The following is a 57,671-nucleotide window of genomic DNA, read 5'->3' on the forward strand; positions in this document are numbered from 1 at the left end:
GGCGACATAGTGCTGTTCTACATAGCTAAAAATGGCATGTTGTACACCGTATTGAAAAAAGAAAGTTGGAGAAGGCTCTGCATGCTGTACCATCATCCCGCAAATATCTTCAATAAAATCCAAGACAATTTGATTTTGTAAGTGTTCCTTTGTGTGAAAGTGCATGTAAAAAGTAGAGCGATTAATATTACAACGAGCGACGATATCCGTAATCGAAACAACGGTAGAGCCTCTTTCTTGAACTAAAGAAATATACGTTTGCTTGATTAAGTTACGTGAATGCTGTGCACGACGGTCTTTTTTTACCTTCATAAAAACACCCCACAATTTTTAATTTTCCGTTCTAAATAAAAAATTTTGAAGAATTATTGCTATATTCGAAATTATATATTATCATAATCGAAATGACTATAATATTCTGAATATTCAATAAAGGAGGAGCGGTGAAATGAACGCATATTTGCTATTGTCAATTGCCTCAAGTATTGCACCAGAGCAAGAAATTTTAACTTTTTTTAATAGGCGATTAAGTTATGAGCAACTTGCCCATCGTGTAGGTGCATTGGCTAGTCGATTGGCAGCTGATGGTGTTAAACATGGGGATCGAGTGGGGGTTATTTCAACAAATAGCCCGGAAGTGGTAGAAAGTTTTTTTGCAGCATTTCAACTAGGTGCAACAATTGTTCCGATTAACTATCGTGCTAAGCCAGAAGAGTTGGAGTATATGCTACGAGATAGCGAGATTAAAGTTTTACTAATTGAAGGTCGCTATGTACAATCCATAGAACAATTTTTAAATAATCCGATGTGCAAAATTGAAAAGACGATTGTGATAGGCGATGACGCATATGGTTACGATTTATATGAAACATACATTGCGAATACTGAGCCGATGATTGACTTTGCCGACATAGATGAAGACGATATTGCGATTTTGCTCTATACGAGTGGGACAACGAGTTTGCCAAAAGGGGTCATGCTTACTTATACACAGCTAACGAATTATGTGATGGGGCATACCGAAGCGGCAACGGGCTTGCCAAATGGTGCATCGTTAACATGTGTTCCAAATTACCATGTAGCTGGGGCAACCAGTATTTGTAACTGTATTTATGGTGGTCGCCGTATTGTATTGATTCGCCAGTTTGAAGCAGATACGTGGCTAGATACGTTAGAGCAAGAGCAAGTGACACACGCATTTTTAGTGCCGACGATGCTAAAGCGTATTATTGATCATCCACGCTTCGAAAAAACCGATTTTTCAAGTTTACAAAGCTTATCCTACGGGGCGGCACCAATGCCATTCCCAATTATTCGTCAGGCAATTGAGATGTTCCCTTTATCAGTTGATTTTGCCAATGCTTTTGGGATGACAGAAACGACATCAACGGTCGCTGTATTAGGACCTGATGACCATAAGCTTGTGGGTACAGCGGAAGAAATTGAACGCAAGATTCAACGCTTACATTCGGTAGGAAAGCCATTGCCAAATGTAGACATTAAAATACTTGATGACAGTCATAATGAATTATCTCCTAATGAAATTGGTAACGTTTACATTAAAACCGCAAAGGCGATGAAAGGTTACTGGAATCGTCCAGAAGAATCAAAAGAAACGATGATTAAAGGCTGGATCAACACAAAAGATATGGGTTACTTAGATGAGGATGGCTATTTATTTTTAAAAGGGCGCAACTCAGACATGATTATTCGTGGTGGTGAAAATATTGCACCGCAGGAAATTGAAAATGTGCTTATGGCTCATCCGGAAATTTCTGATGCAGCAGTGATTGGTATACCTAGTGTGGAATGGGGCGAAGAGATTTTAGCGGTCGTTATTCCAAATAATGAACTTGCACCACCTGCTATTGCGGATATTACGGCATATTGTCGAGAGCGACTCGCTAGTTTTAAATGTCCTAGAATAATAGAATTTGCAACGGAATTACCACGTACATCATCAGGAAAGATATTAAAGCGTGATTTACGTGATCAATATACTACTAACTTAGTGGAATAAAAATAGAAAGGTGATGGAGTAGATGAAATTTGAATTAACAGCAAAACAAGAGTTGTTACGTAAGACCATTCGAGAGTACTTAGCGGAGCAAATAACAGAGGAGTTAATCGAGGAGTTGAAAGTAACACCAGAAGGGGGGCCTATCTGGAAGGCGTACATTAAAAAGCTTGGTGATGATGGTTGGCTCGGTGTTGGGTGGCCAAAGGAGTATGGTGGGCAAGGTCTTACACCGCTTGAGCAATATATTTTCATCGAGGAAATAGATCGCACAGGTGTCAATATTCCGTTCATTACGCTAGAAACAGTCGGTCCAACATTAATGAAATTAGGAACTGAGGAACAAAAAAATTATTTTCTACCAAAAATATTAAAAGGTGAAGTGGAGATAGCGATTGGCTATTCAGAACCACAAGCAGGTACTGACCTAGCTGCATTAGAAACAACAGCAGTTCGTGATGGTGATGAGTATGTCATCAACGGTCAAAAGATTTTCACGACAAACGCACATATTGCTGATTATATTTGGCTTGCAGCGCGAACAGATACAACAGTGTCAAAGCATAAGGGCATTTCGATTTTTTTAGTGCCAACGACAGATCCAGGATTTTCTGTAACCCCAATGGCTCTAATGGGAGAAGAAACGAATGTTACCTACTATGAGAATGTGCGGGTACCTGCTTCGGCGCTTGTTGGTGAAGAAAATAAAGGCTGGCAATACATTACTTCACAACTTTCCCTTGAACGTTTAATGCTTTCTACATATGCGCGTATGGAGCGTATGGTGGAAGAAACATTAGCATTTGCTCAAGAAGCAGTGATTGATGGTGAACGTGTCATTGATCGTCCATGGGTAAAAGAGCATTTTGCACAAATGAAGATGAATTTAGAAGTATTGCGTTTACTCAATTACCGTGCTGCGTGGGGACATGACAATGAACAAGCAGCGCCATTTAGACCTTCGATGAATAAAGTGTTTGCAGCTGAAATCAATCAGCGTGTCTTTGATTCTTGCATGCATATTATGGGGCTATTTGGGCAAGTGCGAGACGGCTCTGAATGGGCAATAGCGAACGGCGATGCAGAACATTATGCAAAGAAACGCCTCGTGTTCTTATTTGGTGGCGGTGCCAACGATGTACAACGTGATTTAGTGGCACGCTTTGGTTTAGGCTTACGCCGTGCTTAATACAAAGGAGGGAACGAAGACATGTCATTAACAACAGAAATGCTACAATCGCTAGTCGGCATTGAATCAGAGGTGACAAAAGGCACTGATGAAGTATGCCGTCCGATGATTCGCCATTATTGCGAAGTGATGGAAGATGCCAATCCATTGTATCGTGATGACGCTTATGCAAAGGCATCACGTTACGGAGAAATTATCGCACCACCAACACAGGTGCAAGTTTTTACGATGAATCCACTTTGGCCAAAAGTAGAGCGCGAAAAAAATTCGATGGAACATTTAGTAGATTTGCTAAAGGAGCATGGCTATTCTTCGATTGTTGCTACCGCACAAGTACAAGAATATTTTGTGCCAATGAAAATAGGGGATGACATTAGTTACACGCTGTCCGTGAAAGAAATTTCACCTTTGAAGCAAACGGCACGTGGTCCAGGTTACTTCTCGACATTTTTATATACATTTTTAAACCAGCACAATGAGGTTGTTTGTAAGCAGTCATTTACAATCTTATCGTATCAAGCGCAAGTGCAAGAATAGGAGGAATGGGAATGGAAGCGACGACATATGCAAGCATAACTTGGAATTCTATTGAAGTCGGAACGGAACTGCCTACTACTTCTAGGGAGGTAACAGCAGCACTCGTTGTGGGCGGTGCGATTGCAGCAACGCATGATTATGAAAACGTCCATCACGATCATTTGGCAGCAAAGGCAGCTGGCGCAGATGATGTGTTTATGAATATTTTAACGACGAACGGACTTGTCGGTAAATACTTAACTGATTGGGCAGGACCAGAAAGTACCTTGAAAAAAATTGCGTTGAAATTAGCAGTACCCAACTATCCAAATGACACGCTCGTCTTTAGTGGGCATGTGAAAAAGAAATATAAGGATAACGATGAATGTCTAGTAGAGATTGAGTTTGTCGGTAAAAACAATCTAGGCTATCACGCATTAGGAGAAGGCGTCTTAGCATTACCAAGGGGGTAAAGGTGTGGAAACGATTCAAGGGAAAGCAGCAATTGTAGGAATTGGACAAACGGAATTTAGTCAAAATTGCGGAAGAACGGAATTACGAATGGCACTTGAAGCGATTCTAGCTGCTGCAGAAGATGCAGGTTTAGCTATTAACGAAATCGATGGCATGGTCAATTATACGATGGATAGTGCTACGCAAATTGATATTGTACGGGCACTTGGGATTCCAAACTTAAGTTACTTCAACCAAATTCCGTATGGTGGTGGTGCGAGTTGTGGAACGGTGGCAAGTGCAGCAGCTGCTGTCGCATCTGGTATGGCGAACTACGTAGTTTGTGTGCGTTCCATTCGTGATGCATCTGGTCCGATGCGTTATGGCGATTTTGAGCCAACACGTGTAAGTGGAGATTTGCACATGGGCATGTATCATCCGTATGGCTTATTAACACCTGTGTCATGGGTAGCGATGTTTGCCAACCGTTATATTTATGAATATGGCATAAAGGATGGACAGCTAGCGTGGGCACCTTTAGTAAATCGCGAAAATGCAAATCGCAATCCGAATGCAATCTTTTATAATCGCAAAATGACGATGGAGGAATACTTGGCATCACCTATCAATGTCGAGCCATTGCGTCGACATGATTGTTGTCTAAGTACTGACGGTGCAATAGCAGTCATTGTAACAACCCGAGAGCGTGCTAAAGCATTAAAACAAAAGCCAGCAATTATAGCTGGAGCTAGCCAAGGGATGTCTACAAATGGAGAAGTAATGACGAGTTATTACCGCGATGAAATTACGTTTTTACATGAAGTAGAAGCGTACGGTAAAAAATTATTCCAACAAGCTGGCATTACACCGCAGGACATTGATGTGGCTCAGTTTTACGATGCATTTAGTCCATTAATTCCGATGCAACTAGAAGCACTTGGCTTTGTAAGTCGAGGTGAGGGGGTTGCGTATTGTGAAGGTGGCACGAGAATTAATCGTCATGGTGAGTTACCGATTAACACAGCGGGTGGCTTAATGTCGGAAGGTTATTTACATGGAATGAATTTAATTACAGAAGGTGTGCGGCAAATTCGTGGAACATCCACAACACAAATTGATAACGTGGAAAATGTGCTTGTTACAGGTGGTTTAGGTGTACCAACAAGTGGGCTCATTTTAAGGAAGGGGTAAAACAATATGGTGCAATATACGGGTATTGGCACACCAAAGCCAAATATGAATGAAGATACGGAAATGTTTTGGCACAAGCTTCAGGAAACAAAGAAATTGCATTTTCAACAATGTTGCAAGTGCGGTACGGTGTTACATCCCCCGCGTCCTGTTTGTTATAACTGTCACAGTTTCGAATTGGAATGGGTTGAGGCACCTACAAAAGGAAAAATCTATTCTTATGTTGTGTATCACCGTTCGGTACACCCTGGGTTTCAAACACCCTATGAAGTTGTGTTAGTCGAATTAGAAAATGGGGCAAGAATTGTCGGCAATATGCTGGATGCTGCTCCAGATGAAATGGCAATCGGTATGCCTGTAGAAGTAGTCGTGGACGATCAGGTATATGAAGACGTATCGCTTATTAAATTTAAAAAAATATGAGGAGGGTTCGTAATGGATTTTCATTTAAATGATATTCAAAAGGAGTTTAAGCAAACAGCTCGGAAGTTTTTTAAAGAGAAGTGTGGGCTAGAGGAATTACGCGCCTTTGAAAAAAATCCACATCATTATTCAGAAAAGCTTTATAACGAACTGATGGAGCTAGGCTTTGTCGGTCTTGTTGTGCCAGAGCAATATGGTGGTTTTGGTGGAGACTTTTTAGATTTAGCGATTGTCATGGAGGAAGCGGGTTGGGGCTTATTCCAAGGACCTTTCTTATCAACGATCGTGAGTGGTGTAATGCCAGTACTCACGCATGGTACAGAGATACAAAAAGAAAGTTGGCTACCAGCATTTACAAATGGAGAACAGAAAGTAAGCTATGCCATTGCTGAGTCACATGCGCATAACAAATTGGAGCATCTGTCGCTAGAAGCGGTTTTTGCTGGAGATAAATATGTGATAAATGGTACAAAGTTATTTGTTCCTTTTGCACAGTCAGTTGAAAAGTTATTTGTCGTAGCACGTACAGATCAGGGTGCTGTTGGTACAGAGGAAGGGTTGACAGTTTTCCTTATTGATACGGCTACAAAAGGAATTGAAGTAAAAGACATTCCAACGATTAGTGCAGACGGTTTATGTGAAGTGCAGTTCAATCATGTGGAAGTAAGTGCTGAGCAAATCTTAGGGAAAGTTGGAGAAGGGTTCCAAGTTGCTAGTGACATGCTAACGTTTGCAACAGCATTAAAATCTATTGAAATGACTGGCGTACTCAGTCGAGCAGTTGATATTACATCCGATTATGTCAAGGAGCGTCATCAATTTAATGTGCCAATTGGTTCGTTCCAAGCTGTTCAACATCGAATGTCGGATATGTTAACAATTGTTGAAGGCGGTCGTCTAGCAGCCTTTCATGCCTTTTCAAGATTAGTAGAAGGCAAAGATGCGACAACAGAAGCAGCCATTGCAAAAGCTTGGCTTAGTCAAGAAGGACAAAAAGTAGTGACAGGTGCACATCAACTACACGGTGGGATGGGAATTGATTATGACTATCCACTACAGTTTTGTTATCGTCGCTTTAAAGGGCAACAACTAGAATTTGGTACGTCAGAAGTGCATCTGCGTAATCTAGGTGAATGGTTGTCCATAAAGCCAGAAGAACCTTCAAAAGTATCTAGTATGTAAGGGGGGAGTAGATGACGAATTCAGCGTTAACTCATCTGAAGGTACTTGATTTGTCCTGGCATATTGCAGGACCCTATTGTACAAAAATATTGGCCGATTATGGAGCGGAAGTCATTAAAGTTGAACGTCCTGAAACGGGTGATCCATCAAGAGTGGCTGGTCCTTTTAAAAATAAAGAGGAAAATTTAAATGCGAGTGGTTTATTTGCTTATTTAAATAATAATAAACAAAGTATTACACTCGATTTAAAATCCAAACAAAGTATTCTTATTATCAAGCAGTTAGTGAAGGATATGGATTTACTTGTTGAAAACTTTGCACCAGGGGTGATGAAGCGGCTTGGCTTAGATTATGAAACGTTAAAGGCAATTAATCCTAAGCTTGTGATGGTATCGATTTCAAACTTTGGGCAACAGGGGGAGTTTGCACATTATAAGGCAACGGAGATTATTACGCAGGCAATGAGCGGTTTCTTATCCTCTGTTGGTGAGCCAGAGCGAGAGCCAGTACGTGCAGCAGGACAATTACGTATTTTAGAGTACATTACAGGTACGTTTGCAGCATCCTCGGCGCTAGCGGCATGTCGAGAGGCACGTGTATCGGGAATAGGTGCGCATTTAGATATATCCATTGCGGAAATGGGCTTATTACAGCGTTCCTATCCAACTGTTCAAAACTCTTATCCGACAAGTGTTTTTAAGTATGAGGGACGTTATGTCATGCTACCAGGTATTGAACAATGTAAGGATGGGCATGTCGGCATAAGTGTTCTAACAGGGCAACATTGGCAAGGATTCTGCTTTATGATTGAGGCGTATGATTGGGTAGAAGATGAGCGTTTTACAACGTTACCGCAACGCTTAATTCATAAGGACATTTTCCAAGAGCGCCTTGATGCGTTTTTAATGAAGCATACGACTGAAGAAGTGCTTGCTTTAGGCAATGAATGGCGTGTACCTGTAACGCTCGTTCCGACTTTTGAAGACTTACTTTCTTTAGAGCAGTATGTAGAACGTGAATTTTTCGTCGAGGTCAATCATCCAGAGCTTGGCATCATGAAGCAACCAGGCGCACCTTTCCGAATGTCGAAAACACCTTGGTCGATTCGTACAAGCGCACCTTTGCTAGGTGAGCATAACGAAAAAACATTAAAAGCATTCTATGATAAAAGTACACAAATCTAGAAAGGGTGAATCATATGCATCAACCATTAAAGGGAGTACGAATTTTAGATTTGTCGATGTGGTGGTCAGGCCCAATGTGTACGTCTTATCTCGGTGCACTTGGTGCGGAAATTATTAAGTTGGAATCCATTCAATCACCGGATGGCTTCCGCTTTATGTTAACATCCCCAAAGGAAGATTGGTGGGAGTTTGGACCACAATTTAACGCTGCAAATCATAATAAACGAGGTGCGACGCTTAATTTAAATGATGAAGAGGGAAAAGCGTACTTTAAAAAAATTATGGAGAAATGCGATATTGTTATTGAAAACTTTACACCACGTGTGATGGAAAACTTTCAATTAACTTATGACGTGCTATCTCAGTATAAGAAAGATGTGATTATGCTATCGATGCCAGCCTACGGGAAAACAGGACCATATCGTGATCAACCTGGATTTGCCTATACATTTGAAATGCTGTCAGGTATTGCACAATTGAATGGCTATCAGGATGGTAAACCGATGACTGTACTTGGCGTTGCTGATGTATTAGCAGGTTTTCATGCGGCAGCAGCCTTACTAATTGCACTAGAGCATCGTGATTTTACTGGTGAAGGACAGGAAATTGAGCTTGCGCAAAACGAAGGTTGCGTGAATTATATGGGCGCACCTATTGCGGACTTTGTATTAAATGGTGAAAATTGGAGCCGTGTAGGTAATCGTCAGCCAGGGATTGCCCCTCAAGGTGTATACCGTACACAAGGTAAAGATAGTTGGGTTGCGATTTCCATCACTTCGGATGAAGAATGGCAAAGCTTATGCCTAGAAATGAATGCACAATCGCTCCTAAACGATGAGCGTTTGAAGACGGCGGCAGGGCGCTTTGCTGCCCATGATGAGTTAGATGCCATTATTTCGAAGTGGACACAGCAGGAGACACATCACGCAATTGCGTCACGGCTACAAAAAGTGGGTGTGCCAGCAGGTCCTGTGTTGGAAGTGCATGAAATGGAGCATGATCCATTTTTGAAAAATATGTATCAAGAGGTAACAAGGGAGTATGTAGGGACACATTTATATCCTTCATGGCCAATTAAATGGAACAATGAACGTGTTTTACATAAAGCACCCGCACCATTACTTGGTCAGGATAATGAATATGTGTTTAAGGAGTTATTACAACTTTCGGATGAGGAATATAATAGCTTGCTAGAAAAAAATATTATCGGCAATAAAATGCTTAGCTAAAGCGAGGGAGACTAAATGACCATTAAAATCGGTACGAAATTCACATGCCCAAAATGTCAAAGTGAATTCATTATTATGAAAATCGGCGAAGGACAGCTAACTTGCTGTGGGCAGAAGATTAGTGAGAAAAAGTAAGGAGTGATGTACGATGGCGAATCAATTAGGAAAACGATTTGAATGTTTGGAATGCGGAAGTGAAGTAATGTGCATTAAATCCGGTGAAGGTTCTGTACAGTGCTGTAATAAAAATATGCAGGTAAAAAAACCGGTCGCATTACCAACAGCGGACTAAGATAGGAGGTCGTTTTATGAAGCAGCAAACACTTAAGGGCTGTAGAATACTAGAACTTTCGACAACACTTGCTACGAGTTTTGCTGCTGAATTATTACGGCAGCAAGGAGCATACGTAGAAAAAGTAAGTTTGAAGCAACCCTTCTTTTGTGATTCACAGAAGGTGCTTACATCATCGGTACAAACAGCTAGTGAATGGGATATTGTACTAACGGACGACAGTATGTGGAGATCAGCGTGTTTTCCAAAAGCAGTCACAGTATTCATTAACTTTCATTCTTTTCAAACAGGTGATGAGCGTGAACTCCAAGTAAAAGCAGGCTGGCTTAAAGAAAATGAGCAAGAAACATCCCCTTCTATTGCCATTGGAGGTTTCCCCGCCTCATTATTAGTGGCAGCTCATATTGCTTTTCTTACAGTTTGTCAGTTACTTGAAGGGCGGCGCGAATCCACAGTAGTGGTGCATGTAGCCTCAATTTTAGCGAGTGCCCTACATGGTCGACTGTTTACAAAAGAAGAACAAGAGATTGTACCGATGATGCTAACCCCTGCTGTGGATGGTCATCTGTTCATTGGTGCTCCAAGTGATGAACAGTGGGCATTTTTAACACGTTGGGCACAATTAGATTTGCCAACTTGTACGACGCAATTTCAAAGAAGGTTGCAAAAACGTGATATCGAGGCATCACTAAGTAAGTGGAGTTCAAGTCAATTACGGCAAGAGCTAATGACACTTGGGCAAACGTTTAGATTGCCATTTGCTAGTGTCCAATCGCATCAGGAAGTAATACAATGTCCCCAACATAAAAGTCGAGGTTTTATTGAACAACAACGCATCATCCGTTCCCCATGGATCATGTCAAAAGGGCTGGCAGCAAACCAGCCCTTTTCTTTTACCAGTTTTAAGGAGTTGCAAATTGTTGATTTGACAGCGATGTGGGCTGGTCCGTATTGTACACGCTTATTCGCAGATTTAGGAGCTACAGTACTTAAAATAGAAGCGCCACATCGACCAGATGGCATTCGTGGAAAGTCGGGGTCAACGCCATTTTTTGAAGAGCTAAATCGCGATAAAAAATCAGTCGTTTTAGATTTGAATGTACAGGAAGATAAAGAGATTCTGTTAAGTCTCATTGAAGACAGCCACATTGTCGTTAATAATTTTAGCCCGCGCGTAATGGGGAATTTTGGTTTGACAGATGATGTACTACAGCTACACAATGCGTCAATTATTCATGCATCGTTATCCGCATTTGGTCAAACAGGACCTTATCGAGATTATGTAGGCTATGGGTCCACACTAGAGTCAATGAGTGGAATAGTAGCACAAACATTAGATCATACAGGAACTCCTACGCTACCTCCATTTTCTATAAGTGACATGCTAGCAGGTGTTATGGGCGCCTTTTCGATTGCTCTTGCCTTGTATGAACAAACAACAACGCATGCAGCCTATATGATTGACGTTTCGCAATATGAAGTAGCGACGATGGTAGCTTGGGTTTCTTATGAGCCAACATCTGATGCATTAAATGTCAAAACAATGCATAAATGTGATGACATTATAATAGAAGAAACACCAAATTCGTGGCAAGAAGAGAAAGGAAGAGCCCCTTATTTTGGTGAGCATACAGCTTATTACAAGACATATTATTCTAAAGAAAAGAGGGATTCACTATGACTTATCAATTTATCAATATAGCGCAACAGCAAGGCGTTGCCTACATACAGCTAGTAGATCGTGCAACACAAAATGAATGGCATGCACCCTTTATTCAAGAGTTACGAGATGTGGCTGTTTATTTGCGTGATGCAACGGATATTAAGGTAGTTGTTGTCGGTTCGAGTGCAAATGAGTTTTCAATTGGTAGTAGTTTCCCTGCGATTTTAGAAGAAGATGTTCCACAACAATATCAGACAGTTTACCTTGCAACAGAAGTACTTGAATTATGGGCAAAGCTACCATATCCGATTATTATGGCAATTCATGGGCAATGTACATCATTAGCATTTAGCTTTGCTTGTATTGCAGATATTCGAATAATTGCGGAGGATGTGCAATTTGCGGTACCTGAATTAGCTTACGGATTAGTGCCAGCGGGGGGCATTACACAGCGATTGCCAAGGTTAATAGGTAAAGGTGCTGCAATGAATGTCTTGCTTGGTCAGTCTACTGTAACTGCGGAGGAAGCGATGGCGCTAGGCTTAGCTACAATACAAGTAACACGGGATGAGTTATGGGAAACGGCTTGTACAGAAGGATTGCGACTAAGCGAGCTCTCTACTTTATCATTACAATATACGAAGGAATGCTTATATCGAGGAAGCGAGTTACCATTTGAGCAAGGCTTACGTTTAGAGTTAGATGTCTATTTATTATTACAAACTTCACGTGATCGTATGGAAGGTGTACAGGCATTTTTAGAGAAACGCAAGCCGCATTTTATTGGTGAGTAGGAGGAGATTACATGGAATCAATCGTTTTATTAGAGAGAGATGAAAATATAGCCATTATTACTTTGAATCACCCTGAAAAATTAAATGCTGTTAGTGTGGCGATGCGTGATGCACTGTATGAACATATTTTAGCTGTACAGGCTGACCCTACAATCGATGGCGTTATTTTACGAGGAAATGGCAAAGGATTTTGTGCTGGTGCAGATTTAAAAGAATTTGGTACAATACCTTCCGTCATTGAAAAACGAAAAATTCGGATTCAGCATGACATTTGGGATGAATTCCGTCGATGTTCGAAGCCGATTGCCGCTATTTTACATGGCTTTGCTGTTGGCTCTGGAATTGAGATGGCGATGATTTGCGACTTTCGTTTTGCAGCACCTAAAACAAAAATATCATTGCCTGAATGTGCACTAGGGATGCTACCGGCAGCTGGGGGAACACAAAGCCTGCCCCGATTAATGCGTCATGGTTGGGCGATAGATTTTGCGATGAAAGGTTATTATTTATCAGCTGAGGAAGCGAAGGCTCGTCAAATTGTCACAAACATTTTTGAAGAAGAGCACTTATTTGATGAAGTATTAAGTTTTATGAAGCGTATAACGACGTATCCTAAGACAGCGCAGCAAATTAAACGGTTAATTTCTAGTGGTATGGATCGATCGTTAGAGCAAGGGCTTGCATTTGAACAAACCCTTGTAAAGGAAAGTTATAAGCAACAAATCATGTCAAATGGCTAGTGTTGCTTTTCAAGAAAGTCTTGTGTAATTTTTGCTGTATATTCTTGCACGATTTTTTCCATTTGTTCTTTAATGTCCTCATGATATCGGGCAAGAGGGAGAAGGATGGTTAGAGCAGCTACAGGCTCTTCACTATTCCCCCAAATAGGTGCAGCGACACCAATCATACCATCTGCCCGTTCTCCAAGGCTCCAAGCATAGCCATCTTGCTTGATGGTGGAGAGCTGTTGCTTTAGAAGTTCAATATCTAGCATTGTTTCTGTATGTTGGATATAGGTTGTACGATTAAAATATGTTTGTAAATCTTTAGGCGACATGTAGGCCATATGTAATTTACCGATAGCGCCGTAATATAATTCATATTCTTCTCCTAGTGGAGCGGTTACTTTTAAGGCATGTTCACTTTCAACACCGGATAAAAAGAGGTGTTTATTACCTGATCGTATAGATAAGTAAACAGACTCCTTTGTTGTAGCTGCAAGTTCCACCATGTATGGCTGGGCAATAGAGACAATATCTGGCGAATGAAAGCGATTGACGATTTGGAAAATAATTGGCCCTGGCTGATACGTTTTATTTTCGGAATTTTTTAATAGCATACCACGGTCAGTTAAGGTAACTGCTAAACGAAAAGCCGCTGTTTTACTAATTTGTAGCTCGCGCTCAATGTCAACTAGCCCGATTGATTGGTATTTTAAAAATAATGTGAGTAATGAGATGGCATTATCCACAGTGCTTAATCGGTGGACGGTTTTAGTATTATCCATAGTTTTCACACCTTTCCGTTTTTAGAAAATTGCGATTATAGCAATTAAGTACTTATTATATATATATGTTGCTCGAATTACAATATTTGTTATGAAGAATGATAAAGTCGCTCACCAGCAATCCATGTCTCTAATACTTGCATGTTTTGGAGCTGAGCCACGGTGCAGTTAATAGGATGGTGTTCGACAATAATAAAATTAGCGTCAAAGCCTGGTGCAAGTTGCCCTATTTGGTGTTGCTCACCGATAACTAAAGCGGCATGAGTCGTATAAAGGTTAAGCGCATCTAGTCTTGAAACAGCCTCTCGTATATTTACTTGTAAGCCATCCTTACTTTGCCTTGTACATGCAGCATGCATACCAAGCCAAGGGGAGATAGGAGCAACGGGTGCATCTGAACCAGCTGCGACTGTTATGCCGCGTTGTAGTAAAGAATTCACTGGATAGAGCCAACTGTGCTCATTTTCGTCTACGTGCTGTAAGTACCGATCTCCATGAATATCGATAAACGGAGGATTTGTGACAACTTGTATTTGGAGTTCATGTACCATATCGAAAAAAGCTTCGGGACATAAACTTAAGTGTTCAATGCGACAAACTCCTTTTACTTCAGGGAGTTGCTGACGTGCCGTTTGTAAAGAATCAATAGCATGCCAAACCATCTCGGGATTTACAACATGAATGGCAACTGGGCTATTTGCGAGAAATGCTTGTTTCATCATTTGTACAACGGCATCCTTTGTAGGATAAATTTCTGGCATTGTCTCCAACACAATTTTTAAGGCATTCCGTTTAAATATTGGTATAGGTTGTAGATTCTTTGCTAGGTCCTCAAAGTGGGGGCTACCGGTCATCCAATGAACTGGAATTTTCCAAAAATGTTGAGCAGCTTTTTTCCATATTGCAAGCTGAGATGCTGATGTAGTTGGAGATGCATCACAAACTGTAGTAATGCCTAAAGATAGAAGCTTTGATTGTAATGCTTCTATGCCCGCTAACCACTGTTCTTCAGGTAATTTCGGTAAAACAAATTCATTTAGTAAAGCGTCGGCTCCATGAATGATACCTGTAGGCTGTCCAAGTGAATCAAGCTCAATATGGATGCCGTTATTAGAATGATTTTCTAAAGCTTGTTTAAAATAGTCCCAGCTCTTACTGTTTAACACGGATGTATGCCGCGTTACATAGCGTACACGGATTGGGTGTTTGGTAGAAAGCTCATCCAGCATTGCCATAGATAAAGGTTCTATATGGGGGAAATGAAAAGGATGATAGCCATTAATACGAACCCAATTACCGTTAGGAATACGTGAAATTTGCTCAAGAAGATAAGCCGAAAATGCCTCTTTCGTTTGGTATGATGTTGGTATATGTATATTAAACGGCTCGCTAACCATCGCTTGTAAGTGACAATGTGCATCGATGAAACCAGGCAAAATTACTTTTTGCTGTGCATCAATACTTATTTTAGCTTGATAGGGTGAAGAATCATTATGCTCAAATAAAGCAATGATTTTCCCGTTAAGAATGGCCATACTTGTAGCGATTGGTACAGACGTTGATTGTGTTAAAATAACGGCATTATAAATAAATAAATCGATTTGTTGTACCATAAGTTGGATCCTTTCCATAAGAAGTGCTATTATCTTAACATAAAAAGACAGAATAATAGAATAATTAAGTAGAGGTGTAAAAATGCAAAATCAAAAACTTTTAAATTGGCAAGTTGTTACATTGCCGATTCCTTATGATTTACGTAGTGTTAACTGCTTTGTAATTGAAGAGCCTTCTGGTATTATAATTATTGATACAGGTGATGATAATGCTGAGTCAAAAGAAATATGGCGGCAGGTCATTGGTCAACGCCGAGTTAATCGTGTGCTCATCACACATTTGCATATTGATCATTTTGGCTTGGCAAAATGGCTCCAAGATGAGTATGAGGCAACTATTTGGATGTCTCAACGAAGTTATGAGGAGTTAACAAGCAGACGGGAACGTTTTGAAAAAGGAATTACCGAAGATGGAAGTTTATCTTTTCTGGCTGATTATGGGATGGTGCAAGATAAAGCTGCTTCAGCAGTATTTAATCGTTATGAACCATTTCAAGTACATGTAGATGTTATTTTTTCAGAGCATCAAATGATTGAGAGTGAAACATTTAATTTGCAGCCAATTTGGACACCAGGGCACTCGTCAGATCATTATTGCTTTTATGAAAAAGAGGCAGGCGTGTTATTTTTAGGTGATCATTTATTAGAAATTATTAACCCGATTGTCATGCCTTCTACACACATGCAAAATCCTCTTGCCTTATATTTGGCGACATTTGAAAGCTTAGGTCAATTGAAAATTCAAGATGCATTGCCTGCTCATGGGACACAGATTGAAGACTTTAATGAGCGCGTATCACGGTTAATGGCACATTATACAGACAAATGTCAGCAAATTTTAAATGCAATACCTGAAGAAGGGGCGACCGCACAGGAAATAACGAATCAGGTGTATGCACATAAGCCTGTAGAGCTTCGAGGAGCTGCTTTTATTCAAGTAATTACCTTTGTGCATTATTTAATGGAACGCAATTATTTAGTACGAAAGCGCAAAGGTCAAAGTTACAACTTTTATAGAAGCAGTTTGACAGTTGAAAAGCCATTTACACTTTGTTAAGCGTATGCGAATTTTACTTTTCATGAAAAAATAAGTGTATTTTTGCCGACATGGCAAGGATATACTTATTTTTATTTAGGCAAAAACGAAGGTAGTTCTTTTTCCTAATTATTAAAATGGGAGATTATGCTAAAATGATGTAAATAGTTGCTTATAGGATTTTCAGAAGGGGTGCATAAAAATAGATATTAGGAAAATTCGCTATTTTATAATGGTTGCAGAAGAATTGAACTTTAGTCGTGCAGCAGAACGTCTCAGAATGGCACAACCTCCTTTAAGCCAAGAAATTCGTAAATTGGAAGAAGAATTGGGCGTGCAACTTTTTCATCGGACAAAAAGAATGGTTGAACTGACGGATGCTGGAAAGATTTTTTTAGCAGGTTCTCAACAAACGCTGTTGCAGTTAGAAAGAACAATAGAGGAAACACAACTTGCTGCTGAAGGTAAAATAGGGAACTTAATAATCGGATTTGTCGATTCCACAGAAATCGTTATAGAAGTTCTTAATATATTTCGAGAACGCTTTCCTAAAATCCATCTTATATTGCGTGAAATGACAACGGAGCAGCAAATAAAGGCACTCTATGAAAAACAAATTCATATTGGATTTATTCGGTCTAAACAGAACAACGAAATACTATCTTCTGAAGTTTGTTCTGAAGAATCTTTAAGAGTAGCTTTACATCAAGACCATCCTTTCGCCAAATTGTCTGAAATTCCAGTCGAATTGTTAATTGGTGAACCATTTATTTTGTTTCCTCGTCAAATGGGTTCAAATTTTTATGATTTAATTATTAGCTTCTTTTGGGAGCATGGCGTAAATTTAAATGTTGTTCAAGAAGCTATTCAAATGCATACGATTGTTAATTTAGTTGCAACAGGAATGGGCGTTTCTGTTGTTCCTTCGTCGGTAGAAAGCTATAAACGTCCTGGTGTTATCTATAAAAAAATCCAACAAACTACACCAAAAGTAAACCTTTATGTTTGCTGGAGAAAAGATGAAACATCTGCAGTAGCAGAACATTTCTTAACAGTTGTTCGAGAAGTATATTCACTTGTCCATCTTGACCACCAAAAATAAAAGCCCATCCACTTAGGATGGGTAAGAAGGATTGCTATTTAGTTAAAGCTTTATCATGCATAAACTCAACCTGTTTTACTTGGATCGTACTCAATGAGACCTTCCAGTACTTTATCAATTTGCTGCATTATTTCAGGCTCTAATTTGACACTAGCAGCTACGGTATTCTCTCTTACCTGTTCTGGACTCGATGCCCCGATAATTGCTGAGGAAACATTTTGATTTTGCAGCACCCAAGCTACTGAGAGCTGAGCAAGGGAAAGATCAATCTGTTGTGCGATAGGTTTAAGATGTTGGATAGCAGTAAGAACATTGTCGTTCATCCAACGTTGTGCAAGTTTATTGAAAAATGGTTTACCTGCTGAAGAGTTAGCACGGGATTGTGTTGGTACGGGTTGTTGAGGTAAATATTTTCCTGTGAGAACTCCTTGTGCTAAAGGCGACCATACTACTTGTCCTAGACCTTCACGTTGACAGGTTGGGATTACGTCATTTTCGATAACTCTCCACAGCATTGAATATTGGGGTTGGCTTGCGATAAGAGGGATATTCAATTCCCGTGCAAGTGCTGCACCACGGGTAATTTGTTCTGATGTCCACTCACTTACCCCGATATATAGAACTTTACCTTGTCTGACAAGATCTGCGAAGGCTAACATTGTCTCTTCAAGGGGAGTAGTTGGGTCAAATCGGTGTGCATAATAGACATCAATATAATCAGTCTGCAACCTACGTAAAGAGGCATTACAATTTTCAAAAATGTGTTTTCGTGATAAACCTCTATCATTTGGCCCGTTTCCAGTTGGATGGCAGACCTTTGTGCAAAGTTCAATGCTCTCGCGTCGAATACCTTTTAAAGAACGACCGAGTATTTCTTCAGCTTTCGTATCTGAATATACATCCGCAGTATCGAATGTTGTTATGCCAACATCTAGTGCAGCTTTCACACACTCATTTGCAGTGTCTTCGTCTACTTTGCCCCCATGATTTATCCAGTTGCCGTATGCGATCTTGCTCACAGATAATCCACTATTGCCAAGTTTATTAAACTCCATTCAAGTGCCTCCTTTTAGTAGTGATACTTTCATTATAAAGACCAGATTTTAATATGGATAATATATTTTTACTAAGTGATTTATATAAAATATATATAACTACGGTGTCCTCCTATGTTGAGTGACGAGTTTATACGGCAATATTAGCGTAATATATTAAGATAAAACGCACTGATGTGGACGAGGTCTTATAGGTCTATATATAATAGAAGTAATGATAATTATGGGTATGCAGTTACTTTTAGGATTAATTTATGTATGGTATGTATATCAAACTAATTAACCCTATACAAACTTACTATCGAAAGGAGTGTACTAATGATTAACTCAAATAATCCAATACCTCTCCATATCCAGTTAAGAAAAATGATCGAAAAGAAAATTAATCAAGGTATTTATACAAGTAAAATACCAAGTGAACGTGAATTAATGGAAGAATACAGTGTTAGTAGAAGTACAGTAAGGGAAGCCATTTCACAATTAGTAATAGATGGTATTGTGGAGAAAAGACATGGCAAAGGTACATATATTACTAGAAAACCCGTTCATTACTGGTTGGGTAATTTAATTAGTACGACTAAAAGTATTGAGAATATGGGGATGAAGCCGGGGACGAAGTTAATTAAACATGGGATTATTACGGTTTCTGATGAAGTAAAAGAAGCGATCAATTTAGCTGAAGCATATTTGATTAAACGCGTACGCTATGCAGATGATATGCCAATAGCCATTGAGACACAATACTATCCAATAGAAATTGGTGAAAAGCTTTCTAAACTGGATATTAAAAGTGGTACGTTATATGACTTGTTAGAGGACGAAATGAATATACAATTGCATGATGCGGATGAGGTGATTACGAGTAAGCCTATTTCTAAAGAGGATTGTAAATTGCTTAATATTAAAGAAAACAGTAATTCACTCCATCTGAATCGCTTTGTTTATGATATTAATGGCGATCTCATTGAATACTGTATTGCTGATTATAATCCAGGTATGTATGCTTTTCATTTCAAATCTCAACGTTTAAAAAAGCAGTAAAAATGGATAATGAACTTAAATAAGTAGGCGTTACTCATTGATTGGAGTGGAAGGCGCGTCACTCTTGCATGCGGTAAGGAATCCTCGTGAACGGAAATCAACGTTTTAATAAAGTAAGTTTACAGGCTCATAACAGATACTTTTGTTTGGCAACAGAAAACTACTGACAAATGGGGAGTCAGTAGTTTTTTAATAATATATAAATAGTTACTATTGGGGAATAGTAATTATTTTCACTTTGAAAAAGCTAATTCTTTACTTTCAAATACAAATTCACCGTTAATAATCGTAGCTAAAATATTGATGTCTTTAATTGTTATGGGATCAACGGCTGTAGGGTCTTTATCTAAAATTGCAAAATCAGCTAATTTCCCTATTTCAATACTACCTAAATCCTGTTCGTCGAAATTCAATTTGGCACCGTAAATCGTCATAGATTTTAATGCACTTTCAACATCTAATTTTTGTCCTTCACCTAGTACATGCCCGTCTCTCGTCATGCGATTAACTGCGGCCCATATTGAAAAGAGTGGAGAAATAGGCGTAATAGGACAATCAGAATGCAATGTATACAACAAGCCTAAATCATCAGCTTCTTTGAGTGGGTTCATTCTCTCTGCTCTTTCAGGCCCTAAAAAGATATTTTTATGACGATCGCCCCAGTAATAAACATGATTAATGAAGAATGAAGCAGCGATATTGTAGTCTTTCATAAATTTCAAATCTTCAGGTGTAGCAGTTTGCACATGTTCAATTCGATGACGATGATCACTGCTTGGAGAAATATCAAGTGCATATTGATAAGCTTCAAGGATAGAGCCTATGGAACGGTCTCCATTGCCGTGTGTTGCTATTCTAAAGCCTCGATTATGGAAATCTAATACGTAATTGTTCAAAATATGTTGTGGAAAAATTAGGTCCCCGTATAAATTCGGGTCATTATAATAGGGTTGACGTAATGCGCCTGTAAGCCCCTGAATCGAGCCATCTTGGAATAGTTTTGCGCTATCTAATTTGGCCCTGCCGTTAGAATCCTCTAAAATTTTCTCATTAAGCTGAGAAGCATTATACTTTTCAAAAATGCCACCTTCCAATAACAAATCATTCATAATCATTAATCGCATTCTCATTGGATGTGCTTTTTCTTTCAAAGCTTCAATATGGATATCGTATTCTATTGGACCTAAGGTTAATCCAACCCCTGCATCCGTATTCGTTGTGATTCCTTGTGCTAAATAATCTTGTGAAGCTATTCGAATTAACTCAATTACTTCTTCGTTTGATGGAGTAGGTATACTATTAAAAACTAAGTCCATAGCAGCTGGCTCATATAAAACACCATTTAAATTATTGAATTCATCTCGACCAAAATGACCTCCATCTGGGTCTTGAATAGAAGCATCCAACTCTGCGATTTCCAGTGCTTTTGAGTTTGCAACTGCAAGATGATTTGAAATATGGCGGATAAATATAGGGCGATCCGTACTTACTTTGTCTAAGTCTTCTTTTGTAGGGTGTCTATTTTCTAATAGCATTGTATCATCATAGCCAAAGCCTAAAATCCAACTGCTGTCAGCTCGTTCATTATGGAACTCCGTTAACTTATAAATGATATCGGTAATACTTTTATTATTTGCAGGGGAACAATCTACTTGAGACTTGTTTAGCGCATATATTAATAGATGGTTATGTGTATCGATGAAACCAGGGATTACCGTTGCGCCATTTAAATCTACTTCATTCATGTCTTGTTTAAAAACTAAAGAATCTTTAATTTGATTAAATTCATCTTGAGACCATATTCCTACGATTCTTCCCTCAAAAGAAGCTACAACATTAGCACGTGTACTATGAGCATCTAAAGTAATAATATTTGCATTTTTTATAAGTAAATCAACTTTTAACATTTTATTGACCTCCTAAAAGTAATTTAATTTAACCAATATTAATAGAAGTAACGGTATCGATAATAATGAAAATATTGTGGAAATAACTGTAACAATAGCGCCTAATTTATCATTCGCATTATATTTACTAAATAAAATAGATGATAATGTCAGAGCAGGCATTGTTGCTTGAATTAATAACGTTTGTGCAATGACTTGGTCGACAGTAATAAAACTTATGATGATGAACACAACAACCGGCAAACCAAGGAGTTTAACCAATGTAGGAATGATCGATTTACTTTTAAGTGCTGTAAATTGAGCTTTGTTTACAGACATGATTAGTATTCCGATATAAAACATGGCAAGTGGCGATGCAAGTGCAGCTAATTGATTTGTTAACGTAATAAAAATGACGGGAGGACGATAATTAACAAAAGCAAAGAATAAGCCACATACAATTGCAATAGTTGGTATATTAATCATCGATTTCAACGTGCTAAATGAAAATTTTATCGATTTTTGTAGCAACATAACGCCAACAGTCCATATGACCAAGTCCACACCTGCATCAAAAATGGCAGCATATAAAGCACCTTTAGGGCCTAAAATCGCAGCACATAATGGTATCCCGATAAAACCTGTATTGCCAAGGCCAGAGAGAAGGGCAACTTCTGGTTTAATCGAACTTTCCTTATCAAAAATAGTGATCAATAGCCATCCTATTAAAATGCCAATTAGACAAATAATAATTGATAGTCCAAATACCATTCCGATATTTTTAAGAATCGTAGGACTAATATCTACCTTAAATATGCTCGACAGAATAATACAGGGCATTGCTACATTCACGATAATAAGCGTATAGGTTTTCCGAGTACTCTCATTAATAGGCGTAACGCGAGCAAGGAATACACCAATTAAAATCATAAAACCTATTAATAGAATTGATTCAAAGACAACAGAATACTCCATTTCATGCACTTCCTAAAACAATCATTATTAAACTATTTTTCCATGCGCACAGATACTATAGGTGTTAGCAGCTGTTTATTTTTAGATGTCAGTAGACTCACGATAATCAAGACAGGGAAGTTAAAACATAATGCAATAAGTCCGGTATTGATTGAAAAAATACTGATACCTGCAAATTGGAAGGATAAGGCGATTGCCGTACCAGTTAGAATACCTGCACCCACTCCTATAGCTGTAGCTCTTTTCCAAAAAATAATTGAAAGAATACCAGGTAATATTTGACCAAAGCCAAAATAAGCTGTGTTGATTAGATTTAGCATTAGACTTGGAAGTGATACAGTTAACAACATTGAAATTAATAAATAAACAATAACAACGACTTGTGACCATTTGCGTTGTTTATTTTCTGGAATACTTGTCACAATGTTACGAGTAAAAATACCACCGACTACTAAAGATATAACGGCTAGTACTAACAATCCTGATAGTGCGGCACCAGCAGCTACTAATCCAACTACCCATGACGGTAATAATTCAATTGATGTTGCGATAAATGCATGGTTAGGATTATCAATGTTCGGTAAAGCAACTAAAGCAAAATATGCCGCAGCAATTAAGAATGGATACATAAGCATATACAGTGGCATAAATCTTTGGGCGCGTTTAATTGTCCCTTCTGATTTACTAGTGAACAATACATTTATAATAAATGGGAAACAATAGAAAGCTACTGCTTGGAAAATAATTGTCGTTATTGAAAACGTGACTTGTTCTGTTGAACCAAATGACACTGAAGCACCGTGTTCCTTTGCAGTAGTAAATAGATTATTTACACCATCGAGTTTTGAAAATGCTGCCCAACCTACGATAATGATGGCTGCGAATAGAAGAATGTCTTTTAAAATCGATATAACAGCAGGTGCTTTAACGCCAGAAATTGCAACATAAACGTATGCAATTGTACCAGCAATGAATACAGCAATAATAGGTGGGAAATCGAAGCCTAAAGCATTTAAAGCTACTATTAGCCCTTCAAACTGTAACTGTCCCCAAGGAATGAGGAAAAGTAAACACGTACATGCCACTAGTAACTCTAAAGGTCTGCTAGAAAAGTGGCTTTTGAACAAATCAGGAGCGGTCATTGCATTGTAGTGTTTACCAGCCCGCCAAATAAGAGGCGAAAGGAAGTAACCAACTGGATATGCTAGAAGTATGTATCCTAGAAACCATATTCCATAGCTTGCCCCTTTTGCATATATGCCTCCAGGAAACCCAATAATTGTTCCAATACTATAAACTTCGCCGATAGCAAGAAAGAATAAGATAAATCCGTTAAAAGACCTGCCACCAACTAAATAATCTGCTACATTGTCTTTTTTCGATTTTCCTTTTGAGAGAACTGCTAGAATTAGAGAAAAAATAAGAACACCTATGAAAATTGTAACTGCCATTATCCATCCCACCTTGTCATTTATTAATCATAATTTTTTTTATCGAAGAAAAACCAAGAACAAGAAATACAAATAGATGTCAGTATGAACCATAAGAACATCCAAAAATAAAGAATTGGAAAACCTAAAATAAAATGTTCGGAGTAACGAAAATAAATTAACCCAGCAATTACACTAACAACAGGTAAAACAAGACCAATAAAGACATTAAAAAATGTTTTTGCGGACATAGAATAACTCCTTTCTAAATAGTAAATAAATTTAACTTATCATGACGTACGGACCAGTTGAATTAAATTCATCTACAATTCCATGGTTTATTTTGGAATAGTATATAAATTTAAAATATAGTTGTCAACATAATAATAGTGTTTAAGTAGAAAAAAATGATTTAAAAGAGAATTATTGTTTGGTATTTTAATTTTTTTATAGGTATTTCCACTTAAAGATGAATCGGAAAGAGAGGATATTAGGACTCTAAAATAAGTCTGAAATAATAAGTCTAAATATTCTGATATTAAAATAAAAATTAGTCGAAGCCGTTCCTGAGGATAGGGTAGCTTCTTAAACGGAAAGCAAAGCTTTACTAAAGTTTGTTCACAGGAACAGGATAGAGGCTTAATTTTTGTAATATTCGGAAAACTACTGACAGGTGGGGATCGTCAGTAGTTTGTCTAACATATATAAATAGTTACTATTGGGGAAATAGTAATTATTTTAACTTTGATAAAGCTAACTCTTTATTTTCAAATACAATTTCGCCATTAATTATCGTAGATAAAATGTTGATATCCTTAATGGTCATAGGATCAACTGCTGTTGGATCCTTATCTAAAATTGCAAAATCAGCGAATTTTCCTATTTCAATACTACCTAAATCTTGTTCGTCGAAGTTCAATTGAGCTCCGTAAATTGTCATTGATTTTAATGCGGTTTCAACATCAATTTTTTGTTCTTCTCCTAGTACATGTCCTCCACTCGTCACACGATTAACCGCTGCCCATATTGAGAAGAGCGGGGAAATCGGAGTAACTGGACAATCCGAATGTAATGTATACAACAAACCTAAGTCATCTGCTTCTTTCAAAGGATTCATCCTTTCTGCTCTTTCAGGCCCTAAAAAGATGTTTTTATGGCGGTCGCCCCAGTAATAAACATGATTAATAAAAAATGAAGCAGCAATATTGTAGTCTTTCATTAATTTCAAATCTTCTGGTGTAGCAGTTTGCACATGTTCAATTCGATGACGGTGGTCACTCCTTGGATAAGTTTCAAGTGCATGTTGATAGGCTTCAAGGATAGAACCGATTGCACGATCTCCATTCCCGTGTGTGGCAATTCTAAAGCCACGATTATGGAAATTTAATACGTAATCGTTCAAAGTTTGTTGTGGAAAAATAAGGTCCCCATATAAATTTGAATCATTATAATAGGGTTGACGTAATGCTCCAGTAAGCCCCTGAATCGAGCCGTCTTGAAATAGCTTCACACTATCTAATTTAGCCATGCCATTAGAGTCTTCTAATATTTTCTGATTTAGTTGATTTGCATCATAATTTTCAAAAAAGCCACCTTCCAATAACACATTATACATAAACATTAATCGCATTCTCATGGGATGTACTCTTATTACATCTATATGAATATCGTATTCTGAATGCCCTACCGCTGCATCAGTATTAGTAGTAATCCCTTGCGCAACATAATCTTGAGCAGCGACGCGAATTAATTCTATAAATTCTTCTTTTAAAGGGGCTGGGATATAATCGTAAACAAAGCTCATTGCTGCATGTTCATATAAAACCCCATTTAAATTATTCGATGCATCTCGTCCAAAATGCCCTCCTTCTGGGTCTTTCACAGAAGCATCTATTTTCGCTAGTTCCAGTACTTTGGAGTTGACAACAGCAATATGATTTGAAATATGGAGGACAATAATAGGTCGATCTGTACTTACTTTATCTAAGTCTTCTTTAGTAGGGTGTCGGTTCTCGGTAAGCATTGTATCATCATAGCCAAAGCCTAAAATCCAACTACTGTCATTTTGTTTCTGATGAAACGCCTCTAAATTGTAGATGATATCTGAAATACTTTTATTTCGCGGAGATGAACAATCAACTTGTGCCTTATTTAACGCATATACAAATAGATGGTTATGAGTATCGATGAAACCAGGGATTAACGTTGCACCATTTAAATCGAGTTCTTTAGAATGTATTTCGAGAGCTAACGAATCCTCTGCTTTATTAAAATCAGCTTTAGACCAAATTCCTACAATTCTTCCCCTATAAGAAGCTAAAACATTAGCACGTGTACTTTGAGCATCTAAAGTGATAATATTTGCATTTCTTATTAGTAAATCAACCTTTATCATATAATTCCTCCTAAAAGTAATTTAATTTAACAAAAATTAAAAGAAGCAATGGTATTGACAATAAAGAAAAAATTGTTGAAATTACTGTTATAATTGCACCTAATTTATCGTTCGCATTATATTTACTAAATAAAATAGATGACAATGTTAGAGCAGGCATTGTAGCTTGAATTAATAAAGTTTGAGCTATTACATGATCGACAGTAACAAACCTTATAATGATGAATGCTACAACCAGCAATCCAAGAAGTTTAACGACAGTAGGAATAATGGATTAACTTTTATGTGCTGTAAACTTATTGTGATGTACGTACCAGTTAAGTTAGATTAATTTACCTTTTGATGGTTTAATTTGGAACAGTATATAAATTTAAAATACGATTGTCAACATAAAAATAGTTTAAAAGAGAATTATTTTAACTTAAAGAGAATTATTTAGCGTTTTCACAGATAGTAGTTTGATTTATTTCCTAGTATATAATTTTTTTATAGCTATTATTACTGGTGAGTTGTGAATGAATTTATTGGGGTTGTGATGGAGAGGATGAGTCAAAGGGTAATAGAAATACAAAGTACGCAAAACGACCAGTATTTATGTAAGATGTTTTTTATTGGTAGTTATCACGTACTTAGGAAATCTTGAAACAATTTAAATTCTTCACCTTAAGAATTCATTTATTTACAAATTAGGAATTACCTTTCTAGCACCTAAGAAAAGCCAAGTACTAAGGACAAATGGCATCGTTAGAACAGGGAGGCCATATGGTAAAAGCCAAGTACTAAAACTAGCAGTAAGCGGTATGGTTACACATGTCGCTAGAATGCCTGAAATAATTCTAAAACGATTAGATTTGGTACTAAATACAGTAGAGACTGCCATACATGTTAATATCGCATTGTAGCCGTAAAGACCGCCTATTATTAAAGCGTGTTCTCCTCCAAGTCCATATGATAAGACTAAAGCGACGACACTCCCTATCACAGCATTTAAACCAAGTTTCCAACTAGCCCAAAATATAGCGCTATAAAGAAGTACACCTGATAAAGGATGATTCAAAAAAAAGATCTGCTCAATATTATTCAAAAAACCTACAGTCCAATTTAACTCACCTGCAATATTGAGTTGCCAGTACGATAAACTTTGGGGTACTAAAGATTCACTTAAGTGGAATACGTTTAGTTTGTAAGAAGCTAAAAGGATAAACCATGTTAGGATGATAAAAGGAAAAGTAAGGATTGGCAAGTCTATATTTTTCAAAAAATGCATCATTGTTGCGGTAAAGATCGCTGCAATCATTGCTCCTAATAGAGCGATGCCCCATCTAGAAGTTCCAGTTAAAAATAATGAAATGGACAAACCTGCTAAGACAGAATTATATCCAAATAGACCGGACCTAACACTATTTTCTTGCGCACCTCCTATTTTTCCGATTAGTGTGCCAACAATAGAAGATAAAAGTGAAATGATGCCCAATTTATAAGAATAAATAGTAATTGCTAATAAAATAATAAAGCCGGAAATGGCATTTTCAATAAAAATGACTTGAGAAAATCCCATGAGTGAAGCCAGTATAACGGAAGTAAATTCTCCTTTTGAAGTATAATTATTAATATTTTTCAACATACAATCACTCCTTCAAAAATCATTGTATTTGAAATTAAACCTACGTTAAGTGGAAAATAGTGGTTAATTTAAATACTAAATATGGTAATTATATAAATAAAAAGGTATAAAATGCAATTTAAAACCTCGACAACCTAATTCATCATTTATAAAGTAATAAAAGATGGAATGAAAATATAATTTCACTCCATCTTTTTAATTGGTGACTAGTGCAGAAACTTTCACATCGACATCGTATTGAAACTTGAATAATTGTAAATGAAGTAACTCTAAGGTTAATATTTTCGTCAGTACCATCTCGTAGTTTAAATTTAAGCACTATTTTCCCTTTACTTTTTAGTTCCAAACCTTTTATATCATTTAAGTCCCCATATTATCCACCCAAGTAGGATAAAGCGCCAGGCAATTGCTTCTTATTTCACAAAAAAAACTTCTAAAGAGTAAATTATTACTTTTTGAATTAAACTATGATAAATGAAAGGAGATAATTTATTATGCACTCAATTAACAAAATAGGTGAACGTTTTTGGTATATCACGCCAATATCAGAAACTGATCGTCCCATTCTAGGAATGGTAGTAGGCGATAACAAGACATTAATGATCGATGCAGGTAACTCGGAAGATCATGTACAATATTTTCAGGAAGAACTTTTAAAAATGGGGGTCCCTAATGCTGAAATAGTAGTTCTAACACATTGGCATTGGGATCATATTTTTGGCCTATCAGCACTACGTAATATTGTTTCCATCGCTTCCATCGCAACAAAAAAAGAAATGGAGAAATTAATTCCGTTCTCATGGTCTGATGAAGCAATCGATGAGCGAGTAAAAGAGGGAATTGAAATTGAATTTTGCGCTAGAGCCATTAAAGAAGAATTCAAAGCTCACCGAGATATTAAGATTGTTTTACCAGATGTGACGTTTGAAAGACGAGTAGAAATGGACTTAGGTGGGGTAACTTGTATCATTCAACATGTTGGAGGGGACCATGCTTCTGATTCAGTAGTTGTCTATATTAAAGAAGAAAAGATTCTTTTCCTTGCTGACTGTATTTATCCTAATCTTTACGCTGTAAAAGAAAATTATACAATTCAGGAAACGCTGCGCTTGTTGGATGAATTAGAGCAATTTGATGCGGATACATATATCCCTTCACATCAACAGCCAATTTCTAAAGAAGAGTTTAATCAAGAAGTAGCGAAACTTCGAACAATCGCCAACTTTACAGCGCGTTTCGGCGGAGACCAGAAAAACATTATTAAGGAATATGAAAAACACGTACAAAGAGAACTGACAGAAGACGAAATCGAAACAATCTCGAACTTTGTAAATGGATATTAAATTAAAATAAAAATACTGCCGTTGATTTCCGTTACGGGCGGACGCTTTCCGCGGGCACAGCGTAAGCCGCAACCCTCGCTAACGCGCGGTTTGTTGCGTCTTACGTGCCGTGCGTTCCCGCAGGAGTCGCCGCCCTCCACTCCAATCAACTTAATAGGCAATGAAAACAGTCTACTTTTAATAAAAAATTTGTGGTCATGGGATAAAAAGGTTTAGTCAAAATAAATATAAAAGACTTCTGCCGTTGATTTCCGTTACGGGCGGACGCTTTCCGCGGGCACAGCGTAAGCCGCAACCCTCGCTAACGCGCGGTTAGTTGCGTCTTACGTGCTGTGCGTTCCCGCAGGAGTCGCCGCCCTCCATTCCAATCAACTAGTAAAATTGTTTGAGTGCCTGGCACCGATGATAAAAAAGACAAAAGGCATTAAGAATGACTTCTTAATGCCTTTTGTCGACGCGCTGAGGAAGTGGTGCACGCCGCTTCCTTTTTCTTTTTTATAAAATTAAGCTAACAATGATACCTGATAGAACGCTTACAAGTGTAGCACCAAATAATAATTTTAATCCAAAGCGTGCGACTACATTCCCTTGCTTTTCATTTAGACTTTTTACAGCCCCGACAATGATACCAATTGATGAGAAGTTGGCAAAGGAAACGAGGAAGACAGAAAGAATACCCATTGTACGTTCACTAAAGTGATGATCGCCCCCAGATAAATCCAACATCGCCACAAATTCATTCGTTACCAGTTTAGTCGCCATAATTGATCCAGCACTAACTGCTTCTGAGAAAGGAATCCCCATGATGAAGGCAACTGGTGCAAAGATATAACCTAGAATACTTTGGAACGAAATGCCGAATAATAGCTCAAACACACTATTGAATCCAGCCATCAATGCGATGAACCCAATTAACATAGCACCGACGATAATGGCAACTTTAAAACCATCAAGAATATACTCGCCGAGCATTTCAAAAAAGGATTGCTTTTCATGCTCGATTTCTAATATATCCTCGTTAGGGTCAATTTGGTACGGATTCATAATTGTAGCGATAATAAAACCGCCAAATAAATTTAAAACTAATGCCGTAACAATATATTTTGGTTCGAGCATCGTCATATAAGCACCAACGATGGACATAGATACAGTCGACATTGCCGACGCACATAGAGTATATAAACGTTGTTTTGAAAGTAGGCCGAGCTGTTTTTTTAATGTAATGAAAACCTCTGATTGACCGACCATCAATGAAGCAACAGCATTATAAGATTCAAGTTTTCCCATTCCGTTTACTTTACTTAATACCCATCCAATTCCCTTCATAATGAATGGTAGGATTTTTAAATGCTGTAGGATTCCAATTAATGCAGAAATAAATATAATTGGTAGCAACACTGTTAAAAAGAATGGAGCTTCTCCTTCGTTCGCCAAGCCGCCAAAGACAAAGGAAACACCTTCTCCTGCATATTCGAGCAACTTGTTAAAAACAGTAGCTATGCCCTTGATTATGATTAATCCAAATTCTGTATTTAATAATAACAATGACAATAGAATTTGAATAATAATCATTGTGATAATTGGTTTAAATTTTATCTCTTTTCGATTGGAACTTGCCAACCAAGCCAAAAATAACACAATGAGAATACCTAAAATTGAAATAATGTATTGCATATGTAACCTCCTGATGAATTAAATCATGATGTGTTAGCTTTTAATAAAATTACCTTTCGCATAGAAACTTCTTTTATTTTGATTGTAGTTATAATGTGTATATTGCCCAATTTAATAAAAAGAAACCGTACGTATTTAATTTTAATTAAGCTTTACTGAATAATGGTAACTAAGTGATATTAATAGAAAGTTGATAAAAAAGCAAAAAAAATGATTATAGGAGAATTTCTGGTGGGTATTAGGAAATAAAAGGTGAAAAAAGTCACTTATTAACATGCAAACATTAAAAAATAGCTTAGCTGACAAATGATACTTTGATATAGGATAATGGTGATATATTCGAGATTGCAAAAATATTAAAATGCTAAAACGAAGGGAGTGCAAATAATGAATTTTGAAATAGTAATGCAGGAGCTTGAAGCGCTAGGGAAGGAACGGACTAAAAAAATATACATGTCTAATGGTGCACATGAGCCGCTTTTTGGAGTGGCAACAGGTGCAATGAAGCTTATAGCGAAGAAAATAAAGATTAATCAACCTTTAGCGGAAGAGCTTTATGCTTCCGGGAACTATGATGCAATGTATTTTGCTGGCATTATTGCCGATCCAAAAGCAATGGCGGAATCTGATTTTGATCGTTGGATGGATACGGCATATTTTTATATGTTGTCTGATTATGTGGTAGCTGTTACTTTAGCGGAAGCGGATATTGCACAACAAGTTGCTGATAAATGGATTGCTAGTGGGGAAGAGCTGAGAATGTCTGCGGGCTGGAGTTGCTACTGCTGGCTTTTAGGAAATCGAAAAGATGTTGAATTTTCCGAAGACAAGATTGCTACGATGCTTGAAACTGTGAAAAACACAATTCATAATTCGCCTGAACGAACAAAATCTGCTATGAATAACTTCCTAAACACGGTAGGCGTTTCGTATTTACCACTGCACGACATGGCACTTGCAACTGCCAAAACGGTTGGTCCAGTAGAACTTAAAAAGGACAATAAAAAAAGTAGCTTCCTTCACGCCTATGAAAGTATTCAAAAGGAAATGGATAAAGGAAGAATTGGCTTTAAACGCAAATATGTTAGATGTTAAAAGTCGCCAAATTGACCTAGTGAGACTACCATCGACCCTTGTATTTCAAGTTTTTTTTTACTGCCACAGTTAGACATTACTCATAAAGGGGGAGGACTTTAATGCAACATAAAATCAGCATCATGCCATACAGCCCTGAATTTTCTGAGCAAACAGTTGCAATGTGGCGAGATAGTAAGGAACAGGCAATTGGTCAGAAAGAAATGCATAGCGTTGAAAATCACATTTATTTTTTAAATCATATATTACCTGAACAGTTTCAAATAGATTTAGCGTTTATAGAGGAAACTGTTGTTGGCATGATTGCCTATAATGATAGTGAAATAAGCCAACTGTATATTCGTAACGATTACCAGGGGCGCGGTATAGGCCAAACATTATTAAATAAAGCGAAAGTCCAATCAAGTGGGAGATTAACATTATACACATTTGAAGTAAACGAAAAGGCACAACGTTTCTATGAAAAGCATGGATTTAAGGTTATCGGTAGAGGTCATGAAAATGAAGAGAATTTACCTGATATTCAATATGAATGGATACGTCAAAATGATAACGCCTACTAATGATTTCCGCTGCGGGCGGGCGCTTTCAGCGGGCACACCGTAAATCACAACCGTCGCTGTTGCGCCGCCTGTTTCGTCTTACGTTTTGTGCTGTTCCCACAGGAGTCGTCGCCCTCCGCTCCAATCAACTGAACTAGACGGTTAGAGAGACTTTATTTTATGACCATCAAAAGAAATGGAAGTGACAACTACTCACTCATTTATTTTGAAGCTACTTTTGTTTATCTTGCCATATATCTAACTCCTTTACTGTTTTGTACAACGTAAAGGAGTTTTTTTCGTAAACTATCAACCTCTACATACATTTTTTAAGTAACTGTTATAAGTGACTCAACTTGAAACTTATTACAGAAACAATCGTATAATTATAATAGTAAGATTTTGTAAAGGGGATGTTTCATATGCGAAGTAGTTCAATTAAACAAGTAACACCTCAAAATTTCGGAATGCTTTTTTTACAAGAGAGATTTGAAGAGATTTATAAGCAATGTAATGAAGAATTTAAAAAAATGGTTTCTATTGAGCAATTTAATGAGCTAGCGAAGTCTTTTAACTCGAATGTTAAAAACTATGAATTAATCAGTGAAATTACAATAAACAACGTAAATCAATATATTTGGTTAGATGATCAGCAAGAAAAAGCTATAAACGTGATGATAGATTCAAACAATATGATACATTGGTTATTATTAAAACCTTTTTTGATCTTTCCGGAAAGTGATAAAAATTATACGCAAAATACATATATTATGCCTGTTAATGATGAGTGGTATGTATTTTGGGGAGGGGTAAATGAATTTGTCAATTACCATTATGCTTACGAAACACAAAGGTATGCTTATGATTTAGTTATTATGAAGAACGGAGCAACATTTAAAAATTCTGCAATACTTAATGAAAACTACTTCGCTTTTAATAAAGAAGTGATTGCACCAGCAGATGGTGAAGTAGTCAAGGTAATTGATCATCTAACCGATAATGTTCCAGGCGAAATGAATGAATTAGAACCAGCAGGAAATCTAATCATTATCAAGCATAGAAATCATGAATATAGCATGGTGGCCCATTTAAAAAATAACGCTAGCCTTGTACAAGAAGGGGATACTGTTAAGCAAGGAGATGTGATAGCACTTTGCGGAAATTCAGGAAATTCCTCAGAGCCACATATACATTTTCAAGTGATGGACTCACAAGACTATATGAATTGTAAATCTATACGCATCCGTTTTACAGAAGATAAAGAACCAATTCAAGGTGACTTTATAAAATAATCCATTCCCTAACCCAATGACTGCAACAAAAAACCGATGAGCGATTTCCCGTTCATCGGTTCTTTGTTGTCCGTTAAATACTTTGAATTAATTCACTATATTTTAGTGAAAGCAGGTTAAGCGAGTAGTTTTTAATTTTATCAGTTGCGATAATTCCTGTTAGGATACACTCAATCATGTCTTTATATTGATGAATCAAATGTATTTCGTTCATAAACTTTTTATCGAGCGTTATTCCTTCTTTAATAGTTTTCAATACTACTTGTTGCTCCTCGTATAAATAAACTAATTCGAATTTTGAATTATATATTAATGTAGTAATTTCGGGGAAAATTTTATCGTCGTTTAAACGCTCTAGAATGCTATCAACCGATTTTACTCCTTCTATTGATTGCAAATGTGAAAATGTTTCACGCAGTTTATCTTCTAAAAAATCAGTACTCAATTGAATATCTCCTCCTATTTTGTTATATATCCATTTTTTATAAGCTAATTAATAATTTTGTGATTATTGTATCATACGACAGTAGTAATAATTATTAAAATACTTACTGTTTTTTGAATTAATCGGGATACTTTTATTTTAAATAAATTATTAATGGTAGTAAATACTATATAGATAAAAAAATAAATATAGTCTATAATGACTAATTATATCCATTTTATTGAAAAAAGGAGTCAGCTCTATGCCACCAGTGATCTCAATAAATACATAGCTTTGGAAGGTTCACTAGCAGCTTCTCAGCAACAACTTTCATCTTTACAAGAAATAAGCGCCGTCGCAAAATTTGAGCAATCAAGCAATGGACTTACATACAATTGTTGGTCACTTTAAAATCTAAAGAATACAAAAAGACGAACAGCTTTAGGTGCTGTTCGTCTTTTTTAGCTAATGCAGTTGATTTACATTGCGTGCGGACCCTTTCCGCTCAACACAACGTAAGCTGTACCCTCGCTACTACCGATTTGTTAAATCTAACATTCCACTTTAGCCATTCACATCTTATTAAATAATTTTCAGTAGGAAATAAAAATAGTAAAATATATAAAAGAATTTTCACAACATTTTATGGAGGTGCAGAGTAGGAATTATGTTACGGTAGAAATAATTGATGCTGTGGGGTTAAATCCAAGAGAAAGAAAAATGTTGCAAAATACTGTGTTAAATTTTGTTGCGATGAGCAATGCCTTAATTTTGAAAGAAGATGTAGTGCTCAATCCATTACAGGAGGGCAACGAAAATATTGGCATTGTCATGGTTTATGCAAAACCATTAGATGAAGAACAAGGTGAAGCCATCACACAAGCTTTGTCCAATCGATTTACCACGTATTTTAAAATGAGCGAGTTAGATTTGGAAGCTCATATTAGTGTTCATTGAGTAAACAATGGTTAATCAAGAATATGAACCAACCTCGAGTAGGGACACTTTACTAGTGTGACTATTTGGGGTTTTTTTGTTCAATTAGAGTAAATCTGTTAATAGGAGTAAAAAATATAGCATCTCTACTTTTACATCTGTCCACAATATGAATCTGCTTATGTGTTAAACATTTTATTATGCTACTTCTTATGTTTAAGTATAAAAGGTTATAAAAAATATAAAAAAGGGGTTAAAAGGTCATTATATGTCCAACCGATTGTGGTATAAATGAATTATAAAATATTAGAAAGTGGGTAATTTACATGCCATTACCATTAATACCATTAATCGTAGCAGGAGCAGCGGCGGCCTCTGCTGCAGTAGCGGGGAAAAAAGGATATGATTCTTATCAAAATATGCAAGAAACAAAAGAGTTAGCGCAATCTTTAGAATCACAATATAAAAGAGCGTATAAAAATTTTGAAGCAGGTCGTGATGAAACAAATGATGCTTTTGAGAATTATGGTCTTTTGAAATTAGATATTCTGGATGGTTCAATGAAGTGTTTTGTAGATACTTTTAAGCAAATTAAAAATGTGAATTTCAAAGGTGAAGCAGTTACTGATAATTTTGTTTCAAATAGTGACATTAATGAATTTGTAATTAACATTGAAAAACAAGTTCTGAAAGCAGGACAGGTAATGACAGCTGGTATTGCCTCATTGGCAGGTGGTGGATTAGCAGCTATGGGCGCAGTTGGTGCTACGACTACATTTGCTGCTGCATCGACAGGTACAGCAATCGCTTCATTAAGCGGTATAGCAGCTCAAAATGCTACGTTAGCGTTTTTAGGTGGCGGAGCACTAAGTGCTGGTGGACTGGGTATTGCTGGTGGAACAATGGTTTTAGGAGGCATTGCTTTAGCTCCTGCGTTAGCCATTGGAAGTCTCATTTTTGCATCTTCCACAGAGAAAAAATTAGAAGAAATGTATGCGAAAAAAGCTGAAGTAAATGCAGAAGTTGAGAAATTATATTCTGCAGCAAATGTAATGGCACAAATTAAAACAACAACAAAGAACATGCATAGCTTAGCAGATAGTACTAATAAATTTTTCCTGGAGAATATAGATAAGATGAAAGCTGTTATTCAACAAAAAGGAAAAGATTTCAGTTGCTATTCTACTGAAGAACAAAAAATTATTCACAACAATTATAAATTAGCAATTATTATGCGTGATATTTTGAATACCACAATTTTAGATGAAAACGGTCAATTAACGCCAAACCTACAGTCTGTAATTACAGCTGAAAAACGAAAAATTTCTGCTATTAAGGGCTACTAAAATGGTTGTATTACGTCAATCAGATATTGATTTTATTGCAGGACAAGTAGTCAGTGAAACAGTTGAAAGACAAGGAAACGCATTAATAGAGACAGTCGCAGGGAATGAACAACTGGTTAAAGTAGCTAAACAATATATAAATTGTGCGAGTGACAAGACGCAAGGACGCATGTTTGAAATTATTGAATCTACTAAATTTAATGTAAATGCGGCGAAAGCAGGAAGTATGTTACGAGCTGTGACGACTGATCAATTAGGCATGCCACATCATGAAGCGGATATTTTCATTCGTAATAAAAGCGGAGATGTATTACGAGAGGTTCAGGCGAAATCTGGCAATAATCCAGTAGCTTTAGCAAGCTATATTAAAAATAAGAAGTATGAAGGCATGGACCGTTTAGTTAATATGGAACATAAGAATCGTGTTAGTGAATTGATGGAAAGTCGGATTGATAAACAAGGTATTTATGCTGAAGATTATCGTGATGCACAAAAGCATTTGAAAGGTCAATTAGAGTATGACGGAATTAAAAGTGGCGGAACAACTCATGATGAAGCAACACATGCTGCTGAAAATCCAGAAGCTTTTGCCTCTCAAATGAACCGAGCAGAGTTCATTTCAGGAGTTAAAAATGCGATGTTGAGTGGTGCATTAGCAGGGGCTTTCGTAGGTGGCACTATCAATACAGCTCAAGGTCTATTTAAAGGTGAATTTTGTGTTAAAGAAACAGGGAAAGGAGCTGCAAATAGCGCAGCGCGTGGAGCTGTTGTAAGTGGTGTATCTTATGGTTTAAAGTATTTAGGTAAAAATAACGCTGTAATGACAGGAAATGTGGTCACTTCTCTTGCTAGTTCGGCAGTGAATATGACTGAACTAACTTATAAATTTCTAACAAAAAAAATTACGACTGAAGCGTATGTTGAAGGTCTTGGTAGTAATGCTGTAAGTTGTTTTTCAGGTATTATTATGACTGCAGCAGGAGCCGCTTTATTTGGACCAATCGGAGCTGCTATAGCAGGTACAGTGGCATTAATTGGCATAAAACAACTATATAAAGTATTTATCAATGCTCGTGAGGATTTGAAATTATCCAAAGAAGCACGTATACAAGCCGAGGCTTTATCCGAAATTATTATTCAACAAGTTAAAGAAGAAGAAGCTTTACTAATATCCTATTATAAAGAATATGAAGAAACCTTTGTTAAATTGAAGCAACTAGTAGATTTAGCAATTATAGATGATCGTTTAACAGAAAAAGCTATTATTTCTTTAGTGGATGGTTTAAATATAAAATTTAAATATGAAAGACTAGATGATTTTGAAGCATTTATGTTAAGCGATGAGGTGTTAGAATTATGAGCGTCTTTCCGTGCACATCTTGTGGAGCTTGTTGTTTATCTATCGAAGGAATAGAATTTTTAAAAGATTTTAATGTAAATGGTAAATGTAATCTGTTAGAAAATAATGGGTGCTCAATTTATGAAACTAGACCGTTGCTGTGTAGAATAGATGAATCCTACAATCAAATATTTATAAATTATATGACTAAAGAAGAGTATTATTTTCAAAATGCAAAAGCATGTAATCAGTTGCAAGAAAAATTAAATATTGATAAAAAGTATAGGGTACATCTTAACTAAATATAAGAGCAAACAATATAAAAAACATCAATCTATTATTGATTGGTGTTTTTTTACATATACTATATATTTTTGAAAATATTAATAATGGACATATAAATAGATTAAATGCTTCTGTCTATCACTACTTAGAATCACCTAAAGTTCTAACATACAAGTTACAGGATTTACTTGGCAGCGTCCTCTAATCAGTTGGGTATCGTAAAGTTTTTAATTAAACCAGTTCCCACACCAAGTAGGAAATTACTTCTACAATCAAAAACACCCACGGAAAATCCGTAGGTGTTGTATTTAAAAGGGGAGGAGTTTTTATGACAGCCACATGACTAGTTCTTCACAAAATAAGTTAATTGTATAAGTGTGTCTTCGTTTAGCTTATACGCAATGACTAACATGTACATGCCTTGTTCTTCTTGAGAAAGATCGATTGTAAAGTGGTCTGCGTTCGGTGCAAGTTGGTCCACATCTACTGAAATCTCTTTCATTGTTTTCGTATTTCTTAGCGCTATTTGGTAAGGGTTAAGATAGTTACCATCTAATCCTTTTACTAGATTTTCCACTGTTAGTTCAGGACCTGTTAAGCTAGATACTTCAACGATTTGTGGGTGCGCAGTGATGTTTTCTAATTTATTTAGATTTTTCAATGGCGAGAAATCAGTAATACTATTAGCCGAAATATCAAGTGATGTTAAATTTTTAGCATATTGTAAGCCTTCTAGACTTGTAATATGTGCATTTGGTGCATGGAGACTTGTCAGTGTAATCATATCACTTAAAGTGATTTCTCCTGACAGTCCTAGTGTTTGCTGGATAGCTACTTTAAGCTGGTTGTCTGCAATTGGTATAATTTGATCGAAATCAATTGCTACTAAAGCAGCTTTTGCTTGTAATAGCTCCTCTAAAGCTTGATCGATTTGGGCTTGCGAAGCTTGTGTATTAGCAAGAAGTTCTTCTGCTTTTGCCATGCTCGCTTGTAAAGCTTGGATTGTGTCAGCTGTGTAGTTTTCTACATTAACTGTTTTAGCATCTTCAAGTGCTAGTGTTAAATCTTCCGTGAATACGCGATCCGCATTTGCAAAATGTAATTTCGTATCTCCCCATGACGCATGGTCAGAGCCGTTTCCGTTGCCACCGTCTGTTACGACAAGTTTAAGCTCTTTTGCGCCAGTAATGCTCACTTCAATGTACTTTTGAGGATCACGAGATTGCATTAAGCCACTATCGAATTGCTTTTCTCCATCAACAAACACTTGGAATGTTACTGAGCCTATCGTACCGTACATTTGACGGTCTACACCAACGAATGCAGTGAAGAAATCTGCGTTTTTATCTGTTAAATCATAAATGATTGTTGAGTTTGAATGTGCACCAATGCCTCGTTCGTATGTTATCTCACGACCATCGTCTCCTGTTAAGCGTATTGCCTTGTGACTAATGGAGATATCTTTTACTGGTGCTGTATAGCTGTTTTGTGTAGATTGCCATTCAAAATCAGTTAGATAATGGTAATCTTCCATATTCACCACTGAAATAGTACGTTTTTTTGTTACTTCATTGCCATCACTATCGATTACTGTGTACGTAATTTCGTAGTGACCAGCTCGATTAAAGTTCACTTGCTCTAAGCCAGTTACTTTTACTTGGGATGTTAAATCACCATCTTCAGCATCCGTTGCTAAATAGCTTTCGTCGGTGTTAATAGGCGTTCCTACTTTTGTTGCAACTGATTTAGGAATTGTTAGTTCTGGCATACCGTTCGATAAATAGAACTTAGCATCAGCAAAGTTCGCATGATCTGATGCATTACCATTGCCTGAATCATTTGCAATAAGTTTTAACTCTTGCACACCTTGAAGCGGTACTCTCACTAGTTTTGCTTCTGTTTGATATTTCATGACACCACTGTTATATACTTCTTGACCGTCAGCTAACACTTTAAATGTCACGCTAGAATTTCCATTTTCAGCGATATTGCGATCAATACCAACGAGTGTTTCAAAGTAATCGTAGTTTTTATCTGTTAAATCATAGACGATTTCAGAGTTTGCGTGTGTGCCTATCCCTTTGGCAAATTCCTTAACTTCTCCATTTTTTAGTACTTTTATTGAACCACCTGAAGACGATTTGTCTTTGTTGACAGTACTATACGCTGTTTGAGCAGATTTCCAGCCGATGTCTGACGCGAATTTCTCATCGCTATAGACATAAACATTCCTTGTTGCTGTTGCAACATTGTTATCACTATCAGTTACTGTATATTCGATTTGGTAAGTACCTGTTTTATTTGTATTGAAGCCATTTGTAGTTACTTTGATTTGTTTACTTAAATCGCCGTCTTCAATATCAGATGCTGTTACATCTTTTAGAAGATCAAATTCGCTATTTAACTTCACTAATGTCAAGTCTTCAGAAAGTGTTAAAGTAGGTAGACTTGAGTCTTTGCCAAATTTCGCATCAGCCCAAATAGTATGGTCAGAGGAATTACCGCTATCATTGGCATCCGTTGTAATTAACTTCACTTCTTTTGCACCTGTAACAGGAACTTTTACATAGCCATGATCTGTATTGGCTCTAAATACATCACTTGCAAATTTCTGTTCACCATCGACCCATACTTCAAAAGTAGCAGAAGATTTTTGGCCTTTTGCTGCTTGATCGATGCCGATATAACTTTCGAAGAAATCAAAGCCTTTTCCTTCAATGTCATACACGACTTCAGAGTTTGCGTGTGCACCAAGTCCTTTTGCATACGTTGCATCAACACCTTGGCGTAGTAATGTAATTGTGCCACCAGCAATTGATTTATCTTTTTGTAATGAGCCCCAACCTACTTTTGCAGATTTAGCTGTCATATCAGAAATATACTGCATGTCACTTGTTACGTTAACGTTCATTGTTTTTGTTTCTTTAATGCCTTCATCGTTTACTTCATAAACAACTTCATAGCTTCCTTTTTTCGTAACATCTACAGTATTTGATTTAATGCTAATTGTTTTCGTAATATCTTGGCCGCTATAAGAAATTGCTTTGACATAATCCATTGGATTAAATGCTTGATGTAGTTTGATTGTTACATGTTCTTCTACTGATAACGTAGGTGTGAATGCTTTTATTTCGACTGGTTTCAGCGTAGTTAATTTTTTGTCATAACCAACAACTTTGTACGTATAATTTTTAGTTGTATCTATATTTTTATCGATAAATTGTGCAGTACTAGTAAAGCCGATTAATTCATCATCTCTATAAATTTCATAGCCTAAGAAATCATCTTGGTACGCTTTATCGATTGATAAATATAATGTGTTTGTTTTGGCAGCTTGGTTTGAGGCGAATGTTACGTTTACTTCTTTACCTTTTAAACCATTACCTTTATAGTCGACTGCACTATTATTTAAATACCATATTTTTTTATCTGGTTTTGGATATTTACTTGTTTTTGCTTTCGTTTCGTCAGTTACAACAAAACCATGGCGAGCAAAATGCTCACTTAAATCTAATCTAAGTGCTTCAGAAGAGAATTCGACTAAATATTGTTGTTTAGATCGATCACCATCTGTTAGTGTCACATTACGTTCGCGATATAAAGAGTTTAATTTACCCCAATATCCTGGACTATACATTTCAAGTTGCCAATATACAGCTAGTTTTTCAAACAGACCTTGGTCGTTATAATCTTTCGTGTTTTCTTTTAGGACGTTTTTATAGACATTCGCTTCATAAGGAATACGTCCATCAATTTTGCCGTAAAATGCTGACATATGCTGCGGAAGCATATTGTTTGTAACTTCACCGTAAGTTCTTACGCCAATATCCATGCGGTGACCGATTTCGTGGATTACGCCCCATGAACCGCCCTTTTCTTCGATAGGAACTAGAATATCAGACACAACATCATCTAATGTGCCGATATGATCGCCAGCTGCATACATGTATGCATAGGGCTGTGCAAGTCGTACATTTTCTCGAATTAATTTCGGGTCATTTTTTTCATTATGGCCATCTAAACCGTTATATTTAAATAATTCGTCCATTAAACGATTGTACGATTCAATAGTTTGTAATGGGCTATAGCCATTTTCAATATACGTTTTATAAGCACCTGTTGCAGTACCTGTCCAGAATAAATGGTCACTTACAACTTCAACGATATCAAGTACTTCGCGATCTTCGACTTTTGGATGTTTCGCCATGTCTTCATCGATTTTGTTCTTATAGTCGATTAAAAATTGTTTGAACTCCTCCACATTGGTAGATTTCGTAGCAAAAGGAATTCTATCAACACCTTCAAAACGTAATGTAGGTGCTTTTCCTTGCTCTTGTGCTGTATATGGATTATCAATATAGATTGTGCCGCCTGGTGTTACAGCCTTGTTATAAGCTGAAGTTTTAGAAATTGCAGGAACGGTAATGACGTTTTTACCAACTTTTAAGCTGACGTCTCTTCTCCAACTGTTCCAAGCACCTTCTTGTTGCGTGAATGATAAGTGTGGTAGAGGACCATTTGCTGCTGCGTCGACGTAAACGATGATTTCATCACCAGGTTGTGCAGCAAGACCAGTTGGTTGTAAATTATTGCCGAACCCGAATTTTAAATTCTCATTGGCATGCTTTACCATGTTCCCGTGTTGTTCAGCTACGATGATTCTTCCTTCTGTAACGACTTCACCTTTAATGATTTTTTTTGCTAACTCAATGTTTTCTTTATAAGTATCGTACAGTGGATGTGTTTTTGCTTCTTCTTCTAATGCGTTAATTTGTTCAAGGCTATTAAATTCTGGTGAAACTGTATCCATCGTTCCATCAGTAAATAACTTTGCCATTTTATCGTTGATTGTATCTTCTTTATAAAATGCTAATTCTGATAAAGTTGCCCAATTTCGATCAGACTTTTTAAAATTAAATTTTACTCGTTTAAATGTAGTTGGTTCAAACTTCGCTTCGACTAATCCAGCAACTATATTGTGTTTACCTGTTGCAACAAGCTCATACGTATCGCCTTTCGATGTTTGTGAAGCATAAATTTCAAATTCCTCAGCAAAGCCTTTAAGGTCAGAGGGTCTTGCCCCGTAAATAATACGATTTAATGTGACAGGCTCGATAAATTCGACTTCTACTTCATTTGAGAATGTAGCTGTGTTGCTACTATTTGTTTCCCAATATGTATTGACATTACCATCGATGGCATTTTCGATAACTGCGCTTGCCCAGTGCCCGCCGTTATTGCGAATACTTTTAATATTTTTGTAGTCCATTCTAAATAACTTAGAATATGCTTCATTTGCGTAATGGCTGAATGATGAAGTTACTGCTGTTGTAGCTTCGATTGCTTCGTTGCTTAGGAGCACTTTTGCATTGTCGATATCTTCTTTAAATTGAGCATAGAAGGGGTGTCCTTGTGCTTCAGCATCTAATTGATTGAGTGCATCCATCGAGTGGAACTTGTCATTAACAGCGCTCATTGTGTCATCAGTAAATAGGGTTGCCATTTTGTCAGAGAGTGCATCTTCTTTATAAAACTGAAACTCTGATGCACTTGCCCAATCTTGATTTGCTTTAGTGAAAACAAATTTTACACGTTTAAATTCTGTTGGGTCAAACTGGATTTCGACGATATCACCAGTAGAACCTTTATATTCACCTGATGAAACGAGTGTAAAATCATTGCCCGAATCGGATGTTGAGCTATAAATTTCAAACTGCTGTGCAAAACCTTTACCTTTTGTAGTTGATTGACGTGCAGCGTAAACAATTCTATTTAACGTAGCTACGTCATTGAACTGTATAACGACTTCATTTGTGAACGACGCACTATTTGGTGTCCCTGTTTCCCAATGGGTATTCATATCGCCATCAATTGCTTTATCAATAGTAGAACTTGCATATTTTCCACCGTTGTTAGTAATCGATTTAATGTTAGTGTTAGCCATCTTAAATACGTCATCGTATTCCTTTAAAATATCTGTTCCATACAAATCAAACTTTTTCACCGAAGCTATCGTATGTTTAGTACTCGCTACAGCTGAAGTTTTGACAATGTTTCCATTCGGATTTTCACTTGCCAAAACATTCAATGGACCGCCGACTAAATTTAAAGCTAGAGCAGATACTGTTACAATCTTTACAACTTTCATATATATTTCCTCCTTATGAAGTTTTGAATTTCTTCCAACGGAGTACATAAAAAAACTACTCATAAAGAGTAGTTTTATTTCAAATAAGGATACAATAAAAAACATACAAATATACCCATTTGTTTATGGACACTGAAAAACTAAAAGATAAAAATTTATCTTTTAGAAGCTATATTAAAAAAACATTTTTTCAGCAATTTGTTTTTTTTATGACCTTACTAAACAAAAAGTAGTATGTACTCTTCGGCAACTGGCTGACATAGTTATAAACCTTAGTCCCTATAGCTTTGCGTCCCTAAATTTCTTTAGGTTTGCCTATTCAATTTTTCTACTATAAAGAATAGCATAGCGAAAATAATTACCAAAGAACAATTTGTCCTATATTTTACCACCCTCCAATAGGGTAATATGGTGAAGGTTTATCATTAAATAGTATAATAAAGTAGTTTATTGATAGGCAATATGTTATGTGTAAATTACTTTAGTAAGAGGAAGGTAGTTTAGTTGTAAACTACTTTTGACATGGTAGGGATTATTAAAAATATTTACAACAGGTGGAAATGGTTAAGCAGCATCTTGACGATTTTAAAACTTTTGCGAAACAACTATTAGCTTTAATTTAAATTGCTATAGCTATTGATGAATGTCCATAAAAGCTGTTAACCTATTGTGCTCGAATTTCAATACTATGGTTTAAACCTTCTACTCCCGTTTATGAGTAGAAGGTTTTTTCGTTGAAAGCAGGTAGGGTGAAATGCCAAATAAAATAGTGCTGGCAATCGTTCGCACGCCTGCAAAACTTTTATAAAAATAATTAATAACTTCAGCATGGATTCAAATGTAATGCTTTGTTCATCTTCCGTTCATTTTCAGTTCATGCTCTGTTCATTTAGGCTCTATATTCTAAGAATGTGAAAAGAAATAGGAGGGGTTTTAAGATGAACCTAGCTATAAAAGAAATGAAGAAAAATAAAGTACGATTTTTGATTTTAGGGTCCATTGTTTTTCTGGTGAGTTTATTAACCTTTATTATTTCAGGTTTAGCAAACGGACTATCGCAAGACAATGCAGCGCTAATAAAAGATTTACCGGCAGGACAGTTTTATATGAATGAGGATGCAGATGAAACGTACAATCTGTCAAAAATAGATAGCAGTACCCAAAATGAAATGTTAAACAAACAAAAGGATGCTGTAGCCTTCTCAATTCAAATGGGCTTTATAAATGATGAGGCAGGCAAGCAGCAAAGCGTAGCCTTTGTAACTGCTACCGATTCATCACTATTTGAAAATGTGAAACATGAGGAAATTATTTTAGATAGCTCATTAAAGGATAAAGGTATACAGGTAGGAGATACAGTAACAAATAATCAATTTAGTGGCAAGTTTATTGTAAAGGGCTTTGTTGAGCAAAAGAAATATAGTCATGCTCCTGTAGCTTATATTAGCATGGAGGATTACAAAGAAATTTATCGTGTCGAAGAAATGCAATTAGTTTTCGCTCCAGATGGGGATGCTGCTCAAGCCTATACGGGATTACAAGCATTTTCAAAAAATGATTTTTTAAATACAATTCCTAGTTATAGCGCAGAACAAATGTCTCTTAATATGATTGTTTGGTTTTTAGTTGTGATTAGTGGCATGCTGTTTGCAATCTTTTTCTACATGATGAATGTTCAAAAGATTGGTTTGTACGGTATTTTAAAAGCAATCGGTTTAAAAACGAGTAAGCTATTTAAAATGATTTGGACGCAAATGGTCGTTATTACTATTATTTCACTTGCGCTATCTATTGCGCTAAGTCAAATTTTCAATCAATTTGCACCACAAGGAATGCCATTTAGTTTAAGTTTGGCAACGACAACACAATTGTCGATTGTATTCATCATTATTGGATTTATTGGTGCAACGATTTCAGGTATCCAAATTAAAAAAATTCAACCATTACAAGCGATACAACAAGGAGAGGTTTAATATGACGCTATTTACAATGGAGAATGTTAGAAAAACTTTTACGAATGGTGAAGTGCAAGAAGAAATATTAAAAGGTATTAATCTGACGCTTAAAGAAGGAGAGGTAACGGCGTTAGTAGGTGCTTCTGGCTCTGGTAAAAGTACACTTCTAACGATTGCTGCAGGGTTGCAACCTACATCTGATGGCCAAATTATTTTTGAAGGGAAAAACCTGACAGCTTTGACTAAAGAGCAAGTGCGACAAGTACGTGCAAGTAAATTCGGCTTTGTTTTTCAATTTGCACACTTAGTTCCTTTTTTAACAGTAGAAGAACAGCTTATACTTATGCTCGAAGTGTCTGAATCAGCAATGAAGAAACACGAGCAGCAAAGAGAGGTTGAGCGACTTCTAAAATTAGTCGGGATGGATCATAGGAAAAATGCATATCCTTCGTCATTATCAGGTGGAGAGAAGCAACGAGTTGCCATTGCGCGAGCAATTATTCATAAACCGAAAGTTCTTTTTGCAGATGAACCTACAGCAAGTTTAGATTCCAAAAGATCTAAGGACGTTATGGAGTTAATTAGAGATCTGACAAAAACATTAAACATTACAACTTTAATGGTTACACATGACGAAGAAATGCTGTCATATACAAATCAGGTTATTAAAATGAATGATGGTAAAATTGTACAAAACGTGTGATTCAATCATAGTCTGAAAAGTGTTAGATTGGCTGTTGTCAATCTAACACTTTTTTGCTGTATGCGTTGCTTTTTGAACAGGCATCCCCCACTACCATACGGTTTGTTACGTTTTACGCTACATGCTTTTCCGCAGTAGTCATCGCCTTCACTACCAACTCTTGTTATGTTAAATGGAAGATGGAAATACCAAGTTTCGTTACTGAATAGGAACTAATATTTCACATAGATGATTTTCAATCATTTGCCAGGTATATCTTTCAATGATTGGTTGTTGTCTAATGGATAGATTATGTTTTGCGATTTCAGAAAAAATATTTCCCCAAAATTCGCTGACTGCCTCTTTCGTATGGTCTAGCAGGAAAACTGCATATTTCCCTCCCATGAATGTACCAACCTGAGCAGGCTTTGCCACATGATAATCGTCTTGAATAATGACGCAAACATCATAACGACATTCTTCTTTAGGTGTAACTTTAGGATTATCTTGTGGTATAGCTAAAATTGGTGAATCATCAAATACCCCATTTACCTGTGCCCATTGCTTAAAGGATTCCATTAGCTCTTTGTTTTGCTTTTCACCATATTCACCGACGTTTCTAAAAAAGGCAATTCTTGATTCTGCTAATTCTTCAATAGTTATTTTCATCATCTCATCCCCCTTCCTAAGTAAAGGTAATATGATTAAAAATGTTTCTCAAGTGCTTATTAAAAGAATTTTTTTTGGATCTTACTAGTGGTAATAAAAGAGACTTTCGGTTAGGGCATTTTTTATGTCTTCGATGACATACCTTCTTAAGTAGGAGGGATAACATGTTCAAAAGGAAATGGATTCTTGTAGGAACACTTACTTTGGCAATAGTTATATCTAGCCTAGTCGCTAGACTTTTTGAGGATGATAGTTCTGAAAATAAAGATGCGCAGCAATCTTTCGTTACTAAAGAAGAGTCAAGTATTGCTAAATTGAAAGAAAAACTGCATGAAATATATGTTGGAGTTGATGTGAAAACGACGACAAAGAAAGAATTAGTGTTACAAGTTGTGGCGGATGAAGATTATTTTAATTTTGTAAAAAAAGATATGGAGCCGATTGCCAAAAGTGTTATGGAAACTTCCCCATTTAAGGACTATACAGTTATTTTTGAAAGGTGGGAATTTACAAAGGAAAATGATGAAAAAAAACTAATAGATAAAGAATTATCCTATTTTTTAAAAGCTATTGTAGAAGGTCTTAAAGAATTTGATGTATTTAAAAATGTAACGACGGATCATGACACATTTATCACTGTACAAACTTCTATCATTGGTTCGGAGAAAAATGCACAAAAGGTAGCATTAGAAATGGAAGAAATCATATATGGAATTTTACGTTCACAAGAGAGAAATGAAGTAACTCCGATAAATGAATTTCAGGTTAAAGTAGTAAATTCGCAAGGAGAGGTATTAAATGAGTAAAAGATAGAATTGTTTGGGTGCCTGACACTTAGCTCCTGAAATCGTAAAAATCCACTACGCTTTCCGCGGGCACGACGTAAGCCGCAACCCTCGCTATCGCGCGGTTTGTTGCGTCTTACGTTACGTGCATTCCCGCAGGAGTCTCCGTAGATTTTTACTAAGCTAATCCTTCTGGCAGTGTTATTTAGATAAAAAATTGTTTGAGTGCCTGGCACTTAGTTTCACACTTAGCTCCTGCATAATACTAGCTCGTAAAATCGTAAAAATCCACTGCGCTTTCTGGGGACGCAGTGGATTTTTATTATGCTAGTCATCAAATGCATGACCAGCGTAGTGAATTGTAGTGAATTGTTTGAGTGGCAGGCACTTATCCTTTAAGGAAATCAGGTTTTGAGAAGCTTGGGTTTGGATATTTGTAGAAGCCTTCTCCTGTTGCTCGTCCTAATTTGCCTTTGTCGATATACTCTGTTTTTAACAAGTTAGATAGCTTTTTCATGTTTTCATCACCAGTTGCAGCAGCTTTTGCCTCTACAATGTTATGAGCGGTATTGATACCTACAACGTCTAAAATAGCGAATGGTCCAAGAGGAGCACCTGTCCCAATCATCCAAGTTTTGTCGATTGTTTCAGGATCAGATACTTCTTTTACTAATAGCATTTCAGCTGCATCTAACAATGGTACTAGTAGAGAGTTTAAAATATAGCCTGGTTGTTCTTTATATAATGTAAGTGGCACCATTCCGATAGCACGAGCAAATTCAACAACTTCATCAAACACTTTCATATCTGTACCTGGATGTTTCATAATTTCAGCTGTATTGTTTACCCAAATTGTATTAGCAAAATGTAATGCTAAAAATTTCTCAGGGCGACCAGTGGCTTCAGCAAATTGGCTTGGTAATAAAGTAGATGAGTTTGTTGCGAAAATTGTTTTTGCTGGGGCAACTTTACCTAGGTTTGTGTAAAATTCTGTTTTGATTTTTACAACCTCAGGAATAGCTTCGATAACAAGATCTGCATTTGCTACAGCCTCTGCTAAGTCGCTTTTAAATGAAAGACGCGCATAAGCAGCATCTACTTCTTCCTGTGTCGCACCCAAATCATGTTGGTATAATGGTTTTAACTTTGTAATGCGATCCTGCGCATTTTTTAAAGCATCGTCATTAATATCGTACACAGTAACGTTAAATCCTTTAAAAGCAGACTGATAAGCAATCTGACTACCTAATACGCCACTTCCTGCTACAGTAATGTTTTGATAATTCATCTGAATTCCTCCTCTGATATTGTTACGTTAGTATAATAGTTTCGTTGTAGTATATCTTTCTTATTACAATTCCATACTACTTCTTTCGTTGAACGAAAATCAAATTATAAACTCAATTATTATAATGATATAAAAATATGTCCGATTTCTATTGAAATACTTACGCTTCAAATATGTGCTTGTTGAGGATGAAAATAACCGTTAGTCCTAATAATTATTAACAGGAGACTTTAGGGAAATATACCTTTTGGTGCAAATGTATCATTATTAATCATTTGGATTTAGTAGGTATTTTTGTATTTTTTAACTATTCTCTTCAAGTATTTAGTCTTAGAAGTATAAAGATTTAGTCGGAGTAAATTAATTTACAAAAATAGGTCTATTTTATAATTTTCTATAATTTACATATAATTATAGATTTGTTAATAGGTGTTTTAGTACACTGAGATTATGAATTGAAAGGGGTAAGAGGAATGAAGAAAACAATTTTAGCTGGAGCCTTAAGTATTGCATGTTTTACAGGAGGTTTTGGCATACAAGCATATGCACAAGAAAAAGTGGATGTTGCCAACATTATCCACAATAAACAAGTCGTTGCATCGACAAATCAAGTGCAATCGATGTCCTATCAAGATGTTTACAAAATGTTTTTACTTTCTAAGCTAGGTTTTGAAAATGATGATTTAACTTTAGTTACAACTAAAAATAGCATTACTATAAAAATGTCTCTTAAAGCAATAATGGCATCCTACTCAGATGGGACAAACTTATTCCCAGAAGGTGAGAAGGCATTACAAGAAAACTTTGAAGAGTTTAAAAAGATGTTTGGTGATGCAATTCAAATGCGCATTACACAATCTGGCAATGGCTTCACGGCTGAAGTTTATACAGCAGGGAAATGGGAAGCAGCAAGTACTGCAGATATGAATGATTTAATTACAGTATTTAACCGTGCTGACCTTGATTTAAAACCAGGTGGGTATTTTACCGATGCGATTGGCCATTGGGCTGAAAGCTATATCCAATTGCTTTATCAGGCTGGCATTGTAACTGGTACTACTGATACAACATTCAATCCGAATGGGCAAGTAACACGTGGTCAATTAGCTGCGATGATTTTCCGTGCTTCAGGATTAGATGTAAATGAAGATTATGAAGGACCTGCTTCTTACAAAGATATGCAAGGTTTCTGGGGAGCTAAGGAAGTAGCGATTTTACAAGAGTACGGGTTACTCGAAATTTTCGATGGTAATTATTTTGAGCCAAACAAACCAGCTACACGTGAAGAGATGGCTCATATTACGGCGAGTTACTTAGAAGCAATGGAATTCGATATCGCAAAGGCTAACAAAAATAATACCTTTACGGATAAGGACCAAATGCGTAAGGAAGCTGTAGAATCTATTGGTTTATTACAGCAATTAGGAATTATTGAAGGTACAAGTGGCAAGTTTAATCCAAAAGGCAATCTGACGCGTGCGCAGTTTTCTAAAATTTTATCACTTACGCTGATGACAGTGAGTGAAGAGTAATACATCCTGTAGACTAAGCTAAATTTTAAAATGCAAAAATCCACTTCGCAGTGCTTTGTTAGGCGAAGTGGATTTTTACATTTTTTCTAAGTGCCAGTCACCCAAACGATTCTAAAAATTCAAACAACATATGTGCTTAGCCTACAAATGCATGAAACATATAGCTTAAAAAATAGCCCAATAAAATATATGTCATAAAGGATTTGAAGGATACTGTTCGTACATGGTGCAATATAAATTCTGAAATACTAGCTGTGCCGATTAATCCTATTGATAGGCCCATTAACATTCCTTGTGCTTTAATTGTTAAATTGCAATATTGACCTATAAAAATGAAAAATACAAAGAACATCGAAAATCCGATGAAATAAATGAATAGTTTCCATAACCTTCCGCTTTGGGAAAGAGATGCTGTTGTAAGTGCAAACCCCTCCGGAAGATGATGAAGAATGATTGATGCTGTCATTGTAATACTAAGGGCGGAATTACCAAGTAAGTTTCCGATGGTAAGACTAATAGGAATTGTATGGATGACCATTGCAATTGCAAGCAAAGAAACGGAGGGGTTTTGATGATTTGTAGGGTGAAATAAACTACTAAGTAATTGAAATATTAAATAGCCAATAAGTATGCCTAATAGTATGCTAAAAGACTTGTACATTTGAAAAGATGATGGAATGATGTCAAGTACGAGCAATCCTACTAAAAAACCACCACATAATAATGATAAACCTTGGGTTGTATGTTGAAACAGTTTAGAGAAAACCCAAGCGATTGTTCCACCTATGCTAACGCTAAAAAAAAGAAATCCACCAAGTATCATTGCACTCAACTGCGAAATTCCTCCGCCCTATAATAATCTGAAGTCCGTTTTACAAAATATATGCAACGTAAAGGGTTATATGATGGAGCACAGTTATATTAAATGACCATGTTTGCGTATAAACAATAAAAACTATACACACAAATTGAAACAGCACGTACAAAAGAAATGAAGTAGAATACTAAGCTTTCCTAAAAAGATTTCATTTTTTTAAAATAGGGTAGTTATATTTATTAATTGATAAGTTATATAGTAGCTTAATTATGATTATAAGGGGGGATTGCTATGAAATGGGCTGCACTTTTGAGCTTTTTATTAATGATTATTGTTAATGTAATAGCAAGTACAATAGGTATTAATGGCAAAACAACAGGAGAAGTATCTAACCAACTACAGGTGCTGTTTATGCCAGCTGGCTATGTTTTTTCTATATGGCTTGTTATTTATATAGTATTAGGAATATGGCTTGTTATTCATTTATTCCGTAAGAAAGCTGATCAAGAGACTGCCATAATAAGTCTTGTTACGTCAACTTGTCTGTATAATATTGCTTGGCTTTTATGTTGGCATTATGAATACTTTTCGTTATCGATCGTCATGATAATTGGACTTCTAGTCAGTTTAATTTTTATTTATAGAAGTTATCCGAAAGGGGATACCCGTTTTGCAGGGAGATTACCTTTTTTGATTTACTTGGGCTGGATTAGTGTTGCCTTAATGGCGAATATTAGTTATGTTCTGACGTACTATCAGTGGGATGGCTTTGATATATCTGATGTATGGTGGGCAAATTTGTTGCTCTTTGTTGCCACATGTCTTGCTATTTATATTCGCTATGTTGAAGTAGATTTTTTGTTTCCAATAGTTATTATTTGGGCATTTATCGGCATTGCTGTGAAAAATGGGGTAGATGCTGGAAGCTTATTTTATATGCCTTTACTGTATAGTGCAGTGCTTGTTATATGGATTTTTATCGGAAAGAGAAGATAATGAAGTGTCACTATATACGTAAAGTATCATTTGGAAAAAAGAGGGTACATTCAATTGACTGAATATTACTTTAATTCTATACTTTTGAATAGGAATACTAGATTCATTGATTTAGTCAACTACTAATGAAGGTGAGGAATGTAAGTATGAAATGGGATGCGAGTTATGATGTAGTAGTAGTAGGATCAGGCGCTGCAGGTTTGACAGCAGGACTAACAGCAAAGTTGCAAGGGATGAAATCATTAGTCATTGAAAAAACTGATCGTTACGGTGGAGCATCTGCCCTATCGGGTGGAGCACTATGGATTCCAAATAATCATGTCATTAAAGGTGCAGGTGTTCCTGACACGCATGAACTAGCACGTTTGTACTTAGATTCAACTATTGGTGATCGTGTGCCAACCGCATTAAAAGAGGCTTATATAACGCAAGGACCTGAAATGTTAATGTTTTTAAACCATCATACTAATCACATGCGATTCCAATATGCTACAGGCTATTCGGATTATTATCCTGAAAAACCAGGTGGCCTATCACAAGGGCGCTCAATTGAGCCACTTATTTTTGATTTGCAAAAGATGGGAACTTTAGCTGATACGATGCGCCGGTCTACTATGTCGACTAAAGGCTTCACGATGAATAGCTATGAATTCCATAAGGTAAATATGATAAGGCGTACAATGAAAGGAAAAACAACAGCATTAAAATTAGGGATGCGCTTAGTGAAGTCTAAAATAACAGGTAGTGAGCCTGTAGCGTTAGGGCAATCTTTAATTGCACGCTTACGTATGTCACTTGCAGAAGCGAATGGGGAGTTATGGGTTTCGACGGCATTTAAAGATTTTATCGTAAAAAATAATCGCGTGATTGGTTTAATCGTAGAACGGGATGGACAAGAAATGCAGATTGAAGCCAAACAAGGTGTAGTGCTTTCATCTGGAGGCTTTTCACACAATCAAGCGTACCGAGAGAAATATTTGCCTTCCCCAACCAATGCAAAATGGACATCGACTCCAGAAGGACAAACAGGTGATTGTATTGCACCAAGTGTTAAAATTGGGGGAACGTTAGATTTAATGGATAAAGTATGGGGGGCGCCTTCAGTATTAGATCCAGAAGGACATCCATTTTTCTTAGTGGCAGACCGTGGCGTACCAAATATGATGGTGGTAGACAATTTAGGCAATCGTTTTTTAAATGAAGCTGCCCCTTATCATGAGTTTGTAGATAATATGTTTGCACACCATAAAAAAACGAATACTGGAATACCTTCTTGGATTCTTATTGATGCAACTGCAAAGAGTCGATATATATTTACAGGTTTGTTCCCTGGACAAGCTTTCCCAAAAAGCTGGTTTGACAATGACATTGTGAAAAGTGGGAAAACAATAGAGGAATTGGCAAGTCAAATGGGTGTGCCATCAGAAAATTTAGTTGAAACGGTCGCGCGTTTTAATACATTTGCACGTAATGGACACGATGATGATTACAATCGTGGGGAAAGTGCTTACGATAACTATTACGGTGATCCTACATTAAAAAACCCAAATTTAGCTGAATTGAAGGATGCACCTTATTATGCATTACGGTTATATCCAGGTGATATTGGCACGAAAGGGGGCCTCGTTATAGACGAACATGCTAGGGTTGTAAAGAAGGACGGAACGCCAATTGAAGGATTGTATGCGTCTGGTAATTGCTCCGCTTCGATAATGGGCGAAACATATCCAGGACCGGGTGCTACACTTGGACCAGGAATGACGATGAGCTATATCGCAACGTCGCATATGGCGAAAAGTAGTAAACAAGAAATAGCAGCTCTTATTGAAGCTTAATTTGTACGATACAAAAAACCTTCTTATTCTTTCGATATGGAGGTTTTTTTGTCTGGTTAAAAACTTGAGAAGTGTACAAGTAGAATGCATTTTTACTAATAGAATCAGACTATTGGTAAGTGCAATTGTTCTAATTTTGTTCGTTTTTGAATATAGTGGCTACTGAGTGAAGAAATAGGACAGCACAATGAAATGCTAAAAACAATAACTAGGTTTTATATGGAAAGCAATGCTTTGTTATTGAAAGTGAAAAAGGAGTGACTACACACGTGCTAGAGTATAGACTCGTGACAACGATTAACGAGCTAGAGACATATAAGGATACTTGGTCTGAAATACTTGAACGTGAAAAAAACGATAATCCATTTATAGAATATGAATGGATTTCGACGTGGTGGATGGTAGTAGGGCACGATGTGAATGTGGAAATTTACATTGTTGAGCATAATGGAGAAGCTATAGCGTTTTTCCCGTTAGTTCGTACGAGTAGATTTGGTGGCATTCACCAATTTAGCTTTTTAGGACAAGGACTTGCTTCTTATATGGAGGTAATTGCCGAAAAAAGATGGAAAGAGCAGGCTGTGCATTATTTATTAAAGGAACTTACAAATAAATTTTCAAGAGTTATCTTCGTATTACATGGCTTACTCGAAAGTAAGGATACATCTCAAATATTAGAAAAATATACGCTAGCATATCAATTGCCCTATTCGGTTTTTCGTGTTGTCACACCTTATATAGACTTTAAGTCAATTGAATTACCCGATTTTTTTGCGAAGCATAAGCGAAGATTTAAGAGTATTAATCGTCGAGAAAAGCGGTTGAAGGAACTTGGGAAAATAACTTATCAAAAAGCACATGCTGGAAGTTTAAATAACATGTTTCGATTGTTTGAAAGAAGATGGCAAAAAAAAATGGATACGAGTGGATTTACGGACGAACGATCAAAGGCATTTTTTGAACAGCTTGCAAAGCAGCAAAATGGAGCATTATGTTTAAAAGTTCACAGTTTGCAATTTGAAAATATTTGGATTGGCTTTACTTTAGATATTTGTTGTAGAGGGAGAAATTTTTGTCATGCTATGGGGCATGAACCTGATTTCAATATGTTTGGACCTGGACGTTTAATTGAGAAGGAAAATATGCTCAAGGCACATAGTATGAACTATCATCTATATGATTTTGGTATTGGGTATGAGCCTTATAAGTTTGACTGGTATACACATTTAGATTTTACAAGAAAATTTATTATGAGTACTACAGGGATGAGGGAGCGAGCGCTTCGTAATGTAATGGTGCTGCAAGAATCGATGTTAGCCATGGTGAAAACAAATCGCAGGATTGTAGAGTGGAAACGTAATACATTAGGAGAATTAAGATACTTGTTCACAAAAGCCAATATGAATGAGTGGTTTTCGATGCTAAAATGCAAGGTTTTTAATGGACATGTATTTAATATTTATTATTTAGATGAAAAAATGTGCGACAATAAACCTAACTTTCAGGAAATATCTATTCAATCGGTGCTTGACCACGATCAGCGAACTGAGCTCCTTGCTCATTATTTCAAAGGCTATAAGCTCTATGGACAGAAACAGGGGATTTCATTTTTGCGCCATGATAAATTTATCCACGAGGAAGCGGATGGGTTTATGCAGGAATTGCCACCAAATACTACATATATAAAAAATTATGCACTACCTAAACTCCAAATTATTGTAAATGAAGTGCAACGAGAAGGGCGTGCAATTTGTACATCGGCTAATTGGTTTGAGTGGCGAAAACGTAGGACGTTGAATGCATTAGGTTTTCGAAGGGTAGAACGTGTATGGGTAAATCAACTGTTAAAGTGGAAAAAAGTACATCGTCAAGAAAAGAAATGGGTGAAATTTTTTTTAAAGCAAGGACAGCAATCAGAACATAGCTGGCACCTAGCACTACTTTCCTTCCTAATATAACAAAAAATCCTTAGCGTCTTTTTATAGGCGCTGAGGATTTTTTACTTGCTTGTATCGGAGCTGTATATGCTCTTGTTAAAAGTGAATGCCTGGCTTGTCAATTAGCTTACAGCCTGTGCCATATTTCGCTTTTAAGGCACCTTTAAAGTTTGTTTGTTCAAGCTCGGGGAATGCCTGCTTCCATAGTTCGAATACATTATGGTTTGATGCTGTGCCATCTTTTGTTAAACGGACAATATGAAAACCATATTCATCATTGCAACGAGCTAATGCACGATTTTCGCGCACTGTAATAATGCGTCCGCTCTCAGTTATTTCATAGAGTTCTTCATAGCCTGCGATTGCACGGCTTTGTTCTTCCAAGCTAGTCGTTTTTATAACAGCCTTTTTAACAGAATTTTGTTCATTAGCCACATTAACAGGAGTTTCAGTTTTATTTTCCTCAGGAAGTTGCTCAACGATAATAAAATCCTTATTTGAAGCTTTATCACTCATTGTCACCATTACATTCATAATGGAACCTACATAATGCATTGGTTTATCATTACCTTCTTCATATACGAAAATATTATAGTCGGTTTTATTAATCTTTTTCATAATAATATTTCCTGTTGAAATCGTAAAACCGATAAATTTGTTTTTATTAAGTGCTTGTAGTGCTTGTTGTTTTGTTAAAGTCATTACTAAATCTCCTAAATAATTGTTTTTTCTATTTTACCATAAAATAAGTCTCCCTGTTTTTCGATGGTTGTTGTTATACAAAGCGAGGAAGTTATTGTGTTATTTTCCGAAAATTCGAGAAAAAATGTAAAGTATGCTTTACAAATAAAAAATAGTAAAGTACACTTTACGTAAAAGTTGCTTTACATCGGGGTGGTGAAAAATGGAACAACGTATTAAAGAACTAAGAGCATCATTTGGTTGGACACAAGA

General features: G+C 36.6%; 50 protein-coding genes and 1 riboswitch (2 of these 51 cut by a window edge). Of the genes, 32 read left to right on the forward strand and 18 right to left on the reverse strand.

Annotated elements, in window-relative coordinates; all coding sequences use genetic code 11:
- On the reverse strand, positions 1-312 hold the 5' portion of the coding sequence (locus ACIQXJ_RS16105; RefSeq protein WP_403055139.1) for a TetR/AcrR family transcriptional regulator. 255 nt of this gene lie to the left of the window's left edge; only the first 312 of its 567 coding nucleotides appear in the window; it begins with the start codon at positions 310-312; its stop codon lies off the left edge, out of view.
- 136 nt (positions 313-448) lie between these two features.
- Between ACIQXJ_RS16105 and ACIQXJ_RS16110 the strand changes: the two genes are divergently transcribed.
- From ACIQXJ_RS16110 to ACIQXJ_RS16170, 13 genes are all read left to right on the forward strand, one after another.
- Positions 449-2,020: a class I adenylate-forming enzyme family protein gene (locus ACIQXJ_RS16110; protein WP_403055137.1), complete on the forward strand. Its 1,572-nt coding sequence runs from the start codon at positions 449-451 to the stop codon at positions 2,018-2,020.
- A gap of 22 nt (positions 2,021-2,042) precedes the next feature.
- Positions 2,043-3,206 carry an acyl-CoA dehydrogenase family protein gene (locus tag ACIQXJ_RS16115; protein WP_403055135.1) on the forward strand — a complete coding sequence of 388 codons (1,164 nt, stop codon included), beginning with the start codon at positions 2,043-2,045 and terminating at the stop codon, positions 3,204-3,206.
- 21 nt (positions 3,207-3,227) lie between these two features.
- Positions 3,228-3,743, forward strand: a complete 516-nt coding sequence (locus ACIQXJ_RS16120) for an FAS1-like dehydratase domain-containing protein (protein ID WP_403055133.1) — start codon at positions 3,228-3,230, stop codon at positions 3,741-3,743.
- 11 nt (positions 3,744-3,754) lie between these two features.
- On the forward strand, positions 3,755-4,195 hold the full coding sequence (locus ACIQXJ_RS16125) for a hotdog family protein (RefSeq protein ID WP_401012814.1): 441 nt from the start codon (positions 3,755-3,757) through the stop codon (positions 4,193-4,195).
- A gap of 4 nt (positions 4,196-4,199) precedes the next feature.
- Complete coding sequence (locus ACIQXJ_RS16130; RefSeq protein WP_403055131.1) at positions 4,200-5,366, forward strand: thiolase C-terminal domain-containing protein; 1,167 nt, start codon at positions 4,200-4,202, stop codon at positions 5,364-5,366.
- Between the two features lie 6 nt (positions 5,367-5,372).
- Positions 5,373-5,789 (forward strand): Zn-ribbon domain-containing OB-fold protein, encoded by a 417-nt coding sequence (locus ACIQXJ_RS16135; protein WP_403055129.1) that lies wholly within the window; start codon positions 5,373-5,375, stop codon positions 5,787-5,789.
- 12 nt (positions 5,790-5,801) lie between these two features.
- Complete coding sequence (locus ACIQXJ_RS16140) at positions 5,802-6,971, forward strand: acyl-CoA dehydrogenase family protein (protein WP_403055127.1); 1,170 nt, start codon at positions 5,802-5,804, stop codon at positions 6,969-6,971.
- Positions 6,972-6,982: 11 nt separating this feature from the next.
- The gene (locus tag ACIQXJ_RS16145; RefSeq protein ID WP_403055125.1) at positions 6,983-8,155 is read left to right on the forward strand and encodes a CaiB/BaiF CoA transferase family protein; all 1,173 of its coding nucleotides are present in this window, start codon (positions 6,983-6,985) and stop codon (positions 8,153-8,155) included.
- 14 nt (positions 8,156-8,169) lie between these two features.
- Positions 8,170-9,384 (forward strand): CaiB/BaiF CoA transferase family protein, encoded by a 1,215-nt coding sequence (locus ACIQXJ_RS16150; RefSeq protein ID WP_403055123.1) that lies wholly within the window; start codon positions 8,170-8,172, stop codon positions 9,382-9,384.
- 148 nt (positions 9,385-9,532) lie between these two features.
- Positions 9,533-9,676: a hypothetical protein gene (locus ACIQXJ_RS16155; RefSeq protein ID WP_340822610.1), complete on the forward strand. Its 144-nt coding sequence runs from the start codon at positions 9,533-9,535 to the stop codon at positions 9,674-9,676.
- Between the two features lie 16 nt (positions 9,677-9,692).
- A complete protein-coding gene (locus tag ACIQXJ_RS16160; RefSeq protein WP_403055121.1) occupies positions 9,693-11,357 on the forward strand; it encodes a CoA transferase in 1,665 nt (554 codons plus the stop codon).
- Complete coding sequence (locus ACIQXJ_RS16165; RefSeq protein ID WP_403055119.1) at positions 11,354-12,133, forward strand: enoyl-CoA hydratase/isomerase family protein; 780 nt, start codon at positions 11,354-11,356, stop codon at positions 12,131-12,133. The genes ACIQXJ_RS16160 and ACIQXJ_RS16165 overlap by 4 nt, the downstream gene beginning before the upstream one ends.
- Positions 12,134-12,144: 11 nt before the next feature.
- Positions 12,145-12,873 (forward strand): enoyl-CoA hydratase/isomerase family protein, encoded by a 729-nt coding sequence (locus tag ACIQXJ_RS16170; protein WP_403055117.1) that lies wholly within the window; start codon positions 12,145-12,147, stop codon positions 12,871-12,873.
- Here ACIQXJ_RS16170 and ACIQXJ_RS16175 read toward each other — a convergent pair.
- A complete protein-coding gene (locus tag ACIQXJ_RS16175; RefSeq protein WP_403055115.1) occupies positions 12,870-13,640 on the reverse strand; it encodes an IclR family transcriptional regulator in 771 nt (256 codons plus the stop codon). The two genes, ACIQXJ_RS16170 and ACIQXJ_RS16175, sit on opposite strands and share 4 nt — an antisense overlap.
- Positions 13,641-13,729: 89 nt before the next feature.
- On the reverse strand, positions 13,730-15,253 hold the full coding sequence (locus ACIQXJ_RS16180) for an amidohydrolase (protein WP_403055113.1): 1,524 nt from the start codon (positions 15,251-15,253) through the stop codon (positions 13,730-13,732).
- A gap of 82 nt (positions 15,254-15,335) precedes the next feature.
- Here ACIQXJ_RS16180 and ACIQXJ_RS16185 point away from each other — a divergent pair, with 82 nt between their 5' ends.
- The gene (locus ACIQXJ_RS16185; protein ID WP_403055111.1) at positions 15,336-16,310 is read left to right on the forward strand and encodes an MBL fold metallo-hydrolase; all 975 of its coding nucleotides are present in this window, start codon (positions 15,336-15,338) and stop codon (positions 16,308-16,310) included.
- A gap of 181 nt (positions 16,311-16,491) precedes the next feature.
- Positions 16,492-17,391, forward strand: coding sequence for a LysR substrate-binding domain-containing protein (locus tag ACIQXJ_RS16190; RefSeq protein ID WP_403055575.1), 900 nt, complete (start codon positions 16,492-16,494; stop codon positions 17,389-17,391).
- Positions 17,392-17,456: 65 nt separating this feature from the next.
- Here the strand turns inward: ACIQXJ_RS16190 and ACIQXJ_RS16195 are convergent, their stop codons facing one another.
- Positions 17,457-18,446, reverse strand: a complete 990-nt coding sequence (locus ACIQXJ_RS16195) for an aldo/keto reductase family protein (protein ID WP_403055109.1) — start codon at positions 18,444-18,446, stop codon at positions 17,457-17,459.
- Positions 18,447-18,764: 318 nt separating this feature from the next.
- On the opposite strand from ACIQXJ_RS16195, the gene ACIQXJ_RS16200 reads away from it, so the two are divergent.
- Entirely contained in the window at positions 18,765-19,487 is a 723-nt protein-coding gene (locus tag ACIQXJ_RS16200; protein WP_403055108.1) for a GntR family transcriptional regulator, read from the forward strand.
- A 233-nt stretch (positions 19,488-19,720) separates the two neighbouring features.
- Here ACIQXJ_RS16200 and ACIQXJ_RS16205 read toward each other — a convergent pair whose 3' ends face one another.
- The 7 genes from ACIQXJ_RS16205 to ACIQXJ_RS16235 form a co-directional block, all read right to left on the reverse strand.
- On the reverse strand, positions 19,721-21,394 hold the full coding sequence (locus ACIQXJ_RS16205) for an amidohydrolase (RefSeq protein ID WP_403055106.1): 1,674 nt from the start codon (positions 21,392-21,394) through the stop codon (positions 19,721-19,723).
- A 12-nt stretch (positions 21,395-21,406) separates the two neighbouring features.
- Positions 21,407-22,348 carry an AEC family transporter gene (locus ACIQXJ_RS16210; protein WP_403055104.1) on the reverse strand — a complete coding sequence of 314 codons (942 nt, stop codon included), beginning with the start codon at positions 22,346-22,348 and terminating at the stop codon, positions 21,407-21,409.
- A 32-nt stretch (positions 22,349-22,380) separates the two neighbouring features.
- Positions 22,381-23,799: a sodium:solute symporter family protein gene (locus ACIQXJ_RS16215; protein ID WP_403055102.1), complete on the reverse strand. Its 1,419-nt coding sequence runs from the start codon at positions 23,797-23,799 to the stop codon at positions 22,381-22,383.
- Between the two features lie 23 nt (positions 23,800-23,822).
- Positions 23,823-24,029 carry a DUF3311 domain-containing protein gene (locus ACIQXJ_RS16220; protein WP_403055100.1) on the reverse strand — a complete coding sequence of 69 codons (207 nt, stop codon included), beginning with the start codon at positions 24,027-24,029 and terminating at the stop codon, positions 23,823-23,825.
- Between the two features lie 482 nt (positions 24,030-24,511).
- Entirely contained in the window at positions 24,512-26,173 is a 1,662-nt protein-coding gene (locus tag ACIQXJ_RS16225; protein ID WP_403055098.1) for an amidohydrolase, read from the reverse strand.
- Positions 26,174-26,183: 10 nt separating this feature from the next.
- A complete protein-coding gene (locus ACIQXJ_RS16230) occupies positions 26,184-26,414 on the reverse strand; it encodes a hypothetical protein (protein WP_403055096.1) in 231 nt (76 codons plus the stop codon).
- A gap of 438 nt (positions 26,415-26,852) precedes the next feature.
- A complete protein-coding gene (locus ACIQXJ_RS16235) occupies positions 26,853-27,797 on the reverse strand; it encodes an urea transporter (protein WP_403055094.1) in 945 nt (314 codons plus the stop codon).
- A 494-nt stretch (positions 27,798-28,291) separates the two neighbouring features.
- Here ACIQXJ_RS16235 and ACIQXJ_RS16240 point away from each other — a divergent pair, with 494 nt between their 5' ends.
- Positions 28,292-29,140: an MBL fold metallo-hydrolase gene (locus ACIQXJ_RS16240; RefSeq protein ID WP_403055092.1), complete on the forward strand. Its 849-nt coding sequence runs from the start codon at positions 28,292-28,294 to the stop codon at positions 29,138-29,140.
- Positions 29,141-29,635: 495 nt separating this feature from the next.
- Here ACIQXJ_RS16240 and ACIQXJ_RS16245 read toward each other — a convergent pair whose 3' ends face one another.
- On the reverse strand, positions 29,636-30,814 hold the full coding sequence (locus tag ACIQXJ_RS16245; protein ID WP_340822632.1) for a NupC/NupG family nucleoside CNT transporter: 1,179 nt from the start codon (positions 30,812-30,814) through the stop codon (positions 29,636-29,638).
- A 387-nt stretch (positions 30,815-31,201) separates the two neighbouring features.
- On the opposite strand from ACIQXJ_RS16245, the gene ACIQXJ_RS16250 reads away from it, so the two are divergent.
- The 3 genes from ACIQXJ_RS16250 to ACIQXJ_RS16260 all read left to right on the forward strand — a co-directional run bounded on the left by ACIQXJ_RS16250 (position 31,202) and on the right by ACIQXJ_RS16260 (position 33,743).
- Positions 31,202-31,909: a DNA alkylation repair protein gene (locus tag ACIQXJ_RS16250; RefSeq protein WP_403055090.1), complete on the forward strand. Its 708-nt coding sequence runs from the start codon at positions 31,202-31,204 to the stop codon at positions 31,907-31,909.
- A gap of 101 nt (positions 31,910-32,010) precedes the next feature.
- Positions 32,011-32,472: a GNAT family N-acetyltransferase gene (locus ACIQXJ_RS16255; protein ID WP_403055088.1), complete on the forward strand. Its 462-nt coding sequence runs from the start codon at positions 32,011-32,013 to the stop codon at positions 32,470-32,472.
- Between the two features lie 401 nt (positions 32,473-32,873).
- Positions 32,874-33,743: a M23 family metallopeptidase gene (locus tag ACIQXJ_RS16260; RefSeq protein ID WP_403055086.1), complete on the forward strand. Its 870-nt coding sequence runs from the start codon at positions 32,874-32,876 to the stop codon at positions 33,741-33,743.
- Positions 33,744-33,816: 73 nt separating this feature from the next.
- On the opposite strand, the gene ACIQXJ_RS16265 is transcribed toward ACIQXJ_RS16260, so the two are convergent.
- On the reverse strand, positions 33,817-34,188 hold the full coding sequence (locus tag ACIQXJ_RS16265; RefSeq protein WP_403055084.1) for a hypothetical protein: 372 nt from the start codon (positions 34,186-34,188) through the stop codon (positions 33,817-33,819).
- Between the two features lie 699 nt (positions 34,189-34,887).
- Here ACIQXJ_RS16265 and ACIQXJ_RS16270 point away from each other — a divergent pair.
- The 4 genes from ACIQXJ_RS16270 to ACIQXJ_RS16285 all read left to right on the forward strand — a co-directional run bounded on the left by ACIQXJ_RS16270 (position 34,888) and on the right by ACIQXJ_RS16285 (position 38,090).
- Entirely contained in the window at positions 34,888-35,124 is a 237-nt protein-coding gene (locus ACIQXJ_RS16270; RefSeq protein WP_403055082.1) for a hypothetical protein, read from the forward strand.
- A gap of 305 nt (positions 35,125-35,429) precedes the next feature.
- Positions 35,430-36,449, forward strand: a complete 1,020-nt coding sequence (locus ACIQXJ_RS16275; RefSeq protein WP_403055080.1) for a hypothetical protein — start codon at positions 35,430-35,432, stop codon at positions 36,447-36,449.
- A 1-nt stretch (position 36,450) separates the two neighbouring features.
- The gene (locus ACIQXJ_RS16280) at positions 36,451-37,809 is read left to right on the forward strand and encodes a hypothetical protein (protein WP_403055078.1); all 1,359 of its coding nucleotides are present in this window, start codon (positions 36,451-36,453) and stop codon (positions 37,807-37,809) included.
- Positions 37,806-38,090, forward strand: coding sequence for a YkgJ family cysteine cluster protein (locus ACIQXJ_RS16285; RefSeq protein ID WP_403055076.1), 285 nt, complete (start codon positions 37,806-37,808; stop codon positions 38,088-38,090). The genes ACIQXJ_RS16280 and ACIQXJ_RS16285 overlap by 4 nt, the downstream gene beginning before the upstream one ends.
- A gap of 326 nt (positions 38,091-38,416) precedes the next feature.
- On the opposite strand, the gene ACIQXJ_RS16290 is transcribed toward ACIQXJ_RS16285, so the two are convergent.
- Positions 38,417-44,221, reverse strand: coding sequence for an NPCBM/NEW2 domain-containing protein (locus ACIQXJ_RS16290; RefSeq protein WP_403055074.1), 5,805 nt, complete (start codon positions 44,219-44,221; stop codon positions 38,417-38,419).
- Positions 44,222-44,463: 242 nt separating this feature from the next.
- Positions 44,464-44,547: riboswitch (cyclic di-GMP riboswitch) on the reverse strand.
- Between the two features lie 612 nt (positions 44,548-45,159).
- Here ACIQXJ_RS16290 and ACIQXJ_RS16295 point away from each other — a divergent pair.
- Both ACIQXJ_RS16295 and ACIQXJ_RS16300 read left to right on the forward strand, forming a co-directional pair.
- Complete coding sequence (locus ACIQXJ_RS16295; RefSeq protein ID WP_403055072.1) at positions 45,160-46,194, forward strand: ABC transporter permease; 1,035 nt, start codon at positions 45,160-45,162, stop codon at positions 46,192-46,194.
- 1 nt (position 46,195) lies between these two features.
- On the forward strand, positions 46,196-46,879 hold the full coding sequence (locus ACIQXJ_RS16300; RefSeq protein WP_403055070.1) for an ABC transporter ATP-binding protein: 684 nt from the start codon (positions 46,196-46,198) through the stop codon (positions 46,877-46,879).
- A gap of 198 nt (positions 46,880-47,077) precedes the next feature.
- On the opposite strand, the gene ACIQXJ_RS16305 is transcribed toward ACIQXJ_RS16300, so the two are convergent.
- Positions 47,078-47,527, reverse strand: a complete 450-nt coding sequence (locus tag ACIQXJ_RS16305; RefSeq protein ID WP_403055573.1) for an AraC family transcriptional regulator — start codon at positions 47,525-47,527, stop codon at positions 47,078-47,080.
- A 164-nt stretch (positions 47,528-47,691) separates the two neighbouring features.
- Here ACIQXJ_RS16305 and ACIQXJ_RS16310 point away from each other — a divergent pair, with 164 nt between their 5' ends.
- Positions 47,692-48,333, forward strand: a complete 642-nt coding sequence (locus tag ACIQXJ_RS16310) for a hypothetical protein (protein ID WP_403055068.1) — start codon at positions 47,692-47,694, stop codon at positions 48,331-48,333.
- A gap of 367 nt (positions 48,334-48,700) precedes the next feature.
- Here ACIQXJ_RS16310 and ACIQXJ_RS16315 read toward each other — a convergent pair whose 3' ends face one another.
- Positions 48,701-49,600 (reverse strand): 3-hydroxyacyl-CoA dehydrogenase, encoded by a 900-nt coding sequence (locus tag ACIQXJ_RS16315; RefSeq protein ID WP_401012755.1) that lies wholly within the window; start codon positions 49,598-49,600, stop codon positions 48,701-48,703.
- Between the two features lie 473 nt (positions 49,601-50,073).
- Here ACIQXJ_RS16315 and ACIQXJ_RS16320 point away from each other — a divergent pair, with 473 nt between their 5' ends.
- Positions 50,074-51,132: an S-layer homology domain-containing protein gene (locus ACIQXJ_RS16320; protein ID WP_403055066.1), complete on the forward strand. Its 1,059-nt coding sequence runs from the start codon at positions 50,074-50,076 to the stop codon at positions 51,130-51,132.
- A 136-nt stretch (positions 51,133-51,268) separates the two neighbouring features.
- Here the strand turns inward: ACIQXJ_RS16320 and ACIQXJ_RS16325 are convergent, their stop codons facing one another.
- Positions 51,269-51,955: a ZIP family metal transporter gene (locus ACIQXJ_RS16325; protein WP_403055571.1), complete on the reverse strand. Its 687-nt coding sequence runs from the start codon at positions 51,953-51,955 to the stop codon at positions 51,269-51,271.
- Positions 51,956-52,240: 285 nt separating this feature from the next.
- On the opposite strand from ACIQXJ_RS16325, the gene ACIQXJ_RS16330 reads away from it, so the two are divergent.
- The 3 genes from ACIQXJ_RS16330 (at position 52,241) to ACIQXJ_RS16340 (ending at position 56,738) form a co-directional block, all read left to right on the forward strand.
- Positions 52,241-52,945 (forward strand): tryptophan-rich sensory protein, encoded by a 705-nt coding sequence (locus tag ACIQXJ_RS16330; RefSeq protein WP_403055064.1) that lies wholly within the window; start codon positions 52,241-52,243, stop codon positions 52,943-52,945.
- A 146-nt stretch (positions 52,946-53,091) separates the two neighbouring features.
- Positions 53,092-54,780, forward strand: a complete 1,689-nt coding sequence (locus tag ACIQXJ_RS16335; protein ID WP_403055062.1) for an FAD-dependent oxidoreductase — start codon at positions 53,092-53,094, stop codon at positions 54,778-54,780.
- Positions 54,781-55,049: 269 nt separating this feature from the next.
- Positions 55,050-56,738: a GNAT family N-acetyltransferase gene (locus tag ACIQXJ_RS16340; RefSeq protein WP_403055060.1), complete on the forward strand. Its 1,689-nt coding sequence runs from the start codon at positions 55,050-55,052 to the stop codon at positions 56,736-56,738.
- Between the two features lie 75 nt (positions 56,739-56,813).
- Here ACIQXJ_RS16340 and ACIQXJ_RS16345 read toward each other — a convergent pair whose 3' ends face one another.
- Positions 56,814-57,419 (reverse strand): NUMOD4 domain-containing protein, encoded by a 606-nt coding sequence (locus ACIQXJ_RS16345; protein ID WP_403055058.1) that lies wholly within the window; start codon positions 57,417-57,419, stop codon positions 56,814-56,816.
- Positions 57,420-57,621: 202 nt separating this feature from the next.
- Between ACIQXJ_RS16345 and ACIQXJ_RS16350 the strand changes: the two genes are divergently transcribed.
- A protein-coding gene (locus ACIQXJ_RS16350; RefSeq protein ID WP_340822660.1) for a helix-turn-helix transcriptional regulator crosses the window boundary here: on the forward strand, positions 57,622-57,671 show its 5' end (the start). Its footprint extends 154 nt past the window's final position; 50 of the gene's 204 nt are visible here — the first part of the coding sequence; it begins with the start codon at positions 57,622-57,624; its stop codon lies beyond the right edge, outside the window.

Origin of the sequence: Lysinibacillus sp. NPDC097868, assembly GCF_044761135.1 — a bacterium.
Lineage (GTDB): Bacteria > Bacillota > Bacilli > Bacillales_A > Planococcaceae > Lysinibacillus.

What these genes read in the sequence shown, in the direction of transcription:
- ACIQXJ_RS16110 (WP_403055137.1), top strand. Translation starts at nt 449, where the DNA reads ATGAACGCATATTTGCTATTGTCAATTGCCTCAAGTATTGCACCAGAG.
- ACIQXJ_RS16115 (WP_403055135.1), top strand. Translation starts at nt 2,043, where the DNA reads ATGAAATTTGAATTAACAGCAAAACAAGAGTTGTTACGTAAGACCATT.
- ACIQXJ_RS16120 (WP_403055133.1), top strand. Translation starts at nt 3,228, where the DNA reads ATGTCATTAACAACAGAAATGCTACAATCGCTAGTCGGCATTGAATCA.
- ACIQXJ_RS16125 (WP_401012814.1), top strand. Translation starts at nt 3,755, where the DNA reads ATGGAAGCGACGACATATGCAAGCATAACTTGGAATTCTATTGAAGTC.
- ACIQXJ_RS16135 (WP_403055129.1), top strand. Translation starts at nt 5,373, where the DNA reads ATGGTGCAATATACGGGTATTGGCACACCAAAGCCAAATATGAATGAA.
- ACIQXJ_RS16140 (WP_403055127.1), top strand. Translation starts at nt 5,802, where the DNA reads ATGGATTTTCATTTAAATGATATTCAAAAGGAGTTTAAGCAAACAGCT.
- ACIQXJ_RS16145 (WP_403055125.1), top strand. Translation starts at nt 6,983, where the DNA reads ATGACGAATTCAGCGTTAACTCATCTGAAGGTACTTGATTTGTCCTGG.
- ACIQXJ_RS16150 (WP_403055123.1), top strand. Translation starts at nt 8,170, where the DNA reads ATGCATCAACCATTAAAGGGAGTACGAATTTTAGATTTGTCGATGTGG.
- ACIQXJ_RS16155 (WP_340822610.1), top strand. Translation starts at nt 9,533, where the DNA reads ATGGCGAATCAATTAGGAAAACGATTTGAATGTTTGGAATGCGGAAGT.
- ACIQXJ_RS16160 (WP_403055121.1), top strand. Translation starts at nt 9,693, where the DNA reads ATGAAGCAGCAAACACTTAAGGGCTGTAGAATACTAGAACTTTCGACA.
- ACIQXJ_RS16165 (WP_403055119.1), top strand. Translation starts at nt 11,354, where the DNA reads ATGACTTATCAATTTATCAATATAGCGCAACAGCAAGGCGTTGCCTAC.
- ACIQXJ_RS16170 (WP_403055117.1), top strand. Translation starts at nt 12,145, where the DNA reads ATGGAATCAATCGTTTTATTAGAGAGAGATGAAAATATAGCCATTATT.
- ACIQXJ_RS16175 (WP_403055115.1), bottom strand. Translation starts at nt 13,640, where the DNA reads ATGGATAATACTAAAACCGTCCACCGATTAAGCACTGTGGATAATGCC.
- ACIQXJ_RS16180 (WP_403055113.1), bottom strand. Translation starts at nt 15,253, where the DNA reads ATGGTACAACAAATCGATTTATTTATTTATAATGCCGTTATTTTAACA.
- ACIQXJ_RS16185 (WP_403055111.1), top strand. Translation starts at nt 15,336, where the DNA reads ATGCAAAATCAAAAACTTTTAAATTGGCAAGTTGTTACATTGCCGATT.
- ACIQXJ_RS16195 (WP_403055109.1), bottom strand. Translation starts at nt 18,446, where the DNA reads ATGGAGTTTAATAAACTTGGCAATAGTGGATTATCTGTGAGCAAGATC.
- ACIQXJ_RS16200 (WP_403055108.1), top strand. Translation starts at nt 18,765, where the DNA reads ATGATTAACTCAAATAATCCAATACCTCTCCATATCCAGTTAAGAAAA.
- ACIQXJ_RS16205 (WP_403055106.1), bottom strand. Translation starts at nt 21,394, where the DNA reads ATGTTAAAAGTTGATTTACTTATAAAAAATGCAAATATTATTACTTTA.
- ACIQXJ_RS16210 (WP_403055104.1), bottom strand. Translation starts at nt 22,348, where the DNA reads ATGGAGTATTCTGTTGTCTTTGAATCAATTCTATTAATAGGTTTTATG.
- ACIQXJ_RS16215 (WP_403055102.1), bottom strand. Translation starts at nt 23,799, where the DNA reads ATGGCAGTTACAATTTTCATAGGTGTTCTTATTTTTTCTCTAATTCTA.
- ACIQXJ_RS16220 (WP_403055100.1), bottom strand. Translation starts at nt 24,029, where the DNA reads ATGTCCGCAAAAACATTTTTTAATGTCTTTATTGGTCTTGTTTTACCT.
- ACIQXJ_RS16225 (WP_403055098.1), bottom strand. Translation starts at nt 26,173, where the DNA reads ATGATAAAGGTTGATTTACTAATAAGAAATGCAAATATTATCACTTTA.
- ACIQXJ_RS16235 (WP_403055094.1), bottom strand. Translation starts at nt 27,797, where the DNA reads ATGTTGAAAAATATTAATAATTATACTTCAAAAGGAGAATTTACTTCC.
- ACIQXJ_RS16240 (WP_403055092.1), top strand. Translation starts at nt 28,292, where the DNA reads ATGCACTCAATTAACAAAATAGGTGAACGTTTTTGGTATATCACGCCA.
- ACIQXJ_RS16245 (WP_340822632.1), bottom strand. Translation starts at nt 30,814, where the DNA reads ATGCAATACATTATTTCAATTTTAGGTATTCTCATTGTGTTATTTTTG.
- ACIQXJ_RS16250 (WP_403055090.1), top strand. Translation starts at nt 31,202, where the DNA reads ATGAATTTTGAAATAGTAATGCAGGAGCTTGAAGCGCTAGGGAAGGAA.
- ACIQXJ_RS16255 (WP_403055088.1), top strand. Translation starts at nt 32,011, where the DNA reads ATGCAACATAAAATCAGCATCATGCCATACAGCCCTGAATTTTCTGAG.
- ACIQXJ_RS16260 (WP_403055086.1), top strand. Translation starts at nt 32,874, where the DNA reads ATGCGAAGTAGTTCAATTAAACAAGTAACACCTCAAAATTTCGGAATG.
- ACIQXJ_RS16270 (WP_403055082.1), top strand. Translation starts at nt 34,888, where the DNA reads ATGTTGCAAAATACTGTGTTAAATTTTGTTGCGATGAGCAATGCCTTA.
- ACIQXJ_RS16275 (WP_403055080.1), top strand. Translation starts at nt 35,430, where the DNA reads ATGCCATTACCATTAATACCATTAATCGTAGCAGGAGCAGCGGCGGCC.
- ACIQXJ_RS16280 (WP_403055078.1), top strand. Translation starts at nt 36,451, where the DNA reads ATGGTTGTATTACGTCAATCAGATATTGATTTTATTGCAGGACAAGTA.
- ACIQXJ_RS16285 (WP_403055076.1), top strand. Translation starts at nt 37,806, where the DNA reads ATGAGCGTCTTTCCGTGCACATCTTGTGGAGCTTGTTGTTTATCTATC.
- ACIQXJ_RS16290 (WP_403055074.1), bottom strand. Translation starts at nt 44,221, where the DNA reads ATGAAAGTTGTAAAGATTGTAACAGTATCTGCTCTAGCTTTAAATTTA.
- ACIQXJ_RS16295 (WP_403055072.1), top strand. Translation starts at nt 45,160, where the DNA reads ATGAACCTAGCTATAAAAGAAATGAAGAAAAATAAAGTACGATTTTTG.
- ACIQXJ_RS16300 (WP_403055070.1), top strand. Translation starts at nt 46,196, where the DNA reads ATGACGCTATTTACAATGGAGAATGTTAGAAAAACTTTTACGAATGGT.
- ACIQXJ_RS16305 (WP_403055573.1), bottom strand. Translation starts at nt 47,527, where the DNA reads ATGAAAATAACTATTGAAGAATTAGCAGAATCAAGAATTGCCTTTTTT.
- ACIQXJ_RS16310 (WP_403055068.1), top strand. Translation starts at nt 47,692, where the DNA reads ATGTTCAAAAGGAAATGGATTCTTGTAGGAACACTTACTTTGGCAATA.
- ACIQXJ_RS16315 (WP_401012755.1), bottom strand. Translation starts at nt 49,600, where the DNA reads ATGAATTATCAAAACATTACTGTAGCAGGAAGTGGCGTATTAGGTAGT.
- ACIQXJ_RS16320 (WP_403055066.1), top strand. Translation starts at nt 50,074, where the DNA reads ATGAAGAAAACAATTTTAGCTGGAGCCTTAAGTATTGCATGTTTTACA.
- ACIQXJ_RS16325 (WP_403055571.1), bottom strand. Translation starts at nt 51,955, where the DNA reads ATGATACTTGGTGGATTTCTTTTTTTTAGCGTTAGCATAGGTGGAACA.
- ACIQXJ_RS16330 (WP_403055064.1), top strand. Translation starts at nt 52,241, where the DNA reads ATGAAATGGGCTGCACTTTTGAGCTTTTTATTAATGATTATTGTTAAT.
- ACIQXJ_RS16335 (WP_403055062.1), top strand. Translation starts at nt 53,092, where the DNA reads ATGAAATGGGATGCGAGTTATGATGTAGTAGTAGTAGGATCAGGCGCT.
- ACIQXJ_RS16345 (WP_403055058.1), bottom strand. Translation starts at nt 57,419, where the DNA reads ATGACTTTAACAAAACAACAAGCACTACAAGCACTTAATAAAAACAAA.